Source organism: Legionella sheltonii (assembly GCF_026191355.1).
GTDB lineage: Bacteria > Pseudomonadota > Gammaproteobacteria > Legionellales > Legionellaceae > Legionella > Legionella sheltonii.
Map to the genome: position 1 here is coordinate 57,672 of NZ_JAPHOQ010000006.1, position 57,671 is coordinate 115,342.

Below are 57,671 nucleotides of genomic sequence, written 5' to 3' on the forward strand. Positions count from 1 at the left end.
TCCTGGTAATGGATCGTCCTGATGTTGAAGTCTTTGGGTCCAGGAAACATAGTTATATAAACGCTCTTTATAACCAAAGGCATGTGAGGATTCATACCATGTTTCAATCAAGTTCATAGCAATTGCTGAATCACGAACCCAATCATAATAGTAGTTTGGATTTTGTTTTGAGGGGGCGGCGATTATTGCTCCATTAAATTGAATATTTGCAAAAAAATTCTGTCTCAGTTTTTGGATATCCTCTGTACTAAATACAGAACTTATTGCTTGAGAAACAAAAAATATTAATAAAAAAAAGATCCTTTTCAACATAATCTCCTATAAAAAAATGAACGATTTCATAGTACATTAAAATAACTGTGCAGAGTATAGGGTTATTCAACAAGATAAATGACAGGGGAATAACGCAGCGGAATCCGAGGAATTTTATTTTCGGCTTCCGCTTTGTTGCAGTGCATTATTTAATCATAGGGTGGAAGAGCATCATTTTTTAATCACTCAATGCTCCCGGATTACTCATTTGTTCTTAGAACAGCGTACACGTTCTCCTATTGACTTCATCGACACTGAGTTGGTTATTTCGCTCAATAACATAACTGTTTTCATCAAGGAAATTTTGTAAACGCCAATTCGCAGCTGGGGCTCGATCATGTTTTAGATGTATGGAGCGTGCTGCTTGAAGTGCTGCAATGGTTCCATCTTCATGGGAATCACCTTTCCAGCCTAAAATTCCTCCAAAGTAAAGTCCATATTTTTTTTGCATCGTATGGAGTTTTTGCTGGGCTATAAAATAATTTTTATCCATAAAAGGATGTTTATAATGTTCTGTTTTAAGAATATTATTGGGCATTGGTTGTCCAGGTAATACCCATGTTTTTTTCACTGGAGTCGCTCGATTTTTTGCTTTCCAATCTTTTTGCGCGGTATTGGCTGCTAAGTCTCCTTCAACCCGTGTATGAACTACAGTTCCGCGCGGAGGGGCGTAACGAGGATCTAGATGAAAAGCAAGAGTCGTATCGTAATACCGAACCTTTTTAAGCGCCTTTTTAAGGTCTTGCATGTCTTGAGCATCTATATCAGGTAGTATCGCTGCTGTTGCGTAAGCAGGAGTAGAAATAACCACATCATCAAATAACATGGGCTCGCCATTCTCGGTCTTCATTAGCGTGCCATCACGAAGCATGGCTTGATATTTAATACTTTTTGAGTCAGTAATGGCAATTAGTTTTGTAACCTCTGTGTTGAGACGCATGTCTAGATTTTTACATTGGGTTGTCATGGCCTCCATATAGCTACTTAGACCACTTGGTGCGTCATACCAGTCTTTACTCAAGGCTAAATAATTCATCGCATAAAATGCGCAAAATTTCTTGGCTTCAGAGATGGGAATACCCCAAGCTGCTCCTACTATGGGATACAGTATTCGATTACTAAAATCATCAAGCTCCTCTTCTTTAAAGCCCATGTTTTTTTTCTTAAATCCTTCCATAAATTCTTCGAGTGTTTGAACCTCATGAATATCATCGGGCTCCCTTTCATGTTCCGCACGCAGAATTTCCCATTCCAATTTCAATAGGTCAGAAAATTTATTTAATAGAGTGCCAAAATCAATGCGTATTTCTTTTTGTGATTCATCATCAGCGGAAAAACAACTAAAAAACTCAGAAAAGGAATGCTTGTTTTTTTCTGCAGAATGGTACACAGGAGGTAAAACGAGGTGATCATCTTTGCCATGCTCAATACTGACCTTATGCAGATCCGCATTAAGCTCAAAACGTTTTAGCTTAACACCTAATATAGAAAATAATTTATGAACATTAGGATAGCTTTCTGGCGCACCTATGAACTCAGCGCCACCTTCTGCTATTCCGTGGTCACCAAAATCTAGACTGTTAATATGACCGCCATAACGTTCACTTTTTTCTGCTAAAGTGACGTTAAACCCCATTACATTTTCTAACATATAAGCTGTTGTTAGCCCCGTTCCACCACCAATCACCAGAATATTTGGCATTTTTTATATCCTTATGTCTTTTTCAGGTGTTAATTTAAGAACAATAATGGCTTGATTTAATAAAGAAAAAAAGAGTGCTTGCAAACAATTTTCGGGTTTGTCCTCGGTTTTTTTGTGGGTTTCATTTTGCTTACTTACCAAATGGGCGTCATAATCAATGATGCCCCCTATAAATCGATAGGAATCACAAATGATAAAACTCTATCAATTTCCCTCTGCGTGGTCGCTTCCAAACCCCAGCCCATTTTGTATGAAATTGGAAACCTATTTGCGAATGGCGCAACTTCCTTTTGAAAGGGTATCCGTTATTGATCCGCGAAGAGCGCCAAAGAGGAAATTACCAGTCATTAGTGATGATGGGAGAAAAATAGCAGATAGTGGTTTTATTATCGATTATTTGCAACACAAATATGGTGATCCTTTGGATGGTCATTTAACCGCGGCTCAAAAAGCAGAAGCACTGGCAGTAAGGCGTATGCTTGAAGAACATTTATACTGGGTGATTGTTTATTCGCGCTGGATTGATGATCGATATTGGCCAACCACTAAAGAGGCTTTTTTTGGTCATCTGAAACAGCCACTTTATTACTTTGTTCCTAAATTAATACAAAGAAAAATTCGCCAGGATCTTTATCGACAGGGCATAGGTCGACATACAACCACAGAAGTATATCAATTAGGTATCGCTGATCTGCACGCTCTGAGGATTCTATTGGACGAAAGTGATTTTTTTATGGGAAATGAGCCTACGAGTATCGATGCTTGTGTTTACGCATTTCTAAAAAGTATCATGCAGCCACCTATCCCTTCTCCATTACAGGAGTATGCTCAATCACATCCCTGTTTTCTGAGTTATTGTGACCGTATGACCCAAATGTTTTATCCTGAGCGCTAGACTAAGTGGGGCTTTTAGAGTGTTAAATTAATTTGGATTGTTTTTTTGCAGGTATTTTTATTAATTTTGAGATCATGAAATAAACTGCAGGCAGTACAAATAGAGTAAAAATCGTGCCTATGCATAAACCTCCAATAAGGACGGTACCTATAGCATGCCTGGCTTCAGCTCCAGCATCGTGTGATAGGACTAAGGGGATGGCACCAAAAACCATAGCACCAGTAGTCATAAGAATAGGACGTAACCTGAGTGCACATGATTTTTTTATTGCATCGGCTAAGCTAAGGCCTTCTTTTTGTAATTGGTTGGCAAATTCTACAATCAAAATTCCGTGTTTACTGATCAGTCCTACTAAAGTGATCAGTCCGACTTGAGTGAAAATATTTAGAGATTGGTCAAATAAATAAGCAAACAATAAAGCGCCAAAACATGCTAAAGGGACTGTGAACAGAATAATGAAGGGATAAATAAAGTTTTCAAATTGTGCTGCAAGAATGGCATAAATAAAGAGAATAGATAAAGCAAATAACAACACCATAGTATGCGATGACTCATTATAGGCTTTGGCAGCGCCTGCCCAACTCAATTTATATTGGTTGGGAAGATTCTCTTTCGCTAATTTCATCAATTTATCCATTCCTTTTTTAAAGGATTGTTGTTTTGGCAGTTGCGCATATAAAGTTGTCGAGCGCATTTGGTTGACATGTTCTAATGCAGTGGGTTGTGCCTGTCTTTTCATTTGAGCCACTGACCCTAAAGAAACCCGTTTTCCAGATGGGGAGGTCAGATACAGTTCATCTAAAGTCCAGGGTTTAGATGAACCTTGTAAGGTTAAATTATAGGACACACCATCTTTTTGAAAGGTTATGGACTTATCGCCGCTGAAAAACACTTCTACGGTTTTAGCCAGTTGCCCAGGGGTCAAGCCCAATTGAGCTAAAGCATTTTTGTCGATATGTACCGAGTATCCCATCGAATCAAGACGTAAATCATAGCGAGTAGAAGCAAACTCCTTAGTTTGATCCAACATCTTTTTAAAGTGTTCTGTGGCATTGAATAATTGTCGAAAATTTTCAGTAGTGGAAATAACCAGTTCCAATTCCGAATTGTTACGTGCATCATCGATTCCAGGTAAGCCAGAATCCCAACTCCAGACGGAAGCATCTACCGAAGGTAATTGTTCTGTTTTCGGTTTTAATGAGTCAACAATTTGTTCGGCAGAACGATCTCTTTGCTTGTGAGGTTTTAAAGGCATGACGATGCTGCTTCCCCAATTTCCCAGAAAAGTTAACGTATTGCTTGCCTCAGGGATGGTACCTATCGATTGTTGTATGCGTTTTGTATTGGTTTCTAACGTATCTAAGTTATCTCCAGATAGAGGAGGGGTGTAGATTCCTATTAAACTACGATCCTCTTTCGGCGCAGTTTCACCAGGCATTATTTTATAAAAGAGGATGCTTAAGCATAGTGACAGGAAGAGTACAAACAGCATCGCTTTTCTTCGGTAAATAATTATGCTAAGTAATTTATAATAGTTTTGTGTCAGTTTACTCAGGAATTTATCGATAGAAGGCCATAAATGGTGCGTATTTTGATGTAAAAATGTGGCACACATTAAAGGCGAAAGTGTTAGAGCGACGATTCCTGAGATGAACACACTTCCAGCCAACGCAACAGCAAATTCAATGAATAGCTGACCAATCATACCATCAAGCAAAGCAATTGGTGCATAAACACTGGTTAAAGTGAGTGTCATGGCGATAATAGCAAAACCGATTTGCTTTGATCCTTTAAGCGCTGCGTCCATGGGGGGAAGATCTTCTTCAATATGACGCCAGATATTCTCAAGAACAATAATGGCGTCATCTACAACCAAACCAACAGCCAACACCATCGCAAGAAGGGTCATTTGGTTTATAGTAAAGCCTGCGATTTTCAAAAATAATAATGAGCCAAAAAGTGAAATGGGGATTGCAATTAATGGAATTATTGTAGCGCGTACATTTCGCAAAAAAATAAAAATGATGATTAAGACCAAGAAAATGGATTCAAGAATAGAGGATTGGATGTTTTTCAAAGATGCTTTAATGAATTCGGATTGATCAATGATAATTTTTGTTTTGACATCATCGGGCAAACCTTTTTGCAAGGCAAATAGTTCCTTGCGAACGGCTTGCGATACTTCAACCGGATTTGCATCATTAGCGCGATGAATAGCAAGCACTAAACCTGGATGACCATTGACTTTGACCCGGAATTGGTTGTTATCCGTAGTTAATTGGACTCGAGCTAATGATTTAAGAAAAACAGGATGATGGTTTTGAGTTTTAATTACCAGGTTTTCATAATCTTCTGGCGTTTTTAATTCAAAATCCAGTGTCGTAGGGATGCTGTTTTGATAATTACCTGCGGGTAGAGATAAGCGGTTAGTAGCAATTGCATTCGCAATCTCATCCACATTAATGCCAAATGAATATAATTTCTTTTGATCAATCTGGACAGCATAAGTAAAGGGTTGTCCCCAGACCTCCACTGAGGCGACACCTTTAAGGCTTCGGAACACATTTTTCAGGTTCAAATTGGCAAAATGTGTGAGCTCTCCGAAATTTAAAGAAGAGGATTCCAGGGCAATCCCGATAAAAGGTAAACCATTGGCTTGCCTTTGCCGTTCAATTAGAGGCGCTTTTACTGATGAAGGAAGTTGTGCTAGCCGTGCTGCCTCATGGGTGGCATTCAAAGCTTTCTCCATGGGAGTTCCTGGACGAAAGCGCAAGCTAATGTAGGAACTTCCTGCATTAGAACGCGAAGTCATCATCTCCAATCCTTCGACCCCAGCAAGTTGGTCCTCTAACACATTAGTGACTACAGACTCGACTAATTCGGGGCTGGCATTGGGATAATGGGTATTGACCGTAATGATTGGAAAACTGATGTTAGGATATTCTCTCAAAGGTAATGAATGAAAACACAATATTCCTAAGAGCAGAATCATGCAATTCAGAATAATTGAAATCACGGGATGTTTCAAAAAATAGCTCGTAAATTTCATAACGGGATGGTTAACCTTTATAAATTGAGACTTCCAGTCCTGGATAGAGTCGTTCGGGGTTTTTGTGCACTATTTGGTCCCCAGATTTTAATCCCGAAATAATTTCTACTTTATCTTTTTCTTGTATCCCTGTTTGAACAGCAACAAGTTCTATTTTTTTATCAACTACCTTATAAACATGGGTTTTACCTTGTTTGAGAAATAGAGCTTGGGTTGGAATGATCAATGTCTTTGTTTTTTTATTCACTATCAGTCGGCTTGATACACTGGTGCCAATCAAGCAATGAGTACATTGTATATCAACATCAGCGGGACACATATGGGTTTCATCATCTATCATTTTTTGTACATGACTTAAATGATACAGTCGATCAAATATATAAATAGGTTGGTTTTCTTCAATTGAGTGATTATTGGTGCAAGGGATATCAATTTCTACGGTTAATGAATGAGGATCATAAATAGTCACAACCGGAGCGCCTTCTGTTACCTGTGCCCCTTCTTTAATTTTAAAAGCACCGACTACTCCATCAAAGGGAGCATAAAAACGCATGTTTTTGAGTTCTATTTTGGTTCTGGCTTTTTCTTTTTGTGAATCAATCCAGATTCTTTTCTTTTCCTCTACTTCGCGTGCACTGACAAAACCTGTTTTTTGCAAGCTTTTGAGGCGTTGGTATTGTGTACTTTCCAGCTCTTCTGTTTCTTTGGAAAGCAGGTAACTTTTTTCAATGTCTGGATTGGTTATTTTGGCAATTAAATCACCTTTTTTAACGGTTTGTCCCGAACTCATGAGGGTATCCAGCGTTCCAGACCCTTTGGCAACAAGCACTGTTGCATGTTTTGGTCGTATGGTTCCTATAAGTTTTATGGTTTTTTCAATTGAGGAGGGTGCTGCAGTAATGACTTCGACTATTTTAGTGGGAGGGGGCGGAGCTATTCTCGCATGATAATAAAATAGAAAGTACATGCTTAAGCCAATGATTACGATAGACGATAATCCAATCATCTTATATTTGGTATAGAGGATGCTCCATATCCGTTGGATGATTAATTGCAGATTCACAATATGCTCCTGAATTGAGAATCAGATTGTGTATTGGTCATTGTGATTATGGCTTTTATCCAGGAACGGTCCGTATTCATACTCGGAATGATAATTAATTCTTCACCTCCAAGTGCTGTCCATTGTTCTTGGAGACGAATTCCTATTTCTTCAAGAGTTTCTAAACAGTCCGCAACAAATGAGGGACAACAAATAACTAATTTTTTAATTCCCTTCGCAATCAACTCAGCAAGGACTAGATCGGTATAGGGTTTTACCCAGGGTGTTTTACCCAGTCTTGATTGAAAAGCAGTACTGTAATTATCTGCAGACAAACCCAGTTCATTTGCCAATAAACGACTTGTTTCATAACATTGGGCTCTGTAACATCTGTGGATATCGTCCGTTAATGCAGGGCAAGATTGGGTACAAATTGATTTACAACTGCTTTTAGTGATTTGTCGTTCCGGGATCCCATGATAGCTAAAGAGAACATGGGTTTGTTCCTGAAGAAAAGGGTTAATGACTTGAGCTTGTGCTTTGAGGTACGCTGGATGTTGAAAAAAATCACTTATAATGCTGATTGATGGGATGAGATCCCAGGTGCCTATGATGCGTAGGACTTCTGCAATAGATGATCCATTAGCCGCTGATGAGTATTGTGGGTATAAGGGCAAAATAGTAATGGACTCACAAGATTTTAACTGATCTAAAGCGGTTTCAATCGATGGTTTTCCGTAGCGCATGCCAAGAACCACCCTATTTTCTGGTCCAACTTCTTTTTGTATTTGGTCTACTAAATTCTGGCTATGGAATAGTAATGGAGAACCTTGCTCCGTCCATATGGATTGGTAGGCATGAGCAGAACGTTTTGTTCGGAACGGTAAAATGAGCGCATATACCAGTATATAGCGAAGCAAAACAGGCAGATCAATAACCCGCTTGTCGGTAAGAAATTCGCGTAAATAACTCCTGACAGACGAGATTTCTGGACTGTTAGGGGTGCCAAGATTAATAAGTAATAAACCACGCTTCATGAGCAATTCATTGACCTTGAATAGAATAAGGTCATGATACAGGAAGACAGTTTGTAATTCAGTATTTTGCTCAAAACTTAATCTTTTTGGCTTGTGGACGCAGCACCACTATGATACTGCGCTAACTTAATCAAGCCATTTCAGCATCAGCATTCTCATTGAGCACAATCACATTAGCTGCGTGTAGACCTTTTTCACCGGTTTCTACATCGTAGTTGACAACTTGTCCTGGAACTAATGTTTTATACCCTGTGCCATGAATTGACGAGAAATGTACAAAAATATCATCCCCACCATTTTCTGGAATAATAAAACCCCAACCTTTGGCATTATTAAACCATTTTACTTCACCCTTAGCCATATTTCCTCCTTTTCCAGAGTCTTTTTGCTTAGACTCTACTGGTTCCCAATTGCCCTGACTTTTTTTGTCAATTGAGCAATCGCATTCATCCATAAATGACAATTGAACCTATTTTTTCTAATAGGTTGTTTTAACATAACGTAAAACAGACTCACTACTCAATAGTATTTTTTATAAAAAAACTCATGTTACGCACATGACCTTGTAGTTTGAATAAAAAGCATTAGAATTTCGTCCTTATTTTAGGGAGGAAGTTAAATGGATATGCTTGATCTTTATAGTGATTATTTAATTTGTCAGAACAAATATGCGACAGCCACCGGATTATCTGATTTGGTTGATGGAGCATTTGCGCATGACAAGGTGACTCGATTTCTTCGTTTTGAGTCTTTTGATTCAAAATCCCTTTGGCGCTATGTAAAAAAGCCAGTGAGGTCGCAAGAAACGGTTGGTGGTGTCTTAATACTGGATGACTCCATCGAAGAGAAACCCTACACGGATGAGAATGAAATTAATTGTTGGCATTACTCTCATGCTAAAGGGAGCGTGCTCAAAGGAATCAACATCTTGTCATGCATGGTTCGCTATGCTGACTTCAGTGTACCCATAGGGTATGAGGTGATTAAAAAAGATGTTGCCTATTGTGATATTAAAACCAAACAAGCCAGAAGAAAATCATCGGTTACCAAAAATCAATTATTTCAAAACCTGATTACTCAGGCCATTACCAATAAAGTGATGTTTGATTATGTGCTTGCAGACAACTGGTTTGGCTCGAAGGCCAATATGGTTCACATCCATAAAGACCTTCAAAAATCGTTTATCATTGGGATTAAATCTAACCGCACGTTAGCTTTATCTGAAAACGAGGCCAAAAACGGACGGTACCAACAAGTAAGAGCTTTAGAATTAGAAGAGGATGTAGCCCACACAGTCTGGCTTAAAGGCCTAGACTTCCCCGTGAGGCTCCTGAAAAAAGTGTTCAAAAACGAAAACGGTTCAACAGGAATTCTCTATCTTGTTTCTAATGACATGCCAAGTAGTGCCGAACGTCTTTATGAAGTGTACCAGAAACGGTGGCGGATTGAAGAGTATCACAAATCAATTAAGCAAAATGCAAGCTTAACCAAGTCGCCCACTCGAACCGTTAAAACTCAGTGTAATCATATTTATGCTTCTATTATTGCATACTGCAAGCTGGAATTGTTGAAGATAAAAACTCAATTAAATCATTTTGCCATTAAGTACAGATTGATCCTTAGAGCAAATCAGCTTGCATGGCGGGAGCTTAAAAATATGGCTGCTTAAAATAGATCGTGCGTAACATGAGTAAAAAAATAATTTATTGTTAATAATTCCTTAAGTTGTTTATGCTAAGTTATTAGTATGGGTGTAATAGCAGGAGTTTAGATGAGTCAATTCAGTACTTCTAAAATGTTAGGGAAACTGGCTGCTGGACAAAACAAACCCCGGTTTGAAGAAGGTCTGCAGGATGAAAAAATTGGGGAAGAAATTGCTAAACCTCAATTAACGCCCTCTGCAAAACCATCTGAGGAATTAGAAATGAAAAAAGTCCTAAATAATATCCTAGGGCCCTCATTTTCAAAAGGCTATTCCCCAATGGATAAAAAATAATTTATTTTGTAACAGTTATCCGTATAAAAAAAGCAATCATCCGTAACTACAAAACCCTCTCCTAAGCAGAGAGGTTTTTTTTGACCATTAAAATCATAAATATTCACCCGAGAGTATTCATTTAAAGCACGAGTTGTTGTAAAAATAATATTAATATTCTGCGACAAAGGTGCCAAAGCTTGTATTTAGGTATATACTTTTTTTAACAGGTTTATTTTTTATTTGAGGTAAAAATATGGCAGGGTTTGCTGAGACAGCACATTGGAGAGATTCTGCTCGTAGCGCTCGGTTTTTTATAGTTGATGCTCGAGCTGCATTTCCTATATTTTTATTTCTAATGCACATTAGAATATGGACAGGCATACTGGTTTTAATCTCAGCAGTTTTTTTTGGGATCATTGAGCATTATGGTTTTACTGTGCCGGTTTTTTTAAGGTGGATAAGAAGTACTTTAGCTGGATCACTTAAGTCTTCAAAACCATGGTGGCGATGATATATGGAGCGAGATATTAGCAAAAGCATGTCAGTTATTGCTGCAAGTTTAAATGCAAAATTCTATCTTAATGATAGATTTGTAAGTTACGAGGAGGTTTTTGCCGATACAGGTTTGTTACCTGCGATTGCGAAGCGAGCAGATCAATTGTGTTCTCTATGCCTTGGATATGGATTAGGGGCTACATTTGATGAAGCAGAAGGTGCTTTGCTTGGACTTAGGGTTGTTTTTGATGAGGTAACACCTAATGTGTTACGCTTATTGTGTATGACTGATGTGCTAAATGAGTTGATTCAAGGCGGACCAAGTCGTGACTATACCCCTTTAGACGAGTTAATGTACGACTAGGTGTGTTTTATTAAAATATATTGTAAATAAATCGTAAGCTTTGATAATTTTGGATGCATTTATAAATGATTTTGATAAACTAGGTAATTAAAGATTTTTATGTTTTAGGGGTAATGTTATGGGATTTTTTAAGCATGAGAGTGGTGAAGGTGAGCTGAAGACCCAGATTGAAACTGAATTAAAAGAGCCTATTAAAAAAATGGCTACAGTAATGGCTACAAGCGGTCGCGATATAGGCCCTCTTCAAGAGGGAACCAAGATATTGGATATCATAACTCAAGTAATAACCAACGGACCTGATGCATTGCCAAAAGAGGCTTTGAACAATCAAGAAGTGCAAGAACAAACCCCAAGCGCTAAGGAACAACTTCAAGCACTTAAGCAGCACTCTGAAGAGAGTACTCAAGAGGAACAGGTTACTGATGAGCGTGGTCTTACTATGGGTTCATGAAGTTGAGTTCAGAACTATCTAGTAAAATTGAATAACTTTTTGCTTGTCCACAAAGGATTTCATTTTCCTTTGTGGATTTTATCTTGTTTATATAATCGAAATTACTGTTATACTCCATAATACTGCATTGATTTCTCTTTTAAACATACATCTGGTTTTATGACAAAAGAAAAGTTCACTAAAGAGCATAATGATGCGATTCTTAAAGCATTGGATTATGCAATTCAAAATGGGCCCTGGGATAAGTCGAATTTTCTACGGTCAATTGGTAATCGTTTAGTCGGAATTCGCGATAATTTTTCCAAAAAAATTAATGCCCGCAGTCAAGCTCAAATTCAATCGGATACTAATCTAGCCAATCGCCTTGCTCTTAGAGGTAATCAGCAAGAAGTTTTTATCTCTTTATATACTTCGGATGGTTCTAACCTACAATCTTGGGAAAGAATAATTTTTAATTTACCACGTCAAATGATTTCTCGCCCCATATATGAACAGGAAGACCAGGTAAAAGCACTCATCAAATCAAAAGAAAACAAACAGAATGAGGCTTATGTAGGTATCTATATCAATAAAACGGATATTATTCCTCTTGCTCCAGATAAGATTTTATACGATAGGTTAGGAAGCCCTTTATTAACATTAAAAGATAGATCTTTAGACTTAGAGAATATCACGCAGTTTGTTCATATCAGCGGTATTTATAAATATTCACGGGGTCGCTTGACTAAAGAATCGTGAGATTTAATATGTGTCCTTGCGGTTATATAAAGAACCCATATGCTTATGAATCGCTCGCAAAATTATCCTGGAGCGGTATATACTTATAAAGAAATAAACTATGAAGTAATCACTAATGGCACAACAACCGCAACAACAAGGTCAAGATAGTGGCATGGGTCCAATATGGGTCATGGTACTGGTGTTTATTACAGTGTTTCTTATTTGGAAAATGGGACATCAGTATATTGTGATGGTTGTTTTTCAAATTAATATTTGGCAAGCAAAACTCGTTAACTTTTTTGTTCATAATGATCAGTTAGCAAGTTTAATTCAGATCATGCAAACAATAGATCCCAATGCGGTAAACTGGGATCAACTGGTAGAGACGACGCGAGCTGTTGGCGATTTCATGCGCTATCCCGTAGTTCTTGTCCTCCTTGTTTTAGCGGTGTTTCTGTATCAATCAAACATCACGTTAAAATTCCGCAAAATTTACGATATGAAAAAATTACGGGAGCAAGAGCAATTTAACTGGCCCGCAATTATGCCTATAGTCAAAGAAGATTTAGTCGCTCAAGATATAAATAAAGGTCCTTGGGCTATGGCTTTGACTCCAATGGAGTTTGCACGTAAATACAATCTATTAAAAAAAGAAGATGTTCTGTTAGACAATCCTGTACCTGGTCAGGAGATGACGGCAGGAATCCGAAGAGGCGATGCGAAACGAGTTTTTACTTTACAATTAGGCCCTTATTGGGATGGATTTGAGCATTGCTCGCCACAAGCTTATGCATTAGCTGCTGTTTTTATTGCACGTATCAATCGGGATAGAGATGCTGCAAACAATATCTTAGCGGTGTTAGATAGAACTTATGTGGCAGGTAAGCCCGATTATTCAGTTGCCAGACCCACAATAGAAAAATATAAAAATACAGAAATTATCCAGGAAGTTGTTGCAAAACATGCCTATACTTTAACTGTAATGGCATCATTACTTGAGAAGTCTCGGGATGATGGGGTTGTTCCGAGTTCTGAGTTTTTATGGTTAAGACCTGTTGATAGGCGTTTATGGTACATGCTTAATTGTGTTGGTAGACAAACTCCCTTTACAGAGGTTGCAGGCCCTTTTTCTCATTGGAAAGCGGAGAAGGAAATGGGTCGTCGTTCCCTAGTGCCTATGGTTGATGAAGCAATTAAAGCCTTAGAAATTGCCATAAAAGAAGTTAAGTTAACCCCTCGACAAATGCAGGAGTTAGAGCCATGATGCGCGGTATTGAATCACGTCATGAGTTAGATCCCACCCTCCTACTTAGGGATACACGAACTTTTGGCCAACGGGTGGGGGATTTCTTTTCAGATCCTACGAACATTTCGATTGTTCTGTTTACTTTGTCAGCCATGGCGTATTATTTCTCGGAAGCAGCAACCTTACTCATGCTAGTAGGCGGTGCCTGCTTTCTTTACAGCTATACACGAAAACAAAAACTGCCTTTCCGTCTCCCTCAAATTTCTCGAGTCAAAGATTATAATGATATGAAGCCGGGTGTGAATAAACCCAATATAGCTCGAGGGATCGCGTTTTTTGGAAACGATCGTAAAACGGGACATGAATTATGGTTTGCTAATGATGACATGCGTACTCACGCGTTAATTTTCGGCTCCACCGGTAGCGGTAAAACAGAATGTTTGGTCTCACTGGCTTTTAATGCTTTAGTACAAGGCAGTGGTTTCATTTATGTCGATGGAAAAGGAGATAACTCGCTCTATGCTAAAGTTTTTTCCATGGTTCGAAGCATGGGACGCGAGGATGATTTACTGCTGATTAACTTCATGACAGGTGCACGAGATATTATTGGCCCACAAGAAAAAAGACTGTCGAATACGTTTAACCCTTTCTCTCAAGGGTCCTCCAGCATGTTAACCCAGCTTGTTGTCAGTTTGATGGGCGACTCAAAAGGAGGCGGAGATGGGGATATGTGGAAAGGTCGTGCGATTGCCTTCGTCGAGGCCTTAATGCGTCTTTTGGTTTATATGCGTGATGAAGGTGCGATACTTTTGGATGCTGATACCATCCGTAACTACTTTGATTTAACCCGATTAGAAACTATAGTCGTTGATAAAATCTTCCCCAGAGATAATCAGGAAAGTGTTAATATCGAACAAATTCCAAAATTAGTTACCGACCCATTACGTAACTACTTAGGTACTTTGCCAGGTTATAATAAAGAGAAAAAAGGCAAGCAAGTATCACAGGTCCTCGAGCAACATGGTTTTATTACCATGCAGTTGGTAAGAGCGTTTTCATCTTTGGCCGATACTTATGGACATATTGTTCGTACCAATCTCGCAGAGGTAGATTTCAAGGACGTGGTATTGAATCGAAGAATTCTCGTTGTACTATTGCCCGCTTTGGAAAAATCTCCGGACGAGTTATCCAACTTAGGGAAGATTATTGTCTCTTCTTTAAAAGCGATGATGGCTGCAGGTTTGGGAGAAGACGTTGAAGGGGATTATCGAGACGTAATCTTGAGAAAACCAACTAATGCGCCGACTCCTTATATGTGTATCCTTGATGAGTATGGATATTATGCTGTTCAAGGGTTTGCAGTGGTGCCTGCACAAGCGCGTTCTTTGGGATTCTCTGCAATTTTTGCAGGACAAGATTTACCAGCATTCCAAAAGGCATCTAAAGAAGAGGCTGCATCTATTGGTGCAAACACAAACATTAAAATATGTATGAAATTGGAAGACCCAACTGAAACCTGGGATTTCTTCACTAAAACAGCTGGCGAGGCTTATGTAACCAAAGTGGATTCATTCCAAGCCAAAGACACCAGTATTGCAAATACTTACATGGACAGTAAAAGTTCTTCATTTGAAAAGCGGGCTCGTGTTGATCTATTGGATTTAAAAGAGCAAACAGAAGGTGAGGCACATATATTCTTCAAGTCAAAAATTGTCCGTGCTCGAATGTTTTATGCGAATCCTAAACCGGTTAAGCAGTTAAAATTAAATCAATTTTTAAAGGTAGAAGCGCCTCCAGACGATTATTTAATGAGACTACAAAAGCAATTAGTCTCATTCCAGGCCATCTTAGAGAGTGGCGATTTGTCAATTAATAAGACTGTGGAAAATGAGGAAATTACCCTGATTTCCAAGTTGTTACGCGAATCACCTATCGAAGAGCCCATTGAGAGAGGCGTCTCGGCTTTAATTGCGTTTCATGGTCATAATGAACCAGAACCCGTTGAAGATTTGATTGAGGAAGAAGTCGAAGGTGCATTAACAATATTCAGTGGTTTACGAGAAAATCCAGGTGCTCCTCCAATCTTAGTGAGTGATAAGGCTACATTCTCTGAGCCTTTACTGCCCATTAATGAAACACGCAATCAAATGATGAATATTGAACGCTTGTCTGGTGCGAAGGATAAATATGCGGGTACGGTTGCGAATGAACTGATTAAGGATTTCCAATTGGCAACGAGCTATCCTCCGGAAGAACGAGATGTTATTGCTCCAGATGAGTTAACTGGCATAGTAAGAACTTTATCAGCGAAAATTGCTACTGAACGTGAAAATGCAAATAAAAAAGCTGAAGAATAGTGAGCTAATGTAGCTAAGGTAGGGCACATAGTGATTGAGTACTGAAAAATTGATCCTGTGAGTTCTTACCTTATGTTTTTCGCTGCACAGTATCAGGCACTGTTCTCTCTTTTATACCTAAGCCATTTATTGATTAGACCTCGTTGACCTGTACCGGTTCAGATCTCCATGAGCTGGAGTATTCTTACTGGTTCTGCACTCCATCTCTCTTTTTCACACTAAAGAAAGGTTGTGAATGAAGTCAATTTTCTTTTTTATTGTTGCAAAAAAATAATCCTTAGCGCCATGTTTTTACTCAAGCAAGTGTAAAAAAATAAATAAATTTTTAAAAAAATAGCTATTTTATTGAATTCATTGTAACGTAATGATTTGTATGTTTTTCTTTGAAAATGGAACACACAAAAGGACTACAGTCAGAATCATTTTAAAATAATTATTTTAAACTATGAGGATAGTGAGTGAGACCGGTGCGTATTAATCTAATTCGGGCTGTGGGTTTAATTGCCTTGTTAATGTTAAATGCCTGCAAGGGTGACTATTGGGCGTTAGAAAAAGATGAACCCAAATATCCGTGTAAGGTTCTTGGTGCCTGTGATGCCACCATTATGAAGCTGGCTAAAAAATTAAATAAGAAGGGGGTCAAAGTAATTACAATAGGCCAGGATTATATGATTAGTATTCCAGCCAGTTACTTATTTGAACCAGAAACCCCACGTCTGAAATGGAAGTCTTATCCTTTGTTGAATGAAATTGTTGTGTTCCTGAAACAATTTCGCAAGATTGCGATTAATATAGCCAGTTACAGCAACAAATATGTATCGCCACAAAGAGAGCATGCATTAACTTTAGCCAGATCTAGAGTTATTAGTGATTACCTTTGGTCCCAGGGGGTAGATAGTCGTTTTATCTTTACACAGGGATTAGGCAGTGATAAACCTATTATTTCATTCACTCAAGGTGGTGACAATTCAGTAAACGCCAGGGTAGAAATTACTTTCAGGCGAGCTGTGGCGTAGGGGAAATAATGAGTCGAGAAACGTGGTATTTGATAAAAAAAAGTAAGAATTTCTATGTTAACTCATTCAGACGCGGGTTAATTGCGTTAATTTTTTCTCTAATATTGAATTGCATTTTTTGCGTTTTAATCGCTTACATTCATTTAACAGAGCCTGAAAGGGATTATTATGCAACGAGTGGCGTAGCACCTCCCATTCAATTGCAGCCTCTTTTGGCTCCAAATTATTCATCGAACGCGTTACTTCCTCCTGATCCGCCCGCGGAGAATGAGGATAAACTGATACCACAATAAGCAATAAATAGAGGATATTATGGCTGAAGATTCCTTGACAGTTGTCGCACTGAGAAACAAATTTTATAAGGACAGCCAACGTAAGGTAATGCTTGCGTTGTTAATTGCTCTCATCATCAATATTGTTTTAGCTGCGCTAGTAGTGTACATGATTACACATCCGCCAGCCCCTAAATATTTTGCAACCAGCATTAATGGTCGAATCACACCGCTTTTCCCCTTAAATGAACCGAACCAATCGGATTCTGCTGTATTGCAATGGGCGAATCAGGCTGCTATTGCCGCCTTTACTTATAATTTTGTTAACTATAGGGACGAATTACAGGCTTCATCTGGATTCTTTACCCCTGAAGGTTGGGACCAATTTTTAAGCGCATTACAACAATCAAACAACCTGGATGCAGTAAAGGCCAAAAAATTGATTGTTTCAGCAGTGGCAACACGAGCCCCTATTATTTTGCAAAAGGGTGTGTTGAATGGAAACTTTTCATGGCGAGTACAAATGCCTATATTAGTAACCTATCAGAGTGCCAGTGAGTTTACTCAACAAAATAATGTGGTTACTATGTTAATTACTCGTGTTTCTACTTTAAATTCGCCTAGAGGAATAGGTATATCGCAATTTGTTGTAGGACCTGCCACAGGTGGAGTGTCTTAATGAAAAAGCTGAACTGGTTTTTAAAGTTTTGTTTGTTGTATGGCATTGTCTATTCGTTGCCTGATCCTACGTACGCGCAGGATCAGTCAACAGATAGTGCTCAGCAAGCCTTACAGCAGTTACGTTTATTGCAACAGCGCTTATCACAAAATCAGCCAGCAGCACAAAATCAACCACCAGGACAAATTCCCCCTGCAGGGCCAGCTCAAGCAGCAAACAATCCAACTCCGGCACAAAATCCGCCTGCAGCACAACAGGGGCCAAATATTCCTATTCCTCTTGCTGGGAATATTTATAGTGCACCCCAAAGACCTGAATCTCCTGCTGCAAATCCTGGGAATCAAAATACATCGCAGATCGTAAGTGAAAGTGATGAAGAAGTCATTGAGAATAAGGCCTTTAAAGATATGACTCGAACCATCTATCCAATGAATACAGAGCAAGTGGTTCATTTAAAACAATTAAGTGAAACCATGGAGTATGCTAAAGCTTCACCTGTAGGCACACCACCAAAACCTACAGCAACTTCTCAATTTGTTAATTTGTCTCCAGGCTCCACTCCACCTGTTATTCGTTTAGCACAGGGGTTTGTTTCTTCATTAGTTTTTCTTGATTCATCCGGAGCTCCATGGCCTATTGCCGCTTATGATTTGGGAGACCCTAATTCATTTAATATTCAGTGGGATAAAACAAGCAACACCATAATGATTCAAGCATTGAAATTATACAATTATGGTAATTTGGCTGTGCGTCTGAGAGGTTTAAATACCCCCGTAATGCTCACGCTGATACCAGGACAAAAAGCTGTTGATTATCGAGTTGACCTGCGTGTCCAAGGTTTTGGTCCGAATGCTAAAACGATGCCATTAGAAACGGGAATTCCACCCTCAGCAAGTGAATTACTTCTTCATGTATTAGATGGGGTGCCACCTCCTGGAAGTAAACGACTGGGTATTACTGGAGGAGATGCACGTGCTTGGTTAGTTAATGATCGAATGTATGTTAGAACAAATCTTACGATATTATCACCGGGCTGGTTGGCAAGTATGACCAGCGCAGATGGGACGCATGCTTATGAAATGCACAAATCTCCGGTGTTACTGGTTTCCTGGCATGGGAAGGTCATGCAGCTCAAGGTAGAAGGGTTATAAATGGCTGGCAGAAAAGAAAATATTAAATCACTTTTTTCAAACACTCGTACCCGAGTTATTATCATATTTACAGTAGTATTATTACTGATGGCTGTAGTGATAGGGTATATAAAATTAAAATCAATAGGTACCGGACCTGCGGCGGAGGCGACTCTTGGACATGCTCCCGGAGCCATACAGTCTATTCCTGGTGTTCTTAACCCAACAGCTCAATATGCCAAATTGCAGGAAGAGCAAAATATTAACCAAGCACAAAAAGCGGAGCAAACTGGGGGGAGTGCTATTCCAACAATTATCCGCACTCAAGCCCTGGGAGAGGGGGTTGGAGTGATCGGCTCTCAAGGTGGGCAAAGTGGTGTAGGATTTGCGACACTGGCACGTGAAAATGAAGAAGGAGCTCAAAAAAGTCTTTGGTTGCAAACATTACAAAACGGTGGTTGTTCAAAAACTGTTGTCCAACAAGTTGTAGGCCAAGGAGCTCAATTAGCTGATCTGAAGGACGCATGTAGCTGTGCACAGTTAAGAGACAATGGTTATTCTTTAAAAGAGTTGAGTCCAGTATGTCCCTGTAAAGAATTAAAAGCGGCAGGATATAATGCACGGCAACTTAAAGATGCGGGATATACTGCTTCAAGGTTAAGGGATTGTGGTTTTAATGCGTGTGAATTACGTAATGCGGGTTTTACTGCTCAAGAACTTAAAGATGCAGGTTTTTCCGATGATGAATTGAAGGGCGCTGGATATACCCCAGAGGAGATAGCAAGAGCCAGCGGTTTACCGGCAGGAATGACCGCCGCAGATGTATTAAAAGCGGGATGTAATGTCGAAGCATTGACTAAGTTACGTAAAGCTGGAGTTACAGCTTCAGCAATTCGAAGAATTAGCGGATGCTCTGCAGAGCAACTAAAAGCGGCCGGATTTACTGCTAAAGAATTACGTGATGCAGGATTTAGCGCCGCTGATTTAAAGCGAGCCGGTTTTACTCCAGAGGAATTAAAAGCGGCAGGATTTAGTGCAAGGGATCTACTAAATGCTGGGTTTACACCCGAGGATCTCGCCAAAGCAGGCTATTCTGCGGCCGATATAAAAGCTGCGGAGGCTGAACTTCCGCCAGGTATTACTCCGGATGATGTAAAAAAGGCGGGCTGTGATGTTGACGTGTTAAAAAAGGAAAGAGCAGCAGGGGTTAGCGCAACTCTGATTAAAAAATATGCTGGATGTAGTGCACAAGCATTAAAAGCGGCTGGCTTTACTGATGCAGAACTCGCTAATGCCGGTTTCACTCCAGCGCAAATTAGCGCGGCAACTCCTTTGACGGATGAACAGATCAAAGCAGCGGGCTGTAATCCGGATAACCTGAAAAAACTTTTTGCAGCAGGTGTTTCTGCCAAACGAATCAAAGAATTAAATGGATGTAGCGCTGAAGCATTAAAAAATGCAGGTTATGATGCGAAATCATTAATTGATGCAGGATTTACCCCCGCACAGCTTCTTGCTGCAGGATTTACTCCCAAGGATTTGCAAAATGCAGGATTGACTCCAGCAGATGCTATTGCAAGCGGACGTGTTGCTGATTGTAGTGTTGAATCATTGAAAAAAGCGAGAGCTGCAGGGGTTAGTGCTTTGACAATCAAGAGAACACTAGGGTGTTCTGCAAAGGCATTAAAAGATGCTGGTTATACAGCAAAAGAGCTTAAAGACGCGGGGTTTACAGCTGCTGAATTAAAAGCAGCGGGCTTTAGCGCCAAGGATTTAAAAGACGCGGGGTTTACTGCAAAAGAATTAAAAGATGCAGGCTTTAGTGCTAAAGACTTAAAAGATGCAGGCTTTAGTGCTAAAGATTTAAAAGATGCAGGCTTTAGTGCTAAAGACCTAAAAGATGCGGGCTTTAGTGCTAAGGAATTAAAAGATGCGGGCTTTAGTGCTAAAGACCTAAAAGATGCAGGCTTTAGTGCTAAAGACCTAAAAGATGCAGGCTTTAGTGCTAAAGACCTAAAAGATGCAGGTTTTAGTGCTAAAGACCTAAAAGATGCAGGTTTTAGTGCTAAGGATTTAAAAGCAGCGGGTTTTAGTGCTAAAGATTTAAAGGACGCGGGATTTACAGCAGCGGAAATGAAAGCAGCAGGTTTTAGTGCCAAAGATTTGGCTGATGCCGGATATAATGCCGCTGATTTAAAGAATGCTGGATTCAGTCCTGCTGAATTACAAAACTTGGCCGTTGCTCCCGAAGGGGCCCAGGTAGCAGGTTTGGGGGCTCCCAATTTACAACCCGGTACATTTAATATCGGAGGAGTACCAACTCTAGGCCAAGGGCCAGCAGGAACTGCCGTTATGCCAGGATCTGCTGCCAGTAACCAACAGTTGCAGGCGATTATAAATAGACAAAATCAGCAACAAGCAGAACAAAAATATCAGCAAAAAATTCAACAAAAAAGTTCAGATATGTTAGCGGCTGCAAACCAATTAATTGCTGAATGGAAAAATGTGCCAACTCAGACTTATACCTCTGGTGATGCAGAAAAAGAACCCGCTGCAGCAGCTGTAGCAGCAGCGTCTGGGGCTGGTCCTGGTGGAGCCACTGTGACTGAAACCACCAATACATCGGTGACTCAAGTCAATATGATCAAAACCGGAGATGTGCTTTTCGCTGTGATCGATACTTCAGTGAATAGTGATGAACCAGGTCCTATTCTTGCAAGCATTGTTTCAGGAAGACTTAAAGGAGCCAAATTAATTGGTAGCTTTAATTTACCTTCGAATGCAAACAAAATGGTTATTACATTTAATACCATGTCAATTCCAGGTGCACCCAAAACAATTCCAATTTCTGCATACGCAATTGATCCCAATACTGCAAGAACCGCTCTTTCCAGTAAAACCAATCATCATTACTTGTTGAGATACGGTTCATTATTTGCTTCTTCATTTTTAGAGGGTTTTGGTAATGCATTCCAGTCTGCCAATACAACAGTCACTATTGGTGGAACAGGTGGTGGCAATAACGTAACCGTATCTAATGGTGTTGGCCGTTCTACCCTGGAAAATGCTGTAATTGGCTTAGCAACTGTTGGTAAGACTTGGGGGCAGCAAGCTCAAGTATTATTTAATACACCTACAACTGTTGAGGTCTATTCAGGAACCCCAGTAGGAGTTTTATTTACTCAGGATGTAAAATCTTTTTAATTTGATGGCAGGTAAAAATGGCAGATAATGATCAAAATGATGAGTATAAGTTCGCTGAGTTAGACTCTCTTGAGAATGAACCTCTGGAGACCTCAGAGTTTGATACCAAAAGTTCTACTCCTCCAAGACCAGGAGGAGTGGAGCCTGGAAAGAATGTTAAGCGTAATGCTTTAATTGCAGTGGGTATCATTGTTTTTGTTATGTTGATGTATAAATTTATCGGAGGGATGTTCTCTAAAACTACTCCGACTACCCCTAAGGAGAATGTAAATCCTGCTCCTATCGCGGAAATTACTCCTTCACCACAACCGCAACCACAACCACAACCTCAGGTTACCCAAACTGTAATTCCACCAGAACCTGTTCAGCCACAACCGCAACCTCAGGTTACGCAAGAAAATAATTCAGCCTTACAACAAAAGGTTGCCTCTATTGAAGCAAGTCAGCAAACGGTTCAATCTGAAGTCAGCTCAATGAGCCAGCAGGTAGGGAATGTCAATAATAATGTCAATGCGTTAAATGCTCAAATTACAAAACTAAATCAGATGATTGCTGATTTAAATACGCAAGTGGTGAAACAATCCGAAGTAATTAATGTGTTAATGGAGCGAACAAAACCTAAGCCTGTTAAGCGCGTTGTTCGTGTTCGTACCCTAACGCCACAAATAATTTACTATATAAATGCAGTAATTCCCGGTCGGGCTTGGCTAATTGGCACAAATGGTTCTACACTTACAGTAAGAGAAGGAACAAAAATCGCAGGATATGGTACTGTTAAACTAATCGATTCCATGCAAGGTCGAGTTTTAACAAGTTCCGGGCGAGTAATTAGGTTTAGTCAAGAAGATAGTTGAGGTTTGTATGGCTGATACATGTACAGGCGGATCGGTAGCGTGCTGGATATCGGGTCAGGTAAATATATTAACTAACATCGCAAATTCGTTGATTCCTGTAGAGCGCTTGATTACAGGAGGTGCATATCTGATTGGATGTGCCTTTCTGTTTAAAGCCATCTATAGTTTAAAGGTGTATGGCGAGGCTCGTACGATGATGTCGAATAATACAAGTATCAAAGAACCAGTGATGTATTTATTAGTTGGTGCGATATTTATTTATTTTCCAACGGCTTTTTCATCAATGATGGTAACAACTTTTGGTTACCAAAATGTTCTTTCTTATGCACCGGTGAGTAGTAGTAATCCGACACTTGATACTTTGTTCGGTACTGGAAGTGTCGTTGGAAGACCTTTAACGATTATTATCCAGGTCATTGGTTTAGTCGCTTTCGTAAGAGGATGGGTTTTGATTGCACGTTCTGCTTCGCAAGGGCAACCACCAGGCGGGACAGGAAAAGGTTTAATTCATGTGTTTGGAGGAATATTAGCAATCAACATCGTAGGTACACTAGAAATGATCAATAATACTTTATATGGGGCATCGTAACAAACCGAAGGTACGATTTTTTTGATTTAATTAGTTTTAGTAATTTTAAATTTGAGGAGAAAAAGGTGAAGAGCAAACTCATTAGCAAATCTAATTACAAATATTGGTTAAGCAGTTTCATTTGCTTAAGTTTACTGGCTTTAGTAAGTCAAGATGCTGCGGCAGCTGCGGGGACGGGAATATCCGTAGGGCAGATGGCATCAAACATTACTGGGTCATTTACAAACTTGACCAAATTGATCACTGCAGGTTCTTATCTGGCTGGATTGGGATTTTCAATCGGTGCTATTATGAAATTTAAACAGCACAAAGATAACCCAACCCAAATTCCAATAGGTACTCCAATTGCATTGGTTTTTATCGCTGCGGCTTTATTGTTCCTACCTTCAATTTTAGGGGTAACTGGAGCAACAATGTTCGGAGGTAGCGGTGGTACAACTGCTGGTCCTACTGGAACAGTTTATTAATAAAGAGCCGGCTATAACTTAGCAGTTGCTTTTATAATAAGGATAAAATTCATTTTTGATCCTCTCCCCCTTAGGGGATGAGGATCTTTTAATGGGTATTAAAACGGATAATTGCCAATAAAGTTTATTCTATTCAATGTGAGCCGAGGATATGGCAGTTAATCAAGAACAAAACAAATTAAAATTAATGGCTACGCCTGGATCATGGCGTTTATATTCTGCTAGAAAGGTTGACGAACGATTTAAAGCGTTTGAGCAAAAAGTTTTTCAAAGAGATAGATATACCTGTAGATTTTGTGGATTCCAAGCACGTTTATTCCAAGAAGTGGTTAATCTTGATAATAATTATGCGAACAACAAGTTAGAAAATTTGGTGACTTCTTGTTGTTTCTGTGCGCAGTGTTTTTTTGTTGAATCGGTAGGCGTTGGTGGTTACGGTGGGGGTACACTAATCTATCTTCCCGAACTTACCCAAGCTGAATTAAATAGCACATGCCATGTGTTGTTTTGTGCGATAACAAATGATACGGGTTATAAATCGAGTGCACAGAATATTTATCGAGCATTCAAATTTCGCTCACAACTTGTAGAGGAAAAATTTGGCGAAGGAACGAGTGACCCTGCAATATTTGGTCAGTTAATGATTGATGCAGGTGTAAGTGACGAAGAGAGAAGAGCTCAATTATTTAAAAACATACTTCTATTGCCTTCAAGAGCCAAATTCCGCAAACAAATTGAAAAATGGGCTGCGAGTGCACTAGAAGAAATTTCAAGTTAAATGTGAGGTTAGGGAATGGCGCATTGGTCAGAATCTTTTTTTGAAGGAATAGATACCTTCTTTGCCTGGCTAAGTACATCGCTCAAGCAAACAACAGAATCTTATATCGAATTAGAAACTGCAGATAGTCCAACTGTGTTGGTCAATCATGATGGTTCTTTAATATCAATTTTGAAAGTTGAAGGGGTATCTGCCCTTGTAGGTGCGGCAGAGTTTGAAAATTTGATTGCCGGAATAACCAACTCATTTCAAGGGGCAATGGGGCGTCCAGGACATGCCTTACAGGTTTATTTTAGTCATGATAAACAAAACATAAGGAAATTGATTCAAGACACCTATGAACCTGCCACAGCAACGGCAAAACGACTTGAACTGAATTTAACCGACTTGTTTGAAGAACGAATCAACTATATGGCTCAGTATTGTGCAGAAGAGCGTGTCTATTTTGTACTTATAACCCGACCATTCAATTTACCTTCAGAGCAATTAAAGGCAGCAACCAAAGCTAAATTTAAGATGATCAAGGATTCTAAGGCTCCTCCTTTTAAAAACAGCCAGACTATCTATGCTGCCATTCCTGAATTACGTGATACTCATGATGCCTACGTTCGTTCGGTAATGAATGATTTCGATTCGCTGCATATTTTCGCTAAATTACTCGAAGTTCACGATGCAATCCATGCAATTCGTATGACTTCTGATCCAGATTATACTGCAGATGATTGGCGGGCAAGTTTACCTGGGGATAAGGTTACAGTCAGGGAAGTGAATTCTTTCGAGGGCGATGCTTCCGATTTATTATGGCCCTCATTAGCGAAACAAGTATTTCCTCGTGATGCGGAAGTATTGGATTTGCGTACTGTTAGGGTCGGGGACAAGATTTACTCTTCAACATACATTGATTTATTCCCTAAAGATATTAGACCCTTTATTCAGTTATTTACACGTATATTGCCAGCACATATTCCTTGGAGAATTTCCTTTTTGATCGAAAGCGAAGGGCTTGCCACGATTAAACTTAAAGGCCTATTGGCTGCAATTTTAACATTTAGTTCAGCACAAAATCGTTTGATCAGTGATTCGGTCAATTTATTGAAATACATACAACTCAATACCGATGAGTCCATTGTCCGTTTGCGGGTTGTAGCAACCACTTGGGCACCTGAAGATCGATTGCCATTATTGCGGCAACGTAGCTCTGAGTTAGTCAAAGCAATTGAGGGCTGGGGCTCAACCGACGTCTCTGAGATTTGTGGTGATCCATTCGGTGGTTTTGTTTCCGGCATGCTAGCGGCTACGCTGAACAGTACTGCAGTGCCTACAGTTGCTCCACTAAGTTCGGTGGTTTCTATACTGCCTATTACTCGTCCGGCCTCACCTTGGCTTAAAGGCGCATTACTTTTTAGAACGCCCGATGGCAAGCCTTGGCCCTTCCAGCCAGGCTCTACAGAGCAAACTACGTGGATTGATTTAGTGTATGCGCGACCAGGTTCGGGTAAATCCGTTTTATCGAATGCGATTAACCTTGCTTTATGTCTCTCTGGTGGTTTGTTACGTTTACCCCGTATTGCGATTATTGATATCGGGCCTTCAAGTAGTGGACTGATCTCTTTGCTGAAAGAAGCACTTCCGGCATCAAAACGTCATCTCGTGGCTTATCATCGTTTAAGAATGACTCCTGAATACTCAATTAATCCTTTTGATACCCAATTGGGATGTCGTTATCCTACTGCATTAGAGCGCGCCTTCTTGGTAAACTTTATTACATTGCTAACGACTCCTCTTGGAGCAGAAAAACCCTACGATGGAATGCCAGATCTTGCAGGTATGGTGGTTGATGAACTGTATAAAAGTTTGGCTGATGAGTTTAATCCAGCGCCCTATTCCCCTGGAGTAGAGGAATTCATCGACAGCATTTTAGAAGAAATTGGGTTTGTTCGTGATTCAAAATCAACCTGGTGGGAAGTGACCGATTCACTTTATTCAGCAGGCTTTGTGCATGAAGCGATGTTGGCTCAACGTTATGCAATGCCTTTATTGGCTGATGCCGCATCGATTTGTCGTACTCCGTCTATTGAAGATCTCTATGAACGGATTACAGCACCAACTGGTGAATCATTAATTAACGCTTTTTCGCGAATGATTTCTGCAGCAGTTCGTGAATACCCAATTTTATCACGTGTGACCAGTTTTGATATTGGTGATGCGCGAGTTGTATCACTAGACCTTGATGAGGTAGCCAAAAGTGGAGGGGATGCCGCAGACAGACAGACTGCAGTCATGTATATGTTGGCACGTTATGTATTGGCAAGACACTATTATCTAACTGAAGAAAGCCTCAATAATATTCCAGAACAATACAAGGAATATCATAAAGAAAGAGTGCAAGAAATTAGAGAAGATCATAAGCGTATCGTATACGATGAGTTTCACCGTACTTCAAAATCTACAGCGGTGCGTGAGCAAGTTATTATTGATATGCGCGAAGGGCGTAAATGGAAAGTACAAATTGCCTTGTTGTCACAGGCAGTTGATGACTTTGATCCGGTAATGATCGATTTTGCTACTGCGATTTACATTATGGATGCAGGGCCCTCGCAGGCAATAGAAAAAACCACTGCCATATTTGGGCTATCGGATACCGCAAAAGCAGCTTTGCGTACTCGAGTACATGGTCCACGGCAAGGTGGAGGAACTTTTCTGGCGCAGTATGCCACTAAGAGTGGGGTGAACGTACAGCTGCTTACCTTGACTTTAGGCCCAGTTGAATTATGGGCTTTTAGTACTACAGCTGAGGATGCTACAGTGAGAAACCACTTGTATCGCCATCTAGGCCCTGGAGAAGCAAGACGTCTTTTGGCAGCATTATTTCCCAATGGTTCAGTGGCCAAAGAATTAGAAACTCGATTGAATAATATGAAAGAAAAAGTGGGTTTGATTGAGGATGAATTGAAAGAAAGTATTGTGGAACAACTAATTAATGAGATTCTTGATGCTTACTCAAAAAATCCTGATGTTAAAAGCCTGCCAGCTAAATTAACGTAAGGTCATTAAATGAATGTTATCCGCATTTCATACGGGCTCCATTCTAATTAGCCAACTCGAAATAAGAAAATAATCCTATTTCTTATTTCGAGTTTATCTTAATACTCCCTTAAGAGTACATCAATATAATCGCCATTGTTCTTTATCATGAATGAATTTAGGTGCATTCCAATTCATGCTGAAAGAAAAAGGGACTGTTCTAATTTGCTCAATCCCACGGGAAATATCAGAGTATGCAGACCCCTAATTTAAGGAATATTTATTAATAAGAATGAGGTCTTTATGAGAAATGCAATTGCCATTTTATGTTCATTATTTATCAGCATCAATACCAGTTTCGCCCTTTCCAATACAGAAATCCCTGATGAGATGTACATCAAAGAACACTGGATCAGTTTAACCACCAGTTATGATATAGAAACCAAAACACGAAAATTAGGTACTTTATATAGAAAATTTTTTAGTCTTTTGCTGACTTATGAATTTTTTGATCCTTTTGATAATAAATTGGCATATGCGCGTTCAAAATTCTTTTCACTGACTGCTCATTTTGATGTTTATGATAATTTTGAAAATTTTATAGGGGCGGCTGATGAAAAACTATTTGCCTTTTTCCCAACCTTCGATATCTATGGTCAAGATGGGTACACAAAATTGGCTAAGGCAAGTATGAATTTCTGGGGAACTACTTTCACCATTTATGATCCAGTAACCGATAAAGAAATGGCCACTTTGTATCGACCATTTTTTAGACTGAAAAATGATTGGACTTTTAATATTACAAATAAAGCGTTATTTAAGCAAAAAGAGATTGACTCTCGTGTGCTGATGACTGTTATTGCCTTCCAAGGAGATAGAGAGTACTGGGAGAGTAATAATCAAAATAACTTTAAGGCGATAGCGAAAAAATCTGCTTCATCGAATGAAGTGACAGCAAAACAAGTGAATGAGCTTTTAGAAAAAATCACAGCAATTAGCAAACAAGAGGGTTTAGAGAATACCAAAAATCCTGATTCTAAAATGATGGATGTGGTTGCTAATGAATTGGAAAATAATTATCAACAAATGCATGCTCATGATGAAGCGGTACAAACTGATCAAGAAAGGCTTGCTGCATTTGTTGAATATTGTTTGAATTGGGTTCAAGAAAATAATCTTGCTTCTGAGAAGAAAAAAGCGATTCTTTTCTTGCTTAAGACCCGTTTGGAAGGATCGATAAATTTAATTTAAAGTTTAGATTAACTCAGTGCCGCGACGTTCTCGCGGCACCCCGAATGTAGTAACAGGATGGATCCTGCGCAGTAACCCCAGGACGTAGGGGACAGATAAAGGCGCTCTCAGACTAGATAAGACAGTTTTCGCTTGACTGCTTTGGCCAGGGACCGATCTTAGTTAATGGAATATAATGGAATGATAGATTACCCTGATTCTTTTTTAAACATGGTTCTGTGCTAGTCCTAGGTTCAAGGAAATCCCGACTTGAGTCATTGGCTAATTGTATGTGAATTGATCAATTTGATAAAAATAACTTATAATCTGCATTAATTAAATCACTTGTAGCCTATGAGACATGACAGATTCAAAAATAGAAAGCTCACCACTTGATACCCATTTTAAAACTGCTGCTCAACAGATGAACAACAACAATGCCGCGTCTCCCTTATCCAATAAAATTAAAAGACAACTGTTGGATTTCTATAATTTACTTTCTGATATGATGTGTCGAACTCCTTATTTTAATAAGCTTCCCGAAGAGCTTGTTAAGGAAATAATCTTGCGTCTCCAGAAGGATGGAGCCAAAGAAGGAAGGCTATCAGCGCATTGTGGCGAATGAGTATTGCCGCGATGATCGTTCATTTTACCCTACCCCTACATTTAAAGATGAGACTTTGCCGCATCAAATTCTGATTAAATAATTGTTTTCAGCTTCAACTTTGAGTAGGGCTACATTTATATCTTGTACCTCCTACATAGTTCTGTAGATTAAGAAGGCCTAAGCGGCAGAGTAATGATTACTTTTAATCCCCCCTGCAAATTATTAGTCAATGTGATATCACCTTGATGCATTTGAATAATTTCTCTGGCGATGGTTAATCCAAGCCCCGTGCCACCTGTACTGCGTGAACGAGAATTTTCTCCTCGATAAAAAGGTAAAAAAACATGTTCTAGATCGGCCTCAGGCAACCCCGGGCCTTGATCGGTAATTGTAATTTCTAGCTTATTTTGCAAACAATTTAGGTGAATGACGGCTTTATAGCCATAATGAACTGCATTATTAATCAAATTATTAAAGGCGCGTTTGAGTAAATTGACTGTACCATAATAAACTAGTTTCGAGCTCTCACTGATAAAACGAACATCATAGTTCATTTCGACAGCGTCATCCTTCAATGATGAAAGCAAAGCTACTAAATCAAAGAGCTGGGGTTTTTCTTCAACATTAACATCCCGGAAGTAATCCAAGGTCTCACGGATCATCAGTTCCATTTCGTTGATGTCGGCCATTATTTTATTGTAATTGGGATCCTCTGCTAAATATTCGGCACGTAATTTTAAACGAGTTAAAGGGGTGCGTAAGTCGTGCGAAATCGCAGTGACTACTCGGGTTCGATTGGCTAAAAGCTTATTTACTTTTTCCTGCAGATCATTAATTTTTTTAAAAATAGCTTTTTGATCCTGATTCCCAGTGAGCGGGATGGGTAACCAATTTTCTTGATGTTCACTGTAGTGAAGACTTTGAATTAAGGTGTGTATTGGTTGATTCAGCATTCTGACTGCCCAATAATTAATAAAAAGCAAAGCGCCAATTAAGATAACAAATAGGCTGACTATGGAGTTTGCTTGTCTAGGAAAAAAGGAAATGACTTTGATATTCAACCAATTATTTTCTTTTATAAAAACGGAAAATTCCAATTTTTTATTCTGTTTTATTAGATTAAAAAGCACGGGGGCTTTTAAAGTTAACAATGCATTTTTATCGTATAGAGGCTGCGGTGATAGGGTTATTTCCGCCCAGGAAATACTTTGATTCCTTAGGATTAGAGGCCATATGGATTGCGGGTTTTTCTGTAACAAGGTCACAAGATGAGTCAATGAGCGTACGGCTTTAGGCGGCAATGGAGAGCGGATGTTTTCATAATAATATTTACCCAATTGCATGAGTGAAAAAATGATTAATAAATTACCTAGTATTAATCCAACTAAGGTTTTTTTGGCTGTTTTGGTTAATTGACTCATACTAAGTCAACCTTGGTTTTAAATTGATAGCCACCACCACGAATCGTTAACAATAATCGTGGATTACGTGGGTCGAGCTCTATTTTTTTACGTAAACGACCAATGAGGACGTCAATGGTTCTGTCTTGTGAGTCGCAATCTTTGTCATATAATAAATCCATTAATTGGTCACGACTCAAAATGCGCCCAGGGTGTTCCAAAAAAACAACTAACAATTCATATTCTCGTTGGCTTAAAGGGATAGCAACCGATTCTTTATCAATTAACGAATGCGTGTTGCGATCGAGAATCCAACTATCAAAATGAATTTGTTGTAAAGGAGTAAGATTTTTACGATCATGCTCCAGCTCGCCTTGTGTGCGTCTTAATTGAGCTTTGATGCGTGCGAGCAATTCACGAGAACTAAAAGGTTTGGAAATATAATCATCTGCACCGAGCTCTAATCCCGCCACTCGATCAGCAATACTGTTCGCTGCGCTCAACATAATAATAGGCATGCTATGGGATTGACGAATTGTTTGACATAAATTGAGTCCATCTATCCCCGGGAGCATAATATCTAGAATAATTAAATCAAAATTATTTTCTCTTAATAATTGTTTGATGTTTAAGCCATTCAAGGTCCAAGTGGTTCGAAAACCGTTTTTGATTAAATAGTCATTAATCAAGTGCGTAATTTCTTGGTCATCATCAATAATTAATATGTGACTTTTTCTTGTATTCATGAATCACCTGATAAGAATAATGTGGCTGGCGTGCAACCGCGTCATCTCCCGCTGTGCTCGGGGAGACGTAAGTTGGTATGCTTCCGACATTATATCAATAAACTGTCCTATGTTGAGCATTGTAACAGTGTTGTTACAATAAACAGTTCATTTGTCATATTCCTATTACATTGCCTGATTACACTTAACAAGGTAACTTCATAGGAGAAATAAAATGAATTTGAAACGTTTTTTATTAATTAATAGCTTGGCTTTGGGTGTATTAGGTACTTCTATTGCAACAGCCCAACCTTCAGCAACGCCTACTGTAGCTTCTGTCAATCAAACGGGACAGTATCGCCAGCATGTAGGTAAGTTACTCACTCCAGAACAGCGTTCTGAATTGGCAAAAATCAGGAAAAACCTCCGTGCGCAAATGGCTCCTTTAATGAAAGAAAAGCGTGCGCTCAGTCTGCAAATAAGAGGTAAGTTAGCCACTCCTAATGTAAAATGGAGTGATATATCCCGTTTGGTGGAAAAAAGAAATGCGGTGAATGCGAAGATTAATACTTTGTGGACACAAACCCAGTTTCAAACGTATCAAAAATTGGGTGTTTTATTGCCTGTTCACCACGGTCACCATTGTCGTTTTCAAAATAAAAATCTTGCAAAAAAATCATAAAACAAGGCATTGTAAACGGTTTCGCATTTTTTGCGAAACCGTTTATTTTTTCAATTCAATGACGACAACCCGGATTGGGTGTTGACTCATGTTTTCATCAGTGTGGAGTTCACCGGGAACATCTTTATTAAGATAATATGCCTTATCTTTTTCTAATTTTAAAAAATGCTCTTTTCCTTTATTATTGACCACTTTGAGTAAGCCACTATCTAGAGCAACAACAACTCGGTCTCGTTCATGTCGATGCATTGTTAAACTGTGTTCTTTATTAGGATAAATTACCGTTGTCCAGACCGATACTTTTTCATTTGATAGTTGGGGAATACGAGCGGTTTTTTGGGCATCTGCATAAGAATTTATTGAAGATAAAAATAGAATAGTACCTAAGATTGAAGTAATGCATTTCCTCATAGTTTTTCTCCGTGAATTTTGGGGAGCACTATAATATACTGGCGAAGATGAATACAGACCAAGGGAAATAAAAAATTTGATCGTTCTTTTTCAGCACCTCTATTTTTAAAAATAAGTTAGGCACATTTCTCAACAACAATCTGCTGAATCAATTCAGTTAATAAAGTATAGTTTTGAGTCTTATGCGAGGTAGTCCGCCAGGCTACACCAATTTCTCGATAAGCATGATCCGTTTTTAAAGGAACGGAGACTAAATCAGTACCTGTAAGAATACCGCTGTTAATTGCAAGATTAGGTAAGAAGGTAAGGCCAGGCTGATGACTGACCATTTGAATTAAAGTATGTAAACTGGTTGCAAAAAAGTGATTGATTTTTTTGCTTTCTTTTAATTGACAGGCTTGTAATGCATGACCCGTCAAGCAGTGTTCTTTTTCAAGCAGAAAAATACTGCTTTCAGGCAATTGACTGATTTCTTTGTCAAAACCTTGATGTAACCACGTCTTAGGTAGAACCAGTTTAAAATAATCTTTGCATAATATTTGTGTTTGAAAATCTTGGGTTGGATAGGGAAGCGCCAAAATAACCAGATCAAGTTTACCTTCCCCCAAATAACGCAAGACATTGTCTGTGGTGTCCTCTCGAATAAATAAAGCAAGATTCGGATAAATCTTCTGACACAGATTTTGTAATTCACTGATTATAAATGGTGCAATAGTAGGGATCACGCCCAGATAAAAATTCCCTTGCATTACTTTTCCTTGATTTCTTGCATAATCTACTAAGTCGTTGCTCTGTTCAATAATCAATCGGCTGCGTCGAACAATTTCTTCTCCTAACGGAGTAAATAAAAATGTTTTATGATCTCGTTCAAGGAGTTGTGCCCCTAGTGTTTCTTCAAGGTTTGTAATCGCTGCACTTAAGGTTGATTGGCTAATAAAACATGCCGCAGCAGCACGCCCGAAATGTTGATGGTCGTAGAGTGTAATCAAATAATGCAGCTGCTTAAGGCTTGCTAATCTGCTCATCGTTTTTTCCGATTAAAGTTATCCGTTTTATTCATTTTAAATAATTATACACCATAACTATAATTTAATTGAAACAAACGAACTGAGGAGAAATTTATGTTAACTGTTGGTCAAAAAATTCCGGAATTTTCTGTTATTGCAGTAAAACCTGGTTTTAATCATCATGAAGAGCATGGTGAGAGCGCTTTTGAAGTAGTTACTGAAAAAAGTTTTCCAGGAAAATGGAAAGTACTTTTTTTCTATCCTAAAGATTTTACGTTTGTATGCCCAACAGAAATTGTTGAATTTGCAAAATTAAATGATGAATTTAACGATAGGGATGCAGTGGTATTGGGTGGAAGTACTGATAATGAATTTGTCAAACTCGCATGGCGAAGAGAGCACAAAGACTTAGATAAGTTAAATCAATACAGTTTTGCAGATGTTCGTGGGAAGTTAACTGATGGATTTGGCATTCGAGAAGAGGAAAGTGGTTGTGCTCTAAGGGCAACTTTTATTATTGACCCAAACAATGTAATTCAACATGTCAGTGTCAATTCTTTAAATGTGGGTCGTAATCCTCAAGAAATATTACGTATTTTGGATGCTTTGCAAACTGACGAATTATGTCCATGTAATCGTCCTATTGGTGGCGAAACGTTATAGTTACAGCAAAATACGGAAGCTCCTGTATTTATGGGGGCTTCTAAACAGGAGAATCCTATGTCTATAGAACAATTGAAACAAGCGATACCTGATTTTGCTAAGGATATTCGTCTTAATGTCAGTAGCTTATTTGGCAATATTCCGCAATCAGGGCTTGCAGAAACACAATTTTACGGGGCTGCATTGGCTGTAGCGTACACCTTGAAAAATAAGCGTATTATTGATGCGATTAAAACGGAAGGAGCGCTCTACCTTTCTGCTGAATTGGATGATGCGGTAAAAACAGCGGCTGCTTTGATGGCAATGAATAATGTTTATTATCGGGCAATTCATTTGTCAGAAAATAAAGAACTTGCGTCAATGCCGGCAAATTTACGCATGAATGGGATGTTAAATCCTGGAGTACCTAAAGTCGACTTTGAATTATTCGCGTTGGCAGTGTCTGCAATTAATGGTTGTGGAATGTGCATCCATTCTCATGTAAGTCAATTGCTGGAACATGAAGTCAATAAAGTCGCGGTGCAATCAGTCCTTAGAATAGCAGCAATTTTAAATGCATTGTCTTTTGTTCTATCACAGGATGAACAGTAAAGAGCAGTAGCTAGTCATCTGGGGCACGATTTGCCCCGGGAGACTATTCAATGTTTCATTTCAAAAATCACTCTCAGATGGCGTGTTAGGGTATGTCAGCTAATTTACAATGTTCCAATCAGAAAACATAGCATCCTCACAACCTCTTTCTGCCTTAATCGGAGCATGCCATGCATTTAGGCATCTTGCCAGTCTTCAGGCTCCAAAGGGATAAGCAGCCATAACAGGATGTATGCAATAAATGCTGCGCCTCCAAGGAGAAAAAAAACAACAAAAATGATTCTTATCCATACAGGATCTACGCTAAAATAAACGCCTAAACCACCACATATTCCCGCGATTTTTCGATCTCTACGGGAACGCCATAATTTTTTATAAGGTTTATTCATAATTTACCTTTTCAATAAAAGCGTATTGCTGCTCTTAAGCAACAGATTACGCGGGTGTTAACCATTTTTTTCCTTCCACAAGACGGGCAACCATCATACTGCTTACACTGTTGCATGTCACATTAAGCATAGTCGCCAGTGGATCAATGATAATACTAATTGCGGCTATGATTATCAGGACTGAAGGAGGAAATCCATAGGCGCTGAGTATGAGTAATTCACCCAGCATTCCTCCACTTGGAATGGCCCCCATTACGGTACCAACAAGTATAGAAATTCCTAAAGCAGTAAGCAGTACACTGGGACTGGAAAAATTTAAGTGGAAGATTCCAAATAAAAAAGCAATCTTGAACATGCCACCTATTACCGAACCATCTTTATGAATAATAGTACCTAAAGGAATTACTGTTTCATAAATTTCAGGAGCGACTTGCATTTTTTTTGCTGCCATTAAATTGGCAGGAATAGTCGCAGCACTGCTGCATGTGGCAAGTGAGGTAACTACAGGGAGAAAAATGCTGCTCCAAAATCGTTTTATCCCTTCGGTTTTTCCAGCCAGATAGGCGAACAGCGTGTAGACTAGAATAAAATAAATGACGCCAAAAGTATAATAAAGAACCCCGACTCGCAGGTAGTTAGCCATTAATTGAGGGCCTAGATCATGAACTAAAACAGCGAAGTAGGCAAAAAAACCAATGGGTGCATAATACATAATCAAAGAAAAAACACGCATGAAAATTTCTTCTCCGGCCTGTAAAAAATCAATGAATATTTTTCCTTTTTCATTGGCTTTTGATGTGGATACTCCAACTAGAATTGAAAAGAGAATGAGTGCCAGAATATGTTGATGCGACAGCAGTTTGCTAAATTCAGGGACCGTAAAGATATCGGCAATTTGATTAAAAACATTCATAGCTGAAGTTTTTTCAGGGGCATTAAGCGGTAAAATAACACCCTGGGCTGGAGGGAAAAGGCTGACAACCAAGAGTGAGTACACTGCTGCGACTATACCAGTAAATAGAAAAACAAGGGTCATATAAAAAGCGATTTTACCCAGTTTACCCATAGAACCAACCCGTGCAATTGCCGAGGTAATACTAAAAAAAATCAAAGGCACAATTGCGGTAAAAATCAGGTTGAGAAAAATCTCACCAAAAGGTTTTAAGTATGGGGTTATTGATCCCCAAAAGGAGCCCGTTAGGCCGCCTAGCAGAATGGCTGCAATTAAAATAATTGGAAAAAAATAGGATTCAAAAGCTGTCTTGGTAGTCATTGGCTCCTGTCCTTAAAGAATTTTAGAAACTGCGGCCATTGTATCCCTTTGCTTAGGTGCTGCGCCATATCTATGTATTGATGTGTATTTGAGGGGCTTTGATAATTTGCTAGATTTGGGCAAAATGAGGTGACTCTAATTTATATTTTAATTCAGGTACTTATATTTATTTCTGAGTATAAAATACAATAATTGAACCAATAGTTTTCACCATGTATAATCGAGAACATTTCTAAGGTAATCTACTGATAAGGATCATTATGCCCTCAGTTAATCCTGTTGTTTATAATCGAACGAATCTCCTATCTTGGCAAGCAGAATTAGCTGCAATTGAGCTGCAAATAACAGAGTATTTGCAATTCATTGAGGACCAGAGGCAACGCCTCAGATCAGTGCAAAATGAGTTGGTTTCTCAAAATTCACTAGGCTATCAGCTTGATGTGAATATGGCTTCTTTCCAAGATATGATGGATTCAAGACCTCGTCATTATGGAAACTATACCGTAGAAACTTTTCCGTCGGAACGAAGGTCAAATCGTTTGCAAGAGCAACGGGAAGCGCTCAAAAAACGCATGAAACCTTATGAAGAAGCAATTAATAAAGCTCAGGCGAGTATGGCTCAATTGCTTTCTCGCCAAGAGTGGTTACAAAAGCATATTCCAGCTGCCCAGCTATTTTTACAGACGTTGCACGAAAGACCTCTTGAGTCCGTGCAGTCTTTGATAAATAAAATTTGGGAAGCATTCACTGATTACGAAGATACTCATCTAACCGATCTTGCGCCACAAGTACGGATTAGCTTGTTTGCTGCTCGATATGGTCTGAATACATTGACTTCCTATGTTGAACGATACGATCCTGCTTACACGAACTCACTCCATAGGACTAATTATCTGCGCTTGTGTGGTTTCTTATGGGATATGTATTCCAGGGTAAAACAAGAAAAGAAAGATCCTGAGTTTGAAAAGCTTTTAGGACATCTTGTTGAAAGTACCCATATGGTTCAGCAGGGCGATTTACCCGACCACATGCAAACGGGGTATAGCGCGCAAGCTTGGTTTGAAAGCAATAAACAAAATATGCCAGGTTTATTTGCAATCAAAGAACAGGATTTACCCAGTCTAGAAGAGCAAATTTTTAAAAATGGATTGATTCTTATTACACAAAATAGAATCACTCAGCAGACACCACTGCAAAAGCACATCCTCAATACAGTCAATTTAATCGACGCCGAAGTTAAAATCAAAAAGCGAAGAAAAGAAAAAATTGACTATCACTTTTATGGACGAATGCTGTCTCTTTTAAACTCGGCTTTCGTTAATCCTGCGGATCAGCACGCTGCGAAATGTTTAGGAGATATTGCTGAATACGCATCAGGAAGCAACGCTGTTGGTAAAAAAGTTTTAGGCGGCCTTCTCATTGCGGCTGGATGCTTGCTGATTTGTGCCAGTGTTGCTGGTTTTTTTACTACTTTTGGTTCGAGTTCCCTACTCAGTGCGTGGGGTATTGCATTGGGACTTGGTTTGCTTGAAACAGAGTTTGTTTTCGGGGGTGCCTCTTCTTTAGCGGCTGTTACGGGTATTGGATTAACCTTTTTTGCCGGACCGAAAGCAATTGAATCGGGAACACGTAAGGGCCTCGCCCTGGAACTAAAGGATATTAAAGAAGAGTTGGAACACTACAATGCCCCACCGTCCTATAGTGGTGTGGTATATTAATTAATTTAATCCCGCCTTCATTGCATCAGGTGTCCATACCTTATACTCTAATAGAGAATGGCAGGAGTTTTTGATTTCAAAAAAACTCCTTTCCTCTTTTACTTTCAAGGATGAAATGAAGATGAGGCACAAATATTTCTTTAAAGAGAAGACATCTCTCGAGTCGCACAAGGAAAAAAATCAAGAATGTTTGATTCAAATTCCCTCAGTCAAAGACATACAGCAAATGCATGGAATGCCGGCTGGTGCTGATGAAGACCAATTCGAGCGTCTAAAGCACATGACTCAGGTGATTACGACAACTCAATCTAAAGATCCTTCCTTACCTGTTGTTACAACTGATCGTGTGGCGTTACCTGAGCACTGGAATCAATTATTTGTTGCCATGAAAAAAGGAGATGAGGACGTTGCTTTAGCACTTTTTGCTGAATTTCCTGAAAAAGACCAGATTCTCCAAGCGTTATTGGCGGTACATACATCAAAATATTTGCAGCAAATTATTCGTGATTGCATTCGAGCACAACCCAAAGGATGGAAGCAATTAAACTCAGATATTCTTATTACTCCAGGTACATTTGAAGTGCTAATCAAAGATATTTCGATGACTTTATTCCATTCTAAAAAAGTGCATTTTTCTTTTGGATTACCTACTCATCATGCATTCGCAGATGAAGGCAGCGGTTTTTGTATTTTAAATAAATCAGCAGTATTACTGAAGCACATGCAACGAAACACTAAACCGCTCAAACATATTATTGTTGGGACTGATGTAAATCGAGACAATGGTTTATGTGATATTTTAATGAATTCTGCTTCAGATATGGATATATGTCATATTGATGTTTTTGATTCAAGAGTTTATCCCCACCAAGATGAAGATTTTATTACTGAACGATTTAAAAAGAGTGGAAAAGATGCAGGACAGAACATTCAATCTTGGCAACAAGGAAACTTAGAATATTTTGTTGTCAATTTAAGTCGTACAATGCGTAAACCGGGTTTAGTACATCCTGCTTTGGTGTTTGCAATCGAGAAAATGGAAGAGCAAATCGAACAAGCCAAAATAAATCATCAGAAAGTGGCTCTATTTTTACCCACGGGTTGGGATTCCCATGAAGAAGAAACCGCTTATTGTGGGAAATATGTTGATGGGTATTTAATGGGGGCTACTGAGGCACGGAAAACTCGCTTTAATACCACCGATTTAACCTATTTTTATGAGAGTATTTTTAAGCTGTATCGAGAAAATAAAGACCATATTGAAAAAATTTATTGGGGATTAGAAGGAGGATATGATCGCAAAATGTATGAACAACAAATTGAATTGTTGATGTCCATTGTTTTAAACGATCTAGTCCATCAGGATACCCATCAAATCGGTAAGAGTTCATCCCCCTGAACGGTTAGTGAAACTGCTCCTGATGATCCTAAAAAAGCCTAGGGCAGATAATAAAAAGGATTGGGCAATTTAAACACTTTTTGGGCATACCCACCTTTAAGGTCACTGTATTGATCGCCTATCGATGCGACAATGGTATAGCCTTTTTTGGTGATTATTTTTCGTGCATGCGATTTAAATGGAATAATGGATTTAGAGGAGTAATTCATAGGGCGCAAGTAGAGACCAGACCATCCATCATATCCTGCTTTATGCAAATTAAGCTCTGTCGCTTGGCGTTCCGATTCATTTCTTCCAGTCACAAAAAACACTTTGATGCCATGATTGCGTGCATCACGATATAAGTGAAGCATAGGCTTAATTACTGGAGCATTGGCAGCCATTATATCTTGGTGAAATAGTTTACGATTTCCACCAAAATCACGTTCAATCATGGAGTTATAATTAGACAGGCTGGTTTCATCGATGTCTAAAACAAGCGCTAGTTTTTTATGTGGTTTTTGTTTTTGATTTATTTCAGCTTGTTGATCAATATATTTTTGTGCTTTTTGAATAACTTGGGTTAACTCTTTTTGATAAAGTCCTGAGTCATGATAATTTTTAAGTTCGTTTTTTACTAAAGTCAGGTTCGGTGGTGTTGAAAAAATAGGATTTGGAAAAAGAAACGCGATACTAAGTGTTACTATGCTGAGTGATTTATTGAATAAGTGCTTCATTATCCATCCATTTTCTATTAAATGGGGGAATTATATCGTTGTTCATTTGTTTGTCAAATTAATCCTCAACTCCACCTTATTTCTACGCAAGCATTCTGTTAATCAGCGGTTCTGTGGATAGCCTGTACATACTCAGTTATAATGCCTGCTTATTTTGTTTAAAATTGCCATACTATGCATTTGAAGCAATTAAAATTAGCCGGTTTTAAATCGTTTGTTGATCCGACCGTCGTTCATTTTCCTAGCCAGTTGGTTGCGGTTGTTGGACCTAATGGTTGTGGTAAATCGAACATCATCGATGCGGTACGTTGGGTCATGGGGGAAAGCTCTGCAAGAAATTTGCGTGGTGAATCCATGACCGATGTCATTTTTAATGGCTCTTCTAATCGTAAATCGGTAGGCCAGGCTTCTGTTGAACTCGTATTTGATAACAGCCTTGGGCGTCTCACGGGTCCTTTTGCGAGCTATGGTGAAATCGCAGTAAAACGAGTAGTGACTCGAGATGGTGATTCTTCTTATTATTTAAATGGCAGTCGTTGTCGACGTAAAGACATTACTGATATTTTTCTTGGAACAGGTGCTGGAGCTCGTGGTTATTCAATTATTGGTCAGGGTACTATTTCGCAGCTTATTGAGGCCAGGCCGGAAGACTTAAGGGTATATCTTGAGGAGGCAGCAGGTGTTTCCAAATACAAAGAACGTCGGCGTGAGACCTTGCAACGCATTGATCACACACGCGAAAATTTGACTCGGGTTGCTGACATTCGAGAGGAGTTGGACAAACAATTACAACGTTTGGAACGGCAAGCCAAAGCGGCTGAACGTTATCTCATTCTTAAAGACGAAGAACAATTGTGTCGAGCAGAAATTTTAGCACTTAAATGGCAGGATTTTATTGTTCAGCAAGAGGTGAAACAACGTCAAATACAAGAATTAGCTGTGAGTTATGAACAGCAACAAAGCGCACTCGTTAAGGCCAATAAAGAACGAGTCGAATTGAATGAAACCCTTCATGATGTAGAAGAAAAAACGCAGCAAATTCAGGCCAGTTTCTATCAATTAGGCACTGAAATTGCTCGTTTGGAAGAAACCACGCAGCAGCAAACGCGTGAAAAGAAACGTTTGGAGCAGGATCAACAGCAAATGCAAGATGATTGGCAGATTGCTGAAGAACAACTCAAAAACGATAAAGAGGCGTTACTTCATTGTCAGCAAAATGCGCACGATCTCGAAAAGCGACTTGAACAATTAAGGGCTCAATTTAAAGAACTGGAAGTGGATTGGCAAGATACCCAAAAGCAACAGGCCGAATGGGATCTGCATTGGCAGGAAGTCCAAACTCAAACAAGCAATTTGAAAAGAGAGTTCCAGGTGGCTGAGGTTAACGCGCACCATTTGGAAGAAAAATATCAACAAACACTTTTAAGATTAGAAAAGCTTCAATTAGAGCAAGAAGCGATTTCAGTAACGGATTTACAACAGACTCGAAATAACTTAGAAGAACAGCGCATTAAATTAATTGCTGATCATGAGTTTGATGCGTTGCAACTCAAACAAAGCCAGGAAAACACAGAACAATTACGTGGTAAATTGCAGAATATCGAGCAACAACTGCATGTGTTGCAGGATGATTTCCATCATGCAAACAGCGAATATGCCGCATTAATGGCTGCACAACGGGCAGCGCGCCAAGGAATGCAACGCAGCAAAAATGTAATTAAAGAGTGGTCAGAAAAACCTCGATTGATGGATATTCTACAAGTGGAAACTAAATGGCAATCAGCTTGTGAGCGTGTACTCAATGAAGCATTACATGCATATGTTCTGGAATCTTTTGAAGAATTATGGCCGCAACGCGCCATTTGCGAACGACAAGGCGAAAATATAGTTACCCTCCGAAACATCAATCTTAAACCCAGCTCTTATCCTCGTCTTATTGATAAAATTAAAGGAACCATTCCAGCAAATGCACATCCATTGGAACATATCTATGCTGCAGAACATTTTGATGAAGCATTAAGTTGGTTGCCTGCATTGGCGGTGCATGAATCGATTATCACGCCCGATGGCTTTTGGTTAGGCCAAGGATGGGTGAAATTTGTTACTCCAGAGACCCAGGATGAGTTGGGTTTGTTGGCTCGACAACAAAAAATTACTGAACTCGCTGTTGTTGTTCAGGAGTTACAAGAGAAAATTGAGGTTATCAGGACGGAGCGTGCTGATACACATCAGCAGTTACAAAAAAGTTTAAAAGACATTGAATTACAGCAGTTGAATGTCAATGCCAGTAATGAAGCATTAAGAACTAATAGTGTGGCATTGAGTGCTAACGAGCAAACGATGGTGCAGGCAGAAAAACAGGCAACTGCTTTAGCGTTCGAATGTGATGAATTGAAACTTACTTTGGAAGAAACTGCAGCAGAACAATGTACTATAAAAGAAAAATTACATTTTTTAGAAGAGCAATGCCAAGTGTATGAGCAGCAACAGGAACGCTGCCTGCAAGAAAAGCAAAACTGGGTGCAAACGTTTGCATCAAAAAATAAGCAGTTGGAAGAGTCTCGAGTACTACTGCATCATGCAGAACTGGAATACGATAGAGAAAAAAATAAAATACAGCAACTCAATGATCGTATTGAGCGAGAACAAGATCGTTTAAATACATTGCAAGAGCGTTTGGAACATATTGCAATGCTTTGTTTGCAAACAGAAGGTCCCGGAGAGGAACTCAAAGAGCAACTGGCCCAACAATTGCAAAAACAGGGTGAAATAGAATTGCAGCTCACTTTAAGTAGAGAACAATTATCACAGCTGAGGATAGCGCTTGAACAGTGCGAGAAAAATATTTTAAACTGTGATTTTGAGGTAAAGCGTATCCAGGAGCAAATAAGCAATACCCGCATGGAAGAGCAGGCTTTGGCGGTGCGCGCCAGCTCTGTACAAGAATCTCTTGATGAGTCGGGCTTGCAGGCACAAGCATTACTTGAGCAAATACCTACAGGTGTCACTCAAGCGATGCGTGAAGATGAATTAATTGCTCTTTCTGAAAAAATTAAACGTTTGGGAGCTATTAACCTGGCTGCAATTGAAGAATTTACTACGGAACAGCAACGTAAAGTATATTTGGATGAGCAGTATGATGATTTAACTCAAGCATTGGCCACTCTAGAAACGGCCATTGAAAAAATGGATAAAGAAACCCGTTCACGCCTGGAAAATACTTTTAACGAAGTCAATTCTTCATTTAAGGCACTTTTCCCACGTTTGTTCGGTGGTGGAAGAGCACAGCTCGAATTGACTTGTGATAATCTGTTGGAAGCTGGTATTGTAGTAATGGCACAACCCCCGGGAAAACGAAATAGTACCATTCATTTGTTATCCGGGGGAGAGAAGGCAATGACCGCAGTAGCATTAGTTTTTGCTATTTTTCAGTTAAACCCTTCGCCATTTTGTATGCTAGATGAAGTGGATGCACCTTTAGATGATGTAAATGTGGGGCGTTTTTGCGCTTTGGTGAAAGAAATGTCACAATTCGTACAGTTTCTCTTTATTACACATAATAAAGTTACAATGGAATTAGCAGATCATTTGATTGGGGTAACTATGCGTGAACCTGGAGTGTCTCGCTTGGTTGCGGTTGATGTAACACAAGCTTTGGCTATGGAGTAAATGATGCAGGCAAATTGGAGCTTAATTCTTAATGTCCTGTTGTTAATTGGCGTTATTGTAGCAATTGGGCGCTTAATGAAAGCTCGAAGACAGAGCTTAAATCCAGAACGTTATCAACCTAGTCTGGGAACATCAGGAAAAAGTTCAGATAACACACAGAATTATAATGATGACATTATCGCAGTCCGTAAAATCAATGCTACGGACCTCAATAATGATATTGCAGGGGATAATGAGGTACAACTAATTAAAACAAATACGCCTAAAACCTCTCAACCACGTCTAATGCCTCTGGATGATGAAGAGCACATTGAATTAAAGGTTGAGATGAAGCCGAAATCCGCGCCAAAAGTAGAGGTAGAGTCTTCAATAAAAATGGATACTCCAACGACCTTAATGATGTTTTTGCTTGCAAAAGAAAACAGGCAATTTGCAGGATATGAGTTATTACAAACTGTTTTGGCGGCTGGGTTACGTTTTGGTGAAGGGAGTTTATTTCATCGACATCAATTTCCTAACGGCCAGGGGCCCGTTTTGTGCAGTTTAGCTGCTGCAACTGCGACGGGAGTTTTTGATTTGCAAAATATTGGTGCTTTTAGTGTGCGTGGCCTTTGTTTATACATGCACTCGTCAAAAAATCCAGGTATCGATATAGAACGATTTGCAGTTATGCTGGAAACTGCACGCCAATTAAGCGAAGGCTTAGATGCTCATTTACTTGATGATCAGCGTAAGCCATTAACGGAAGAAAGGATTGCTCGTTATCATCGTCTGTTGCACATTAATCCATCTCATATTGAGTCCGCTACAGTATAAATGAATCAATCATGGAGCAGCATAATACTCCTCGCCCTATGAGCATCGCGAGGGATCGCCACAATAAAGCACTATGTTTTGATGGGAGATTCCTCGCAATGCTCGGGATGATGACAAAAAATTTCGTGCTCTCCTGCCCCGCACACAGGCTGTAATATATGTAGAATAACAATCCAGGCTACTTTTACTGTGGTTACCCCCTTGAACTCTACGCTCAAGTGTTAGTACACTAGACTTTTAGCCAAGCCTTAATATTATGAACCTAAATACTGTTGCCGCATTACTTGCCCAACCCTGTCAGATCAATGCTGAACTTACTGGTATTAGTACTGATAGCCGTGAACTAAAACCAGGAAGTTTATTTATTGCCATAAGGGGTGAACGCTTTGACGGGCATGATTTCATAAAGGATGCAGAAACGCGTGGCGCAGTAGCTGCGGTAGTTAATTATGTTGTAGAAGGCGTGCGCATACCACAATTTGTTGTTCCGGATCCCATACAAGCTTTGGCTAAAATAGCAGCGGCTCATCGACAGGATATTCATTGCCCTGTAATTGCGTTGACTGGATCCAATGGGAAAACCACAACCAAAGAAATGATCGCTTCAATTTTACCGTCTCCCTCCCATGCTACTCGAGGGAACTTCAATAATCATATTGGTGCACCATTAAGCGTTTTACAACTGAATAACCAACACAATTACGCAGTTTTTGAATTAGGTGCAAATCATCCAGGTGAAATAGCACATACTGTTGCCATTGTTCATCCTGATGTGACATTAATTAATAACATTGCCCCAGCACATGTAGAAGGTTTTGGTTCTATTGATGGTGTTGCTCGTGCTAAAGGAGAAATACATCAAGGTTTGTCTCTGGCTGGTGTAGCGGTTGTGAATGATGATGATGCTTATGCTCATTTTTGGGATGAAATATTGCATGACAAAAAAGTACTCCGTTTTTCTTTAGATCACACTGCTGATATTTATGCGCAAGATGTGCAACTGGATACCTCAGGTTGTGGGCATTTTTCTTTGATCATACCCAATGGACAAGCAGATATTCATTTACAAGTTCCTGGTCTGCATAATGTTCGTAATGCTCTAGCAGCTGCAGCGTGTTGCCATGCTGTAGGTATTTCCATAAAAGAAATTCAACAGGGATTAAATCGATTTGGTGGTGTAAAAGGACGCTTGACAGTCCTTGAAGGGAAAAATCAATCCATTGTAATCGATGACACTTATAATGCAAATTTACGCTCTGTCTTAGCTGCTTTAGAGGTCTTGGCAGAACGCCCAGGGAAAAAGATTTTCGTTTTTGGCGATATGGGTGAGTTGGGTACTTGGGCCACCCAGCATCATCAGGAAGTCGGATTTGCAGCGCGTCGGTTGGGTATTAATCAATTACTCAGCTGTGGCTCTCACAGCAAATTAGCTGCTGAATCATTCGGCGTTGGCGGTGAGCATTTTACTACCCAAGAACAATTAATACAAAGCCTAGTGGAGCAGTTGTCACCAGATACTGTTGTTTTGGTAAAAGGGTCCCGATCCAGTGCAATGGAAAAGATTGTGCAACAACTGATTTAGGTTGAATGATCGTGTGTGTCTGACTCACTTGACAACAAGCAATTAGGCTAAAGAATCCAAGAATTTTTTTTATATGATGCTGAATGGTATGTAGGTTTATGGTATGCTTGGCCGCTTTTTTGGCCCATTATCCTGTTGGGCGTTACTTAACACAAAACCCATAGGGGCCTGTTTATAATTCTACCGCTCGTCAGGCTTTGCGCCAGTCGAATTGTAAGCAAACTTTAATTGGGGTTAACAAGAGGAACAATTATGCTCTACTGGCTAACGCAGCTATTCCAAGGACAGTATCATGCGTTAAGAGTTTTTCAGTACCTAACTTTTAGATCTATTTTAGCTTCATTGACTGCCCTTATTGTGGGATTAGTCTGTGGTCCTTTGATGATTCGCTGGTTACGTAGTTTGCAAATTGGCCAGATGGTAAGGGATGATGGCCCTCAAACTCATTTATCAAAAGCAGGCACTCCAACCATGGGAGGGGTCTTAATTCTCCTGGCTATAACCGTGAGCTGTTTACTTTGGGGGGATTTACAACAGTCCAGCTTATGGCTTGTTCTTTTAGTGACTCTCGCAAATGGAGTAGTCGGATGGGTTGATGATTACCGCAAATTAGTATTAAAAAACAGTAAAGGATTACCTGCCCGGTGGAAATATTTTTGGCAGTCACTTATTGCGCTTATTGCGGTAATTTATTTATACATGCATGCTAATCTACCTGTCCATACACAGTTGACAGTACCTTTTTTTAAATCCTTAACTATAGGTTTAGGTATCCTCTTTCCTATTCTGGGTTATTTCGTTATTGTTGGAAGTTCCAATGCAGTGAACTTGACCGATGGTCTAGATGGTTTAGCGATTATGCCTATAGTCATGGTTGCTGGTGCCTTGGGTATTTTTGCATATGCTTCCAGTAACTCAGTCTATGCACCTTACCTTGGAATACCCTATGTTCCTAACACAGGGGAATTAACTATTTTTTGCTCCTCAATTGTTGGCGCAGGCCTTGGCTTTCTTTGGTACAATAGTTATCCCGCACAGGTATTTATGGGGGATGTAGGCTCTTTAGCTTTAGGGGCTGCTTTGGGTATTGTTGCAGTAGTTATCCGAGAAGAATTGGTTTTATTAATGATGGGCGGCTTATTTGTTATTGAGACGATTTCTGTTATTTTACAGGTAGGTTATTTTAAATACACCCATGGTAAACGTTTATTCCGAATGGCACCCTTACATCATCATTTTGAATTAAAAGGATGGTCTGAGCCTAAGATAATTGTCAGATTCTGGATTATCACGGTTGTTTTTGTGTTATGCGGGTTAGCTACTTTAAAACTTCGATAAAAGGATACACTTATGAATCCTCCTTTGTATTTAGTTGCAGGTTTGGGTAAAACAGGAGTATCGGTAGCACGATATTTGCGTAGAAAAAAGAAACCATTTATTGCTTTTGATACACGTGCCCAAGTACCAACTGTCGCTGAGTTTACGAAAGAGTTTCCTGATGTTCCTGTTTATACGCAACATATTCCTGATGAAATCGTTGCCCAGTTGACAGATATTATTGCAAGTCCGGGCCTACCGTTAGATACTCCTTTTTTAAAAAAAGCCATGCAGATGGGCGTCGATGTATATGGTGATATTGAGTGTTTGGCTCGAGAGATTCAAGCTCCGGTAATTGCAATTACGGGAACTAATGGAAAATCTACAGTGACTACTTTAGTAGGCGAAATGGCGAAGGCTGCAGGATATAAGGTTGCTGTAGCCGGAAATATAGGAACCCCTGTTCTTGATATGCTTGATGATGAGCATCAGTATGATTTATGGGTTTTAGAATTATCTAGCTTTCAATTAGACTTAACTTATTCGTTGGCGCCAATTGCTGCGACTATTCTGAATGTGAGTCCTGACCATTTAGACCGCCATCATACTATGGATGCTTATGTCCAAGCCAAACAACGTGTGTACCGTCAAGCACAGGTTGCGCTATTCAATCGTGATGATCCTTCTACTGTTCCAGCTACTGAAGTTAACCGTATTTCTTTTGGTGTTGATGCCCCTGAAAAAAACAACTGGGGTTTGATCACTCAAGAAGATAAAATATACTTGGCAAAAGGTGATATCCGCATGTTGGCTGTTGACTCTATATTGATCAAAGGAGTTCACAATTGGCTTAATGCGCTCGCGGCTTCTGCTTTGGCGGATGCGGCAGGTATTTCGCAGCAACACATTACGAGCGTATTGACCTCATTTGCGGGCTTACCACACCGTTGCCAATGGGTACGAACTCTTGATGGTGTGGATTGGATTAATGATTCAAAAGGGACAAATATTGGTGCAACCATCTCCGCGATTAATGGAATAGGAGGTTCTATGCAAGGAAAAATTGTACTTATTGCAGGTGGGCAAGGAAAGGGTGCTGATTTTAGGGAATTGGCTCAACCTATAGCTGATTATGTACGATCCATCATTTTAATTGGTGAAGATGCAGATAAGATGGAGGCTGCTTTAGCTAATGTAGTTCCAATCGCACGTGCTTCTTCATTGGATAATGCTATAGAGGTAGCTAAATCAAAGGCAAAACCAGGTGATGTTGTTTTGTTGTCTCCAGCGTGTGCTAGTTTGGATATGTTCCGTGATTTTAATCACCGCGGAGAAACGTTTGCTGCTTTAGTGAATGGATTATAAGCGATGCGGCCTAGACATGTGAATCAAAGGGGAAAACCTGTCAGTCGGCCTATTTCACTTTATGATAAATGGCTAATTAGCGTAGTTATTGGTTTGCTAATCATTGGGTTGATGATGGTTGCTTCGAGTTCGGTCATGATCTCCACTAAATATTTTCATCAACCATTCCATTTCTTAATTCGCCAAGCATGTTATTTATTTGCTGGTTTAATGATTGCCCTGATTGTGATCAGGACCGACAGCAGCGTTTGGGAGCGTATCAGTATGCCAATGCTGTTAATTTGCCTGTTGATGTTGCTTGTTGTATTAATTCCAGGAATAGGTCGATCAGTCAATGGCAGCCGTCGATGGTTAGCATTGGGCCCGATAGGCATTCAAGTATCCGAACTGGCAAAACTGACTATGATTTTTTATCTCTCTGGATATTTAGTACGTCAGCAAAAAGCGGTCAGTAACAGCATCTTGGGTTTTATTAAACCTATGGTGATTCTGGGGGTTGTTTCCTTTTTGTTATTACTTGAGCCTGATTTTGGTGCTACAGTGGTGATTTCGGGCACAGTGATGGCCATGCTATTTTTAGCTGGTGTAAAATTACGCTATTATATAGGCTTAATGTGTGTTGTTATGGCCGCACTCGCCTTTTTGGCGGTTTCATCTCCTTATCGAGTGGCTCGATTAACCGCGTTTTTAGATCCTTGGGCAGATCAGTATAATAGCGGTTATCAACTGACTCAGTCTTTGATTGCATTTGGACGGGGAGGCTGGTTTGGTGCGGGTTTGGGAGAGAGTATTCAGAAATTATTATATTTACCCGAAGCGCATACTGACTTTTTATTTGCTGTTTTAGCTGAAGAGTTGGGCTTAATCGGTATTTTAATGGTTATGGTTTTATACACCATATTAGTCATTAGAGGTTTGACTATTGCATACAATGCCCATGTACAAGAAAGATTATTTGCTTCGTATACTGCTTATGGTTTAACTTTTTGGTTAGGGCTGCAAGCCGCTATTAATATGGGCGTTAACTCGGGTCTACTGCCTACAAAAGGGTTAACTTTACCATTAATGAGTTATGGCGGAGCAAGTATGGTTATCAATTGTGTTGTAATTGCGTTATTATTGCGCATCGATCATGAAAATCGTTGGCAAGCTTTGGGATTAGGACCTGTCTCGAAATAAACCTTACAGTGAGCAACCTTTGCTAATCCGGGCGCTCGCTGTAAGGTTTATTTTATGACAGGCCATTAGGCCACTGTCAGCATAAGGGGGAATTTGTGGGTAATTCAGGACAATTTATATCATCAAGGATGGGCTGTGTAGAACAAATACATTTTGTTGGAATTGGTGGGGTTGGTATGTGTGGTATCGCCGAGGTATTACACTACCAAGGGTATCGTATTACTGGTTCTGATTTGGGTGAAGGAAGTACGGTACAAAGGTTAAAATCCTTAGGCATTCCCGTTTATATGGGACATAAAGCAGAACATATAAAAGGAGCAGATGTTGTAGTTCGCTCTTCGGCTGTTGGCATGAATAATCCTGAAATTGTAGCTGCTCGTGAACAAATGATCCCAGTAATCCCACGAGCTGCAATGCTTGCTGAACTGATGCGCTTTCGCCATGGTATTGCAGTAGCTGGTACCCACGGTAAAACGACCACAACAAGTCTTGTAAGTAGTCTCTTGGCGGAAGGTGGCTTAGATCCAAGTTTCGTGATTGGTGGAAAATTAAATAGTCTGGGGATCAATGCGCAACTCGGCCAATCCCCATATTTTGTTGTTGAAGCGGATGAAAGTGATGCATCATTCCTATTCTTAAAACCTATGATGGCCATAGTGACAAATATTGATGCAGATCATATGGACAACTATGAGAATGATTTTGAAAAATTAAGAACAACTTTCCTTGAGTTTCTGCATCATTTGCCATTTTATGGTTTAGCAGTGGTCTGTATTGATGACCCTGAAGTACGTAAGATCATTCCAGCTATTGAACGGCCTACATTGACTTATGGGTTTGCCGAAGAGGCTCACTACCGTGCGATTGATTGGACGCAAAATGAACTGCTTAGTGAGTTTACTGTGGTTCGTCCTGTACCTTATACGGCATTAAAAATTCGATTTCAGTATCCAGGGCGTCACAATGTATTAAATGCATTGGCTGCCATTGCGATTGCGACACAATTAGGGGTTGACGATGCTTCTATTGTACGCGCTTTGGCAAAATTCCAAGGTGTTGGCCGTCGTTTTCAAATGCTGGGCGAGAAAAGATTTGAAAATGGTTCCGCTCTTGTTGTTGACGATTATGGCCACCATCCTCAAGAAATCCTATCAACTATCGATGCTTTTCGACATGTTTGGCCCAACAAGCGACTCGTGCATGTATTTCAACCACATCGTTATACAAGAACCCAATCATTACAAGAGCAATTTGTGGATGTATTGAGCCTTGCTGATGAATTGTTTTTATTTGATATCTACTCTGCAGGAGAAGCTGAGATTCCTGGGATAACCAGTGAGACTCTGGCACAAAAAATTAGAAATAAAGATAAAAAAGTAACGCTTGTGAATGAGCAATCGCTTAAGGCACAGCTGAATCAGTTAGTTAAAGATGGTGATGTGATCTTGATGCAAGGTGCTGGGAGTATTGGTCAAATTGCTGTGAACCTGATGAAAGAATTGTGAGAGCAACATGAGTCCAACTGAGAATCCTTGCAATCTTGACGGTGAAATTCAGGGCACTTTGCTTTATAATGAGCCTTTTGCTGAATACACTACCTGGCGTGTAGGAGGTCCGATGGTTTCTCAAAAGCATGCAAATTTTATAATCAATCATCAAGGTTCAGCAACTGCAGCTGATATTGCAGCATTGATTCATTTGGTACAAACTAAAGTTCGTGAGCAGACAACGATTGAGTTGTTGCGCGAAGTTCATATAATCGGAGACCGTTAATGTCCAAGCTTCTCAACCTGGTTCTTCTGTATGGTGGAAAATCTGGAGAGCATGAAATCTCGTTGATTTCAGCTGCATCTGTTCTTGCACATTTAGATGCTGGAAAATATAACATTATTCCTATAGCAATGGATAAAGATGGATTATTTTATCTTCATCAATATCAGGATTTACTTGCTTATAAAGAAAAACTTCCAGTGGTAACGGAGCATGCCACCCCTTTAGCAGGTTTATTTATCAATGGTCGGTTTTCTGTTGATGCAGATGTAGTTTTTCCTGTAGTACATGGCCCTTTATATGAAGACGGTTGCTTGCAAGGAATGCTTGAATTATCAGGTGTTGCTTATGTCGGTTGTGATGTGCTTTCTTCATCCATTGGAATGGATAAAGACATGGCAAGACGCATAGTTTGTATCAATGGTTTAAAGTCAGCAAATTACAAGCTTTTGTCTTGGCACAGCACAGCATCTGAAAGACAACACTTTTGTCAGGAGGTTGCAGAAGAGTTTGGATGGCCATTATTTGTCAAACCTTGTGCTATGGGATCGAGTGTAGGTATCCATAAAGCAAAAAATATGGCTGAACTGCTCGTCGCTGTGGATGATGCTTTACGCTATGACGAAGAGATTTTAGTTGAATCATTTATTCCAGGACGAGAAATTGAGCTCTCAGTTCTGGAGAGTGTTGTCCCTTCGGGAGAACCAAGGGTCAGTATTGCTGGGGAAATACGTGTTAATCATCCCGATGGTTTTTATTCTTATTCAGCGAAATATTTAGAGAGCGGACAAACCGATCTGATTATACCTGCTCCGTTGAGTCAAACGTTGTATGAGCAATTAAAAAAGGCGGCTGCAGATATTTTTATCCGCTTAAAATGTAAGGGTATGGCACGCGTAGACTTTTTTGTGAATGACAAGGACGAGATCATTTATTTTAACGAAGTAAACACCTTACCTGGTTTTACTTCAATTAGTATGTATCCAAAGCTATGGCAGGCGAGTGGTTTATCCTATCCTGAATTATTGGATGAATTGATTCGTATTGCGATGGTACATCAACATTGCCGCCAACATTTAGTAACCAATTATTTGTGAGAGCCATGAATAAAAATAGGGACGTTGACTCTGGAAATTTGCGTTATATCTCTTGGTTATTGGTATTAAGTTTAAGTGCCGTGTTCTTAGCTTTTCGACTGGGTTATTACTATTTATCTGATGCGGAACGGTTTCCAATTACTACAATCAAAGTAGCTGCAAATTACGAGCATGTAACCCATAAAGAGCTGGAAGCGGTATTAGGAAAATATGTAGGCGCTAGTTTTTTTACTATATCAGTAAGTGGGTTACAGAAAGAGTTAAACCAAATGAACTGGATAGATACTGCAACCGTGGAGCGTGTTTGGCCAGATACATTGAAAATAAGGCTTGTTGAAAAAAAACCAGTTGCAATTTGGGATAATGCACTAATGACTGAGGACGGTAGATTATTTAATGAGGGGGCCGTTCCAGCGGGTTTAAACATCCCTCAATTAAAAGGACCTCTATCTCAACAAACAGAAGTCTTACAAGTTTACGAAAAATTGAGTAAGATATTATCAATGTATGGGGTAAACGCCACTGGACTGCATTTACGAGAAAACCAATCCTGGGTATTGCTTTTGAGCAATGATATAAAAATATATTTAGGAAAGAAAGAGTTAGAGGAACGATTGCTGCGTTTTTGTAAAGCATACCCTGCAGTGTTTGCTGAAAAAATTGAGCAATTGTCTAGCGTGGACCTGCGTTATCCACGTGGTATGGCAGTGCAGTGGAAACAACAAACGGAACGATAATGGCAAAAAAAATAGAAAAAGATATTATCACTGGATTGGACATTGGAACTTCAAAAATAATTGCATTAATTGGAGAAGTGACATCTGATGGCGCAATAGAAATTATTGGCATAGGTCGTCATCCTTCGCGTGGTCTAAAACGTGGGGTTGTGGTTGATATAGAGGCTACTGTAAATTCCATCCAACGCGCTGTTCAAGAAGCGGAACTTATGGCTGGATGTGAGGTGAGGACTGTTTATGCAGGTATTGCTGGTAGTCATATTCGCAGCCTAAATTCGCACGGAATTGTTGCTATTCGTGATAAAGAAGTATCACAAGCTGACGTCGAACGTGTGATTGATGCAGCTAAAGCCGTAGCGATACCTGCGGATCAAAAAATTCTACATGTCTTGCCTCAGGAATTTATTATCGATCATCAAGGCAGTATTCGCGAACCTATCGGTATGGCGGGAGTACGTCTTGAATCTCGTGTGCATATTGTTACTGGCTCTGTAAGTGCTGCACAAAATATTGTGAAATGTGTGCGTCGCTGTGGTTTAGAGGTGAATGATATTATTCTTGAACAATTGGCTTCCAGTCATGCAGTTTTAACTGAAGATGAAAAAGATTTGGGCGTTTGCCTGATTGATATTGGTGGTGGTACAACGGATATTGCAGTATTTTGCGAAGGAGCAATTCAACATACAGCCGTCATTCCTATCGCAGGGGATCAAGTGACTAATGACATCGCTATGGCTCTGCGCACGCCTACAAAAGCAGCTGAATCGATTAAATTGAATCACGCATGTGCATTAACAGAGTTAGCTAATCCAGATCATATGTTGGAAGTTGCCAGTGTTAATGACAGACCTGGAAGAAAAATATCAGCTAAAGCTTTATCCGATGTGGTTGCGGCACGGTATGAAGAACTATTTACCTTAGTCCGTAATGAATTGCGACGTAGTGGTTTTGAAGACAGAATGGCTGCTGGCATTGTTTTAACTGGTGGTGCTTCCAATGTTAAAGGCGGTATCGAGCTTGCAGAACTTTGTTTTGAGATGCCAGTAAGAAAAGGGTGTGCTCATTATGTTTCTGGATTGGCTGAAGCCACTGAAAATCCTTCATTTGCTACAGGAGTAGGTTTGTTGCTGCGAGGTTACCAACAACAATATGAGTCAAACTACAATGTACCTAAAATGAATGATAACACCCAAAGTTTGTGGGCACGTATGAAAGAATGGTTCCAGGGTAATTTTTAGGTTACAAATAACGTTTAAAACGAAAACCGGTAATTGATTATTTAAGGTTGTACTGCCGGTTTTTTGTAAAAGAATAGTAACCATTCACCCTATTTAAAACCAGGTGATTAGTTACAAAAGAATAAACATGTGAGGGGAGCAGGGTTATGTTTGAATTAATGGAAGGCCAACAGCATGGTAATAATGCAGTAATTAAGGTCGTTGGTGTTGGCGGCGGTGGGGGTAATGCTGTTGAACATATGGTTGCAGAAAATATTGATGGAGTAGAGTTTATTTGTGCTAATACCGATGCTCAAGCATTGAGAGGCTCAAATGCAAAAATACACATTCAATTAGGTGATGAGCTGACTAAAGGGTTAGGTGCTGGTGCCAACCCGCAAATAGGTCGCGAAGCAGCAGAAGAAGATAGAGATCATATTCGAGAAATTTTAAGTGGTGCAGATATGGTATTCATTACCGCAGGGATGGGTGGTGGAACCGGAACCGGTGCTGCCCCGGTTTTTGCAGAAATTGCCAAAGAATTAGGCATCTTAACTGTAGCTGTTGTCACTAAACCCTTCTCATTTGAAGGCAAACAAAGAGCATTGGCCGCTGAGGAAGGAATTCGTCGCTTAGCTGAACATGTTGATTCATTAATCACTATTCCTAACAATAAATTACTCAGTGTCTTAGGTAAGAACATTAGTTTACTCAACGCATTTAAAGCGGCAAATAATGTTTTACTTGGCGCGGTAAAAGGTATTTCTGATTTAATTACTCGTCCAGGTTTGATCAATGTGGATTTTGCTGACGTACGTACCGTGATGTCAGAAATGGGTATGGCTATGATGGGTACCGGAAGCGCTGTAGGTGAACAAAGAGCACGTCAAGCTGCTGAGGCCGCAATTGCTTCTCCTTTATTAGAAGATGTGAATTTTTCTGGTGCGCGTGGAATCCTAGTGAATATTACTGCTGGCTTGGATATGTCAATCGGTGAATTTGAGGAAGTTGGAGATGTAGTCAAAGAGTTTATTTCTGATGATGCCACTGTAGTAGTTGGAACAGTAATCGATCCTGAAATGACCGATGAAATGCGTGTTACCGTGATTGTGACTGGTTTGGGGGATGCAAGACAGCGTCATCAGCAAATGCAGCCACAACAATCTCATCGTGCACGTTTAATCGAAACAACACGTAGTGATGGTTCTTTGGACTATCAGCAACTAGATAGACCAGCGGTTGTGCGTAAAGCCCAATCAAGTATGTCTCCTGGGGTAAAACAACAAGGTGATAGTGTTCCCGATGTGGATTATCTTGATATTCCTGCGTTTTTACGTCGGCAAGAAGAGGCATAAACAATTTAACCCTTCATCTGGCGCAGTGCCGATGAAGGGAGTTTAAAGTCTTTAATACAAAAATAATTAGACTAAATATTAAAATATTGATAGGATCACGAAGTTTTGCGTGCAGAATAAAAAATTAAAAAGAATGATATTATGAGGAACAAGGTGAGCACTGAATGACAAATCAAAGAACTCCTAAAAAGGTGATCCAGGCAACTGGGGTAGGATTGCATTCCGGTGAAAAAGTGCTTTTAACCTTAAGACCTGCTCCTGTAAATACAGGCATAGTTTTTAGACGCGTAGATCTTTCACCTGTAGTGGAAATATTAGCATCTTATGAGAATGTTGGTGATACGATGTTATGTACCACCCTACATCAAGGACCAGTTAAAATTGCAACTGTGGAACATTTACTTTCCGCTTTAGCTGGTTTGGGAATCGACAATGCTTATATTGATGTCAATGCTCCTGAATTACCTATCATGGATGGTAGTGCTGCCCCTTTTGTTTTCCTGATTCAATCAGCAGGGATACGTGAACAAAATGCACCTAAAAAATACATACGTATTCTTAAGCCTATTCGCGTCGAAGACAATGGGAAATTCGTCCAGTTTTATCCGTATAATGGCTATAAGATTTCCTTCACTATTGATTTTGATCATCCGGCTTTTAATGATAAGCCACAAACAGTAAGTTTTGATTTTTCTACAACCTCTTATGTGAAAGAGGTATGCCGAGCACGTACATTTGGATTCCTTTCCGATTATGAGAAATTAAGGGAATGCGATTTAGCTAAAGGCGGAAGTTTAGATAATGCCGTTGTTGTTGATGACTATCGTGTTCTCAATGATGATGGACTTCGCTTTGAATCGGAATTTGTTTCTCATAAGGTATTGGATGCAATCGGTGACTTGTACCTGTTGGGTTCAAGTTTGATTGGTGCGTTTGAGGGCTACAAATCAGGCCATGAATTAAATAACAGACTATTACGTGAATTAATGGTAAGACAAGACGCCTGGGAATATACCTATTTTGATACGGAAGAATATCTTCCTAAAATGCATACTGAATTCTTTCCTGTCGAAGCCTAACAATGTAGCCTGGGTG

At 39.6% G+C, this 57,671-nt stretch carries 51 protein-coding genes and 1 pseudogene (1 of these 52 only partly in view); 39 read left to right on the forward strand and 13 right to left on the reverse strand.

Annotation, left to right across the window (positions count from 1 at the left end; all coding sequences use genetic code 11):
• Together OQJ26_RS07835 and OQJ26_RS07840 are read right to left on the reverse strand one after the other, a co-directional pair.
• Positions 1-312, reverse strand: the 5' portion of a protein-coding gene (locus OQJ26_RS07835; protein ID WP_265703319.1) for a glycoside hydrolase family 15 protein. The gene continues 984 nt to the left of window position 1, outside the view; 312 of the gene's 1,296 nt are visible here — the first part of the coding sequence; it begins with the start codon at positions 310-312; the stop codon falls past the left edge of the window.
• Between the two features lie 214 nt (positions 313-526).
• Positions 527-2,014 (reverse strand): FAD-dependent oxidoreductase, encoded by a 1,488-nt coding sequence (locus tag OQJ26_RS07840; protein ID WP_265703320.1) that lies wholly within the window; start codon positions 2,012-2,014, stop codon positions 527-529.
• Between the two features lie 190 nt (positions 2,015-2,204).
• Between OQJ26_RS07840 and OQJ26_RS07845 the strand changes: the two genes are divergently transcribed.
• A complete protein-coding gene (locus OQJ26_RS07845; protein WP_265703321.1) occupies positions 2,205-2,909 on the forward strand; it encodes a glutathione S-transferase family protein in 705 nt (234 codons plus the stop codon).
• Positions 2,910-2,931: 22 nt separating this feature from the next.
• On the opposite strand, the gene OQJ26_RS07850 is transcribed toward OQJ26_RS07845, so the two are convergent.
• From OQJ26_RS07850 to OQJ26_RS07865, 4 genes are all read right to left on the reverse strand, one after another.
• Positions 2,932-5,958: an efflux RND transporter permease subunit gene (locus tag OQJ26_RS07850; protein WP_265703322.1), complete on the reverse strand. Its 3,027-nt coding sequence runs from the start codon at positions 5,956-5,958 to the stop codon at positions 2,932-2,934.
• Between the two features lie 10 nt (positions 5,959-5,968).
• Positions 5,969-7,021: an efflux RND transporter periplasmic adaptor subunit gene (locus OQJ26_RS07855; protein WP_265703323.1), complete on the reverse strand. Its 1,053-nt coding sequence runs from the start codon at positions 7,019-7,021 to the stop codon at positions 5,969-5,971.
• Complete coding sequence (hemH, locus tag OQJ26_RS07860) at positions 7,018-8,037, reverse strand: ferrochelatase (RefSeq protein WP_265703324.1); 1,020 nt, start codon at positions 8,035-8,037, stop codon at positions 7,018-7,020. Before hemH ends, OQJ26_RS07855 begins: the two co-directional genes overlap by 4 nt.
• A gap of 130 nt (positions 8,038-8,167) precedes the next feature.
• A complete protein-coding gene (locus tag OQJ26_RS07865) occupies positions 8,168-8,398 on the reverse strand; it encodes a cold-shock protein (protein ID WP_028380916.1) in 231 nt (76 codons plus the stop codon).
• A gap of 258 nt (positions 8,399-8,656) precedes the next feature.
• Between OQJ26_RS07865 and OQJ26_RS07870 the strand changes: the two genes are divergently transcribed.
• The 20 genes from OQJ26_RS07870 to OQJ26_RS07965 all read left to right on the forward strand — a co-directional run bounded on the left by OQJ26_RS07870 (position 8,657) and on the right by OQJ26_RS07965 (position 29,516).
• Entirely contained in the window at positions 8,657-9,706 is a 1,050-nt protein-coding gene (locus OQJ26_RS07870; RefSeq protein ID WP_265701959.1) for an IS701 family transposase, read from the forward strand.
• Between the two features lie 102 nt (positions 9,707-9,808).
• On the forward strand, positions 9,809-10,033 hold the full coding sequence (locus tag OQJ26_RS07875) for a hypothetical protein (RefSeq protein ID WP_265703325.1): 225 nt from the start codon (positions 9,809-9,811) through the stop codon (positions 10,031-10,033).
• Between the two features lie 235 nt (positions 10,034-10,268).
• Positions 10,269-10,526, forward strand: a complete 258-nt coding sequence (gene icmT, locus OQJ26_RS07880; RefSeq protein ID WP_081776875.1) for an IcmT/TraK family protein — start codon at positions 10,269-10,271, stop codon at positions 10,524-10,526.
• A 3-nt stretch (positions 10,527-10,529) separates the two neighbouring features.
• A complete protein-coding gene (locus OQJ26_RS07885; RefSeq protein ID WP_028380919.1) occupies positions 10,530-10,874 on the forward strand; it encodes a type IV secretion IcmS family protein in 345 nt (114 codons plus the stop codon).
• Between the two features lie 118 nt (positions 10,875-10,992).
• Complete coding sequence (locus OQJ26_RS07890; RefSeq protein ID WP_265703326.1) at positions 10,993-11,325, forward strand: hypothetical protein; 333 nt, start codon at positions 10,993-10,995, stop codon at positions 11,323-11,325.
• 159 nt (positions 11,326-11,484) lie between these two features.
• The gene (gene icmQ, locus OQJ26_RS07895; RefSeq protein ID WP_265703327.1) at positions 11,485-12,063 is read left to right on the forward strand and encodes a Dot/Icm secretion system protein IcmQ; all 579 of its coding nucleotides are present in this window, start codon (positions 11,485-11,487) and stop codon (positions 12,061-12,063) included.
• A 115-nt stretch (positions 12,064-12,178) separates the two neighbouring features.
• Positions 12,179-13,309 carry a type IVB secretion system coupling complex protein DotM/IcmP gene (gene icmP, locus OQJ26_RS07900; protein ID WP_265703328.1) on the forward strand — a complete coding sequence of 377 codons (1,131 nt, stop codon included), beginning with the start codon at positions 12,179-12,181 and terminating at the stop codon, positions 13,307-13,309.
• A complete protein-coding gene (locus OQJ26_RS07905) occupies positions 13,306-15,648 on the forward strand; it encodes a TraM recognition domain-containing protein (protein ID WP_265703329.1) in 2,343 nt (780 codons plus the stop codon). The genes icmP and OQJ26_RS07905 overlap by 4 nt, the downstream gene beginning before the upstream one ends.
• A gap of 458 nt (positions 15,649-16,106) precedes the next feature.
• Entirely contained in the window at positions 16,107-16,664 is a 558-nt protein-coding gene (icmN, locus tag OQJ26_RS07910) for a type IVB secretion system protein IcmN/DotK (RefSeq protein ID WP_265703330.1), read from the forward strand.
• Between the two features lie 8 nt (positions 16,665-16,672).
• Complete coding sequence (gene icmM / locus OQJ26_RS07915; RefSeq protein WP_265703331.1) at positions 16,673-16,957, forward strand: type IVB secretion system protein IcmM/DotJ; 285 nt, start codon at positions 16,673-16,675, stop codon at positions 16,955-16,957.
• 19 nt (positions 16,958-16,976) lie between these two features.
• Positions 16,977-17,615 carry a type IVB secretion system apparatus protein IcmL/DotI gene (locus tag OQJ26_RS07920; protein WP_265703332.1) on the forward strand — a complete coding sequence of 213 codons (639 nt, stop codon included), beginning with the start codon at positions 16,977-16,979 and terminating at the stop codon, positions 17,613-17,615.
• Positions 17,615-18,766 (forward strand): DotH/IcmK family type IV secretion protein, encoded by a 1,152-nt coding sequence (locus OQJ26_RS07925; RefSeq protein WP_265703333.1) that lies wholly within the window; start codon positions 17,615-17,617, stop codon positions 18,764-18,766. Before OQJ26_RS07920 ends, OQJ26_RS07925 begins: the two co-directional genes overlap by 1 nt.
• Positions 18,767-21,949: a type IVB secretion system protein DotG/IcmE gene (dotG, locus tag OQJ26_RS07930; RefSeq protein WP_265703334.1), complete on the forward strand. Its 3,183-nt coding sequence runs from the start codon at positions 18,767-18,769 to the stop codon at positions 21,947-21,949.
• Between the two features lie 17 nt (positions 21,950-21,966).
• On the forward strand, positions 21,967-22,803 hold the full coding sequence (gene icmG, locus OQJ26_RS07935) for a type IVB secretion system protein IcmG/DotF (protein WP_265703335.1): 837 nt from the start codon (positions 21,967-21,969) through the stop codon (positions 22,801-22,803).
• A 7-nt stretch (positions 22,804-22,810) separates the two neighbouring features.
• Complete coding sequence (locus OQJ26_RS07940) at positions 22,811-23,392, forward strand: type IV secretion protein IcmC (RefSeq protein WP_265703336.1); 582 nt, start codon at positions 22,811-22,813, stop codon at positions 23,390-23,392.
• A gap of 65 nt (positions 23,393-23,457) precedes the next feature.
• Positions 23,458-23,859: a hypothetical protein gene (locus OQJ26_RS07945; protein ID WP_028380931.1), complete on the forward strand. Its 402-nt coding sequence runs from the start codon at positions 23,458-23,460 to the stop codon at positions 23,857-23,859.
• 151 nt (positions 23,860-24,010) lie between these two features.
• Positions 24,011-24,637 (forward strand): type IVB secretion system protein IcmJDotN, encoded by a 627-nt coding sequence (gene icmJ, locus OQJ26_RS07950; RefSeq protein WP_265703337.1) that lies wholly within the window; start codon positions 24,011-24,013, stop codon positions 24,635-24,637.
• Between the two features lie 15 nt (positions 24,638-24,652).
• Positions 24,653-27,682, forward strand: a complete 3,030-nt coding sequence (locus OQJ26_RS07955; protein WP_265703338.1) for a type IV secretion protein IcmB — start codon at positions 24,653-24,655, stop codon at positions 27,680-27,682.
• Between the two features lie 282 nt (positions 27,683-27,964).
• Positions 27,965-28,912: an LURP-one-related/scramblase family protein gene (locus OQJ26_RS07960; protein WP_265703339.1), complete on the forward strand. Its 948-nt coding sequence runs from the start codon at positions 27,965-27,967 to the stop codon at positions 28,910-28,912.
• 340 nt (positions 28,913-29,252) lie between these two features.
• Entirely contained in the window at positions 29,253-29,516 is a 264-nt protein-coding gene (locus OQJ26_RS07965; RefSeq protein ID WP_265703340.1) for a hypothetical protein, read from the forward strand.
• Between the two features lie 149 nt (positions 29,517-29,665).
• Here OQJ26_RS07965 and OQJ26_RS07970 read toward each other — a convergent pair whose 3' ends face one another.
• Positions 29,666-30,919, reverse strand: coding sequence for a sensor histidine kinase (locus tag OQJ26_RS07970; protein WP_265703341.1), 1,254 nt, complete (start codon positions 30,917-30,919; stop codon positions 29,666-29,668).
• A complete protein-coding gene (locus OQJ26_RS07975) occupies positions 30,916-31,644 on the reverse strand; it encodes a response regulator transcription factor (protein ID WP_265703342.1) in 729 nt (242 codons plus the stop codon). The genes OQJ26_RS07970 and OQJ26_RS07975 overlap by 4 nt, the downstream gene beginning before the upstream one ends.
• A 214-nt stretch (positions 31,645-31,858) precedes the next feature.
• On the opposite strand from OQJ26_RS07975, the gene OQJ26_RS07980 reads away from it, so the two are divergent.
• Positions 31,859-32,305: a hypothetical protein gene (locus OQJ26_RS07980; RefSeq protein WP_265703343.1), complete on the forward strand. Its 447-nt coding sequence runs from the start codon at positions 31,859-31,861 to the stop codon at positions 32,303-32,305.
• Between the two features lie 42 nt (positions 32,306-32,347).
• Here the strand turns inward: OQJ26_RS07980 and OQJ26_RS07985 are convergent, their stop codons facing one another.
• Together OQJ26_RS07985 and OQJ26_RS07990 are read right to left on the reverse strand one after the other, a co-directional pair.
• Positions 32,348-32,716 (reverse strand): cupin domain-containing protein, encoded by a 369-nt coding sequence (locus OQJ26_RS07985; RefSeq protein WP_265703344.1) that lies wholly within the window; start codon positions 32,714-32,716, stop codon positions 32,348-32,350.
• Positions 32,717-32,832: 116 nt separating this feature from the next.
• On the reverse strand, positions 32,833-33,741 hold the full coding sequence (locus tag OQJ26_RS07990) for a hydrogen peroxide-inducible genes activator (protein WP_265703345.1): 909 nt from the start codon (positions 33,739-33,741) through the stop codon (positions 32,833-32,835).
• A 96-nt stretch (positions 33,742-33,837) separates the two neighbouring features.
• Here OQJ26_RS07990 and OQJ26_RS07995 point away from each other — a divergent pair, with 96 nt between their 5' ends.
• Together OQJ26_RS07995 and OQJ26_RS08000 are read left to right on the forward strand one after the other, a co-directional pair.
• Positions 33,838-34,386 (forward strand): peroxiredoxin, encoded by a 549-nt coding sequence (locus tag OQJ26_RS07995; protein ID WP_265703346.1) that lies wholly within the window; start codon positions 33,838-33,840, stop codon positions 34,384-34,386.
• 57 nt (positions 34,387-34,443) lie between these two features.
• On the forward strand, positions 34,444-34,977 hold the full coding sequence (locus tag OQJ26_RS08000) for a carboxymuconolactone decarboxylase family protein (RefSeq protein ID WP_265703347.1): 534 nt from the start codon (positions 34,444-34,446) through the stop codon (positions 34,975-34,977).
• Positions 34,978-35,153: 176 nt separating this feature from the next.
• Here OQJ26_RS08000 and OQJ26_RS08005 read toward each other — a convergent pair whose 3' ends face one another.
• Together OQJ26_RS08005 and OQJ26_RS08010 are read right to left on the reverse strand one after the other, a co-directional pair.
• Positions 35,154-35,366 (reverse strand): PspC domain-containing protein, encoded by a 213-nt coding sequence (locus OQJ26_RS08005; protein WP_265703348.1) that lies wholly within the window; start codon positions 35,364-35,366, stop codon positions 35,154-35,156.
• Between the two features lie 46 nt (positions 35,367-35,412).
• Positions 35,413-36,639, reverse strand: a complete 1,227-nt coding sequence (locus OQJ26_RS08010; RefSeq protein ID WP_265703349.1) for a dicarboxylate/amino acid:cation symporter — start codon at positions 36,637-36,639, stop codon at positions 35,413-35,415.
• A gap of 260 nt (positions 36,640-36,899) precedes the next feature.
• On the opposite strand from OQJ26_RS08010, the gene OQJ26_RS08015 reads away from it, so the two are divergent.
• The gene (locus tag OQJ26_RS08015) at positions 36,900-38,357 is read left to right on the forward strand and encodes a hypothetical protein (RefSeq protein WP_265703350.1); all 1,458 of its coding nucleotides are present in this window, start codon (positions 36,900-36,902) and stop codon (positions 38,355-38,357) included.
• A gap of 121 nt (positions 38,358-38,478) precedes the next feature.
• Positions 38,479-39,756: an acetylpolyamine aminohydrolase gene (locus tag OQJ26_RS08020; protein ID WP_265703351.1), complete on the forward strand. Its 1,278-nt coding sequence runs from the start codon at positions 38,479-38,481 to the stop codon at positions 39,754-39,756.
• A gap of 38 nt (positions 39,757-39,794) precedes the next feature.
• Here the strand turns inward: OQJ26_RS08020 and OQJ26_RS08025 are convergent, their stop codons facing one another.
• Positions 39,795-40,472, reverse strand: coding sequence for an HAD family acid phosphatase (locus OQJ26_RS08025; RefSeq protein WP_265703352.1), 678 nt, complete (start codon positions 40,470-40,472; stop codon positions 39,795-39,797).
• Positions 40,473-40,646: 174 nt separating this feature from the next.
• Between OQJ26_RS08025 and smc the strand changes: the two genes are divergently transcribed.
• The 13 genes and pseudogenes from smc to lpxC all read left to right on the forward strand — a co-directional run bounded on the left by smc (position 40,647) and on the right by lpxC (position 57,655).
• The gene (gene smc, locus OQJ26_RS08030; protein WP_265703353.1) at positions 40,647-44,141 is read left to right on the forward strand and encodes a chromosome segregation protein SMC; all 3,495 of its coding nucleotides are present in this window, start codon (positions 40,647-40,649) and stop codon (positions 44,139-44,141) included.
• Between the two features lie 3 nt (positions 44,142-44,144).
• Entirely contained in the window at positions 44,145-44,957 is an 813-nt protein-coding gene (locus OQJ26_RS08035) for a cell division protein ZipA C-terminal FtsZ-binding domain-containing protein (protein ID WP_265703472.1), read from the forward strand.
• 256 nt (positions 44,958-45,213) lie between these two features.
• Entirely contained in the window at positions 45,214-46,539 is a 1,326-nt protein-coding gene (locus OQJ26_RS08040) for a UDP-N-acetylmuramoyl-tripeptide--D-alanyl-D-alanine ligase (protein ID WP_265703354.1), read from the forward strand.
• 252 nt (positions 46,540-46,791) lie between these two features.
• On the forward strand, positions 46,792-47,877 hold the full coding sequence (mraY, locus tag OQJ26_RS08045; protein ID WP_265703355.1) for a phospho-N-acetylmuramoyl-pentapeptide-transferase: 1,086 nt from the start codon (positions 46,792-46,794) through the stop codon (positions 47,875-47,877).
• A 12-nt stretch (positions 47,878-47,889) separates the two neighbouring features.
• Positions 47,890-49,221 (forward strand): UDP-N-acetylmuramoyl-L-alanine--D-glutamate ligase, encoded by a 1,332-nt coding sequence (gene murD / locus OQJ26_RS08050; RefSeq protein WP_265703356.1) that lies wholly within the window; start codon positions 47,890-47,892, stop codon positions 49,219-49,221.
• A 3-nt stretch (positions 49,222-49,224) separates the two neighbouring features.
• Complete coding sequence (gene ftsW / locus OQJ26_RS08055) at positions 49,225-50,400, forward strand: putative lipid II flippase FtsW (protein WP_265703357.1); 1,176 nt, start codon at positions 49,225-49,227, stop codon at positions 50,398-50,400.
• Positions 50,401-50,495: 95 nt separating this feature from the next.
• Positions 50,496-51,905: a UDP-N-acetylmuramate--L-alanine ligase gene (murC, locus tag OQJ26_RS08060; protein ID WP_265703358.1), complete on the forward strand. Its 1,410-nt coding sequence runs from the start codon at positions 50,496-50,498 to the stop codon at positions 51,903-51,905.
• Between the two features lie 100 nt (positions 51,906-52,005).
• Positions 52,006-52,173 (forward strand): annotated as a pseudogene (locus tag OQJ26_RS08065) (UDP-N-acetylmuramate dehydrogenase); the annotation flags it as partial.
• Positions 52,173-53,267 (forward strand): D-alanine--D-alanine ligase family protein, encoded by a 1,095-nt coding sequence (locus tag OQJ26_RS08070; protein WP_265703359.1) that lies wholly within the window; start codon positions 52,173-52,175, stop codon positions 53,265-53,267. The pseudogene OQJ26_RS08065 and the gene OQJ26_RS08070, both read left to right, overlap by 1 nt.
• A gap of 5 nt (positions 53,268-53,272) precedes the next feature.
• A complete protein-coding gene (locus OQJ26_RS08075) occupies positions 53,273-54,004 on the forward strand; it encodes a cell division protein FtsQ/DivIB (protein ID WP_265703360.1) in 732 nt (243 codons plus the stop codon).
• A complete protein-coding gene (ftsA, locus tag OQJ26_RS08080) occupies positions 54,004-55,242 on the forward strand; it encodes a cell division protein FtsA (protein WP_028380959.1) in 1,239 nt (412 codons plus the stop codon). The genes OQJ26_RS08075 and ftsA overlap by 1 nt, the downstream gene beginning before the upstream one ends.
• 146 nt (positions 55,243-55,388) lie before the next feature.
• Entirely contained in the window at positions 55,389-56,576 is a 1,188-nt protein-coding gene (gene ftsZ / locus OQJ26_RS08085; RefSeq protein WP_265703361.1) for a cell division protein FtsZ, read from the forward strand.
• A 164-nt stretch (positions 56,577-56,740) separates the two neighbouring features.
• Positions 56,741-57,655: a UDP-3-O-acyl-N-acetylglucosamine deacetylase gene (lpxC, locus tag OQJ26_RS08090; protein WP_265703362.1), complete on the forward strand. Its 915-nt coding sequence runs from the start codon at positions 56,741-56,743 to the stop codon at positions 57,653-57,655.
• The last annotated feature ends 16 nt before the right edge of the window (positions 57,656-57,671 follow it).

Coding starts and splice junctions, on each gene's coding strand:
- OQJ26_RS07870 (WP_265701959.1), top strand. CDS start 8,657: ATGGATATGCTTGATCTTTATAGTGATTATTTAATTTGTCAGAACAAA.
- OQJ26_RS08020 (WP_265703351.1), top strand. CDS start 38,479: ATGAGGCACAAATATTTCTTTAAAGAGAAGACATCTCTCGAGTCGCAC.
- hemH (WP_265703324.1), bottom strand. CDS start 8,037: ATGAAGCGTGGTTTATTACTTATTAATCTTGGCACCCCTAACAGTCCA.
- ftsA (WP_028380959.1), top strand. CDS start 54,004: ATGGCAAAAAAAATAGAAAAAGATATTATCACTGGATTGGACATTGGA.
- icmJ (WP_265703337.1), top strand. CDS start 24,011: ATGGCAGTTAATCAAGAACAAAACAAATTAAAATTAATGGCTACGCCT.
- OQJ26_RS07925 (WP_265703333.1), top strand. CDS start 17,615: ATGAAAAAGCTGAACTGGTTTTTAAAGTTTTGTTTGTTGTATGGCATT.
- OQJ26_RS08075 (WP_265703360.1), top strand. CDS start 53,273: ATGAATAAAAATAGGGACGTTGACTCTGGAAATTTGCGTTATATCTCT.
- OQJ26_RS07920 (WP_265703332.1), top strand. CDS start 16,977: ATGGCTGAAGATTCCTTGACAGTTGTCGCACTGAGAAACAAATTTTAT.
- OQJ26_RS07850 (WP_265703322.1), bottom strand. CDS start 5,958: ATGAAATTTACGAGCTATTTTTTGAAACATCCCGTGATTTCAATTATT.
- smc (WP_265703353.1), top strand. CDS start 40,647: ATGCATTTGAAGCAATTAAAATTAGCCGGTTTTAAATCGTTTGTTGAT.
- OQJ26_RS08015 (WP_265703350.1), top strand. CDS start 36,900: ATGCCCTCAGTTAATCCTGTTGTTTATAATCGAACGAATCTCCTATCT.
- OQJ26_RS08000 (WP_265703347.1), top strand. CDS start 34,444: ATGTCTATAGAACAATTGAAACAAGCGATACCTGATTTTGCTAAGGAT.
- OQJ26_RS07905 (WP_265703329.1), top strand. CDS start 13,306: ATGATGCGCGGTATTGAATCACGTCATGAGTTAGATCCCACCCTCCTA.
- icmG (WP_265703335.1), top strand. CDS start 21,967: ATGGCAGATAATGATCAAAATGATGAGTATAAGTTCGCTGAGTTAGAC.
- ftsZ (WP_265703361.1), top strand. CDS start 55,389: ATGTTTGAATTAATGGAAGGCCAACAGCATGGTAATAATGCAGTAATT.
- OQJ26_RS07985 (WP_265703344.1), bottom strand. CDS start 32,716: ATGAGGAAATGCATTACTTCAATCTTAGGTACTATTCTATTTTTATCT.
- icmT (WP_081776875.1), top strand. CDS start 10,269: ATGGCAGGGTTTGCTGAGACAGCACATTGGAGAGATTCTGCTCGTAGC.
- OQJ26_RS07955 (WP_265703338.1), top strand. CDS start 24,653: ATGGCGCATTGGTCAGAATCTTTTTTTGAAGGAATAGATACCTTCTTT.
- lpxC (WP_265703362.1), top strand. CDS start 56,741: ATGACAAATCAAAGAACTCCTAAAAAGGTGATCCAGGCAACTGGGGTA.
- OQJ26_RS07970 (WP_265703341.1), bottom strand. CDS start 30,919: ATGAGTCAATTAACCAAAACAGCCAAAAAAACCTTAGTTGGATTAATA.
- OQJ26_RS08025 (WP_265703352.1), bottom strand. CDS start 40,472: ATGAAGCACTTATTCAATAAATCACTCAGCATAGTAACACTTAGTATC.
- OQJ26_RS07980 (WP_265703343.1), top strand. CDS start 31,859: ATGAATTTGAAACGTTTTTTATTAATTAATAGCTTGGCTTTGGGTGTA.
- dotG (WP_265703334.1), top strand. CDS start 18,767: ATGGCTGGCAGAAAAGAAAATATTAAATCACTTTTTTCAAACACTCGT.
- OQJ26_RS07995 (WP_265703346.1), top strand. CDS start 33,838: ATGTTAACTGTTGGTCAAAAAATTCCGGAATTTTCTGTTATTGCAGTA.
- OQJ26_RS07965 (WP_265703340.1), top strand. CDS start 29,253: ATGACAGATTCAAAAATAGAAAGCTCACCACTTGATACCCATTTTAAA.
- OQJ26_RS07960 (WP_265703339.1), top strand. CDS start 27,965: ATGAGAAATGCAATTGCCATTTTATGTTCATTATTTATCAGCATCAAT.
- icmQ (WP_265703327.1), top strand. CDS start 11,485: ATGACAAAAGAAAAGTTCACTAAAGAGCATAATGATGCGATTCTTAAA.
- OQJ26_RS07845 (WP_265703321.1), top strand. CDS start 2,205: ATGATAAAACTCTATCAATTTCCCTCTGCGTGGTCGCTTCCAAACCCC.
- OQJ26_RS07990 (WP_265703345.1), bottom strand. CDS start 33,741: ATGAGCAGATTAGCAAGCCTTAAGCAGCTGCATTATTTGATTACACTC.
- icmP (WP_265703328.1), top strand. CDS start 12,179: ATGGCACAACAACCGCAACAACAAGGTCAAGATAGTGGCATGGGTCCA.
- OQJ26_RS07840 (WP_265703320.1), bottom strand. CDS start 2,014: ATGCCAAATATTCTGGTGATTGGTGGTGGAACGGGGCTAACAACAGCT.
- icmM (WP_265703331.1), top strand. CDS start 16,673: ATGAGTCGAGAAACGTGGTATTTGATAAAAAAAAGTAAGAATTTCTAT.
- OQJ26_RS07875 (WP_265703325.1), top strand. CDS start 9,809: ATGAGTCAATTCAGTACTTCTAAAATGTTAGGGAAACTGGCTGCTGGA.
- OQJ26_RS07940 (WP_265703336.1), top strand. CDS start 22,811: ATGGCTGATACATGTACAGGCGGATCGGTAGCGTGCTGGATATCGGGT.
- OQJ26_RS07975 (WP_265703342.1), bottom strand. CDS start 31,644: ATGAATACAAGAAAAAGTCACATATTAATTATTGATGATGACCAAGAA.
- OQJ26_RS08040 (WP_265703354.1), top strand. CDS start 45,214: ATGAACCTAAATACTGTTGCCGCATTACTTGCCCAACCCTGTCAGATC.
- OQJ26_RS08070 (WP_265703359.1), top strand. CDS start 52,173: ATGTCCAAGCTTCTCAACCTGGTTCTTCTGTATGGTGGAAAATCTGGA.
- OQJ26_RS08010 (WP_265703349.1), bottom strand. CDS start 36,639: ATGACTACCAAGACAGCTTTTGAATCCTATTTTTTTCCAATTATTTTA.
- OQJ26_RS07885 (WP_028380919.1), top strand. CDS start 10,530: ATGGAGCGAGATATTAGCAAAAGCATGTCAGTTATTGCTGCAAGTTTA.
- OQJ26_RS08035 (WP_265703472.1), top strand. CDS start 44,145: ATGCAGGCAAATTGGAGCTTAATTCTTAATGTCCTGTTGTTAATTGGC.
- ftsW (WP_265703357.1), top strand. CDS start 49,225: ATGCGGCCTAGACATGTGAATCAAAGGGGAAAACCTGTCAGTCGGCCT.
- murD (WP_265703356.1), top strand. CDS start 47,890: ATGAATCCTCCTTTGTATTTAGTTGCAGGTTTGGGTAAAACAGGAGTA.
- OQJ26_RS07865 (WP_028380916.1), bottom strand. CDS start 8,398: ATGGCTAAGGGTGAAGTAAAATGGTTTAATAATGCCAAAGGTTGGGGT.
- OQJ26_RS08005 (WP_265703348.1), bottom strand. CDS start 35,366: ATGAATAAACCTTATAAAAAATTATGGCGTTCCCGTAGAGATCGAAAA.
- OQJ26_RS07890 (WP_265703326.1), top strand. CDS start 10,993: ATGGGATTTTTTAAGCATGAGAGTGGTGAAGGTGAGCTGAAGACCCAG.
- mraY (WP_265703355.1), top strand. CDS start 46,792: ATGCTCTACTGGCTAACGCAGCTATTCCAAGGACAGTATCATGCGTTA.